This is a genomic window from Microcoleus sp. MOSTC5 (genome assembly GCF_036701825.1).
Taxonomy (GTDB): domain Bacteria; phylum Cyanobacteriota; class Cyanobacteriia; order Cyanobacteriales; family Microcoleaceae; genus Microcoleus; species Microcoleus asticus.
In genome coordinates, this window is the sequence record NZ_JAUBRK010000039.1 from 1 (window position 1) to 57,671 (window position 57,671).

Below are 57,671 nucleotides of genomic sequence, written 5' to 3' on the forward strand. Positions count from 1 at the left end.
CGGAAATCTCCCCCACCCCCTCTCCTCCAGCCCCCAACCCGCAAAGGCCGACAATCCGCGTAGACTTAGAACGCTTAAATGAATTGGTGAATCTAGTCGGAGAATTAGTCATCAACCGTACAAATTTAGAACTTCAAGAATCCGAACTGCGCGGCGAAGTCAAGCGCATCCGCCGCAGTATCCTAGATTTGAACCAATTCGGCGGTCAGTTGCGAGAAGAATACGACAGACTGAGTTTTGCAGACTGGAGAGGGGGAAACGGTTCGTCTGGATTGGGAAAACTTGCAGCAGCAGAAACAGAATTCCCAATGATTGCTAACGGCAAATCCTCTGTGCCCCATGCTCACTTCGATATCTTAGAGATGGATCGTTATACAGAGTTCCACTCGACAGCCGCAGAAGTCATCGAAACTGCCCAAGCAATTTCTCAATCCGCCACCAAATTAGACACCTTAGCCATGAAATTCGAGCGCAGTACGGACCAACTGCGCCGCATTACCGACCAACTGCGCAGCCGCGTCATGCAGTTGCGAGTCGTGAATTTCAGCCGCGCCGTCGATCACTTGCCCAGGGCGCTCCGGGATATGTGCCTCACATACGATAAAGATGTCAACCTGCTGCTAGTGGGAAGAGATACCAAAATTGACGAAAGTTTGCTCGACGCTTTGCGCGACCCCTTAATACACTTAGTGAGAAACGCTTTCGACCACGGCATCGAAATGCCCGAAGTTCGGCAAGCAACCGGCAAGCCCGCCAGCGGTCAAATAGAAATAGAAGCCCGCCACCAAGGCGGCCAAACTATTATTACTGTCGCCGATGACGGCAGAGGCATTGACCCGGAAATCATTCGCCGTAAAATTGTCACAAAGGGTTTGGCGACCGAGGAACAAGCTCAAGAATTTTCCATTGCCGAACTCTACGATTTTCTGTTTTGGCCGGGTTTCAGCACTGCAGAAGGGGTCAGCGACCTTTCGGGGCGGGGAGTCGGCCTCGACGTGGTGCGAACAAATTTGCGGACTGTGCGGGGGACTGTGAAGGTAGACTCTCGACTGGGAAAAGGTACGAGTTTTATCATCAAACTGCCGCTGCTGCTGTCGATTACTGATGCTTTGATGGTGAAGACCGATCACAATAAAATAGCGGTGCCGCTGGATGCAGTCGAGGAAATTCTGCACATTAAAGCCTCGGAAGTTCACCTTGCCGGCAATCAGCCGATGCTTTGGTGGCGGGAGGAATTTATTCGTTTGGTGAGGATGCAAGATTTGCTCGAATACAGCGTCGTCGCCCCGGATGCCCCCTCTCCTGACCCTTTGACCCTAGAGGAAATTCCCGTCCTGGTTTTGGCTTCTACCGAAGGAATGCTGGCGGTGGCCGTGGAACGGCTGATCGGCCAGCAGGAAATTGTGGTTAAACCTTTGCCGCCACCTCTATCCAAGCCTCGCGGGGTTTTGGGGACTACGATTTTGGGGGACGGGCGCGTGGTGAATATTCTGGATGTGGACGATTTGGTGAGTCAACCTTCGGCAAATAGTTCGATCGCCGCTGTGTCCGGTAAAGTGCAGGAGATTGCGCCGAGTTCGAGTCAGTCACCGCTGATTTTGGTAGTGGATGATTCCTATACAATTCGCCAGTTGCTGTCTCTGACGCTGACTCGTGCTCGCTACCGGGTGGTACAGGCTAAAGACGGAGTGGATGCCCTGGAACAGTTGCAAAATGGTCTTGATTGCAGTTTGGCGATCGTGGATATTGAAATGCCCCGGATGGATGGATTTGAATTGTTGCGATCGATCAGATCGACCCAGCAGTTTGCTAATATTCCCGTAGCCATGCTGACATCCCGCAGCGGCGAAAAACATCGGCAAATGGCAATGGAATTAGGCGCAAATCAATACTTCACCAAACCTTACAGCGAGGCCCAACTTTTACAAGCCATCCCCCAATTAATCAAACACTCAATAATTTAATCCAAAATCTCAAATCTCCACTCAAATAATCCCTAATCTCAAACAAAACTTAGGCAAAAAGTAATTGACTACGCGAATTATAGAGGGAAGATACCCAGCAGACGCACCTACTAAAATCAAATAATCTTCAATCTTCAATCTTCAATCAAATAATTCTTCAATCTAAAATCTAAAATCTAAAATCTAAAATCGAATGACTCACGCCAATTACAATCGTCGCTTCCGGAGCCAGAAACAAAGCACTGTTAGAATTACTCCTAAAAAATTTGTTTCCTTTGAACTAGGAAATGTTTACTATGCTGTTCCAATTGAACGAGTGGAGCGGATTGTTAAAAACTTTAATCCCTACGGTCTTTTACCGGGCGGTAATAGTTTAGTGCGGCATCAAGAAGAACTGATTACGCTGATTAATTTATCTAAAATATTTCCCAGTGACGGCTCTAGACAGGACTCGAACTACCTAATTGTTTGCATTTTAAATAAGAACGATCTGTTGGGGATTCCCATTCCTGATATGCCAAAAATTTTGGAAATTTCGGAAGAAAGCTTCTGCGAGATTCCTGAATTGTACCGTCAACAGCAACTGCCTCCGGTAATAGAAAAGTTAATTCGCGCACCTGACGGTTCCGAAGTTTTTTATCTGAATGTGGATCTATTTAGCGAAATGTAGGGTGTTCGCTTTTCCAGGTACTATACAATATAAAACGTATTTTCGCCAAAAGTTATTTATTTATGAAAAAACTCACAATAATGTCGATCGCCCTAGTAATTTTTGCAGCAACTGTAGAATTGCCGAAGGTGGGGCTACAACTAAGTGCGATCGGGCAAATAGAAACACCCCAACAAATCCAAACACCCCAACCCATCCCAACACCCCAACCCATACAAACACCCCAACCCATCCCAACACCCCAACCACAAACACCCCAACCCATCCAAACACCCCAACAAATCCAAACACCCCCAATCCAAACACCCCAACCAAAAGCAGACGACCCCAAAAAGCTCGGCTACGTCTCCCCAGAATTTGCCGAAAATTTCTCCCAGCAACAAATCGACCTAATCAACGCCAACGTCGAAACCCTGCTGCTAACTCAAAGCTGCTCCCGCTGCGACCTCCGAGCCGTAAAATTAGTTAACATTAACTTAAAAAATCCCATCCTTACAGGATCAGATTTATCAGATGCCAACCTCAGCGGTAGTCGCTTCGAGATATCAGATTTTGTCAACACCAATCTAGCTCGAACAAACTTAAGCGGAGCCGAATTAGTAGGAGCGAGAATCAGCAACGCTAACCTCAGAAAAGCTAACTTGACAAAGACAAATCTAGACGGTGCAGACCTGCGATTTTCCGACTTGAGGGATGCCAATCTTTCCGATGCCAACCTCCGCAATGCTAATATAGATGGCGCTAGTATCGATCGAGCAAGTATGGCCGGCACCACAATGCCCGACGGCCGGAAAAATCAATAATACAGCCTCGTTTCCTGGGCGATTGAAATCGCTTCTTATCAAACAAAGTGCGGATGGCGCGCAGACTGAATCCCTTGTTCCCAGGCTCTGCCTGGGAATCAATATCTAGAGGCTCTGCCTCGTTGCCTCGTTTCCAGCTTCCCTCTTTCCTCTTCCTTCTTCCTTCTTCCTTCTTCCCTCTTCCTTCTGAATCAAACAGCCAAAAACCTCTGAATCACCTCATCGCTTAATTCGCTAGTGCTTCCAGAAGCCACAATTCCGCCTTTTTGCATAGCATAATACCAGTCAGCTTGCCGCACAAAATGCAAATGTTGCTCCACCAACAAAACAGAAATTCCTCTAGTCGCAACTACGCGGCGTACCGCAGCTTCTATATCTAAAATAATAGACGGTTGAATCCCCTCCGTCGGTTCATCCAAAACCAGTAATTTCGGCTCACCCATCAAAGCCCTAGCAATAGCTAACTGCTGCTGCTGTCCCCCGCTCAAATCACCTCCCAGGCGATCGAGCATAGTTTTCAAAACAGGAAATAAATCAAAAATTTCATCAGGAACTTCAGGATTTTTGCTTTTGGTTGGTTTCGCTTCCAAACCTAACAAGAGATTTTCTTTTACCGTCAAACGGGGAATAATTTCGCGTCCTTGAGGCACGTAACCAATGCCCATTTTCGCCCGCTGGTGAGTCAACTTAGAAGCAATAGATTCGCCGCCAAAAGCAATAGTGCCGCCGCGCGGTTGCAGCAACCCCATAATCGTTTTTAGCATAGTAGTTTTGCCCACACCATTGCGGCCGATCAAGCAAACCATTTGCCCCGCCATGACGCTTAAATCGACATCGCGCAAAATGTGACTTTCGCCGTAATAAACATTCAAATTAGAGACTTGCAGCATAGTTTTTAATTGGTAATGGGGCATGAGAATTGGTAGCAACTACCAAATAACTTCTTCCTTCTTCCTTCTTCCTGATATCCGTTACATCCGTTACATCCGTTACACAAGCCGTTGCCGAACTTCCTTCTTCCTGATATCCGTTACATCCGTTACATCCGTTACACAATCCGTTGCCGAACTTCCTTCTTCCTGACATCCGTGACATTCGTTACATCCGTTACACAATCCGTTGCCGAACTTCCTTCCTCTTACTCTTCCGGTTTTCCCAAATATACCTCAATTACCCGATCGTCATTTTGCACCTCATCCATAGTCCCCTCGCACAAAACCGCACCCTGATGCAACACCGTCACCTGCTGCGCAATTTGCCGAACAAACTCCATATCATGTTCAATTACCAACACCGAATGACTTTCGGCCAGCGAAATCAGCAAATCTCCAGTTAACACCGTTTCCTCATCCGTCAAACCCGCCACAGGTTCATCTACCAACAACAAATCAGGAGATTGAGCCACCAACATTCCAATTTCCAACCATTGCTTTTCCCCGTGAGAAAGCAAACCAGCCGAAACATCAGCTTTACCAACTAAACCAATTGTTTCTAACAAACCGGCAACCGTGCGTTTTTCAGCAGTAGAAGCAGGCTTGAACAAAGTCGAAAAAACATTTTTAGGGCTGCTGCAAGACAATTCCAAATTTTCGCGCGGCGTTAAATTTAAGTAAACTCGCGGCGTCTGAAACTTGCGGCCAATTCCCAAGCGCGAAATCCTATCTTCCGACAACTTGCGCAAATTTTGTCCCTTAAATAACACCCTGCCCTCTGTTGGCTGCACCTTCCCGGTAATCGAATCGAGAAAAGTTGTTTTCCCCGCACCGTTGGGGCCAATGATAACTCGCAGTTCACCCGCATCCATGCTGAAATTTAAACCGTTGATAGCTTTAAAACCATCAAAACTAACAGTCAAGTTTTCTATTTCTAATACTTTTCCATTCATAATTAGTAATTAACTCAGTAATGGACAACAACCGATACCCTTTGTAGGTGCGTAACGCAAATCTTCTCCTTATTAAGCAGATTTTTTACCCTGCCGTGACACCATATTTTATACTTTTTTCTGGCAGTTTACTCTAAACTAAAACTGCTAGAACTGCTCGAAATTGGAGGTGGAGTGGCAGCTAAAATGCGTTCAGCTAACTTCGAGAGTGGCAAACTTTGCACGTATACTTTTCCAGGCCCAGTCATCTTTGCCAAAAACAAGCCTTCACCTCCAAATAAAGCATTTTTAAACCCGCCAACAAATTGAATGTCGTAGTCTACTGTGGGAGCAAAAGCTACTAAACAGCCGGTGTCTACTCGCAACACTTCGCCAGCTCCCAAATTTTTCTCAACTATTGTTCCTCCCGCATGAACAAAAGCTAGCCCGTCACCCTGCAATTTTTGCAGAATAAAACCTTCTCCGCCAAAGAAACCGGCACCGAGCCGTTTGGTGAAAGCAACCTCAATTTCAATGCCGTTGGCCGCACAGAGAAATGAGTCTTTTTGACACAAAAATTTACCGCCAAGTTGACCTAAATCGAGGGGAATTACTTTACCTGGATAGGGGGCGGCAAAAGCGACGCGGGCTTTGCGATTTCCGGCGTTGACAAAGGTGGTAATGAAAAAACCCGCTCCTGTCAGCATCCGTTTGAAACCTTGAAATAAGCCGCCGCCTGTAGATGTTTGCATTTGGATGTCGCCTTCCATGTATGTCATGGTTCCAGCTTCAGCCCTGACGCCTTCTTTGGGGTCGAGTTCAATTTCGATGAGTTGCAAATCGTCGCCGTAAATTTTGTAGTCAATAATATCTGCCATATGTTTACTCTCAAGTTAAAGAACGAAGCTGTTTGCTAAGGATATATAAGTAGGTGGACATATATATTGCGTATCCTCAGAGAGAAACCCAGCTTTTCCCAGTTTATTGCGATTGCTTCGTTCCTCGCTGCCGGGTGACATTTATTTATGTCCGTCTACTTATATATACACGATCTTTTTGCACTCAATGTTCAAGTTCTTCTTTTTCGCGCTGCACTTGGGGGTCTTGTTCCAGGCTAGGGTAAGTAGATGCGTACTTCGGTCTTCTGAACAGGGTGCGGATTTGGTCAAAACCTTGATGTTGCAGCCATCCGACTAAGCCGTCGGGCAAAACTGTAACTACTATTAGGAATAGCGCGCCTTGGAAAAATAGCCACACTTCGGGGAATTGTTCGCTCAAGAAACTCTTGCCAAAGTTGACTAGCAGCGCTCCCAATATTGCTCCCGATAATGTGGCGCGACCTCCCACCGCGACCCAGATTACCATTTCAATTGAAAAGGCAATATCCATTGCTTTTGGCGAAATAATTCCGGTTTGTACGGTAAATAATGCGCCTGCAATCCCGGCTAAACCGGCGGAAATTGCAAAGACTAAAACTTTGTATCCTGTGGGATTGTAACCTGAGAAACGCAGGCGTATTTCGTCGTCGCGAATTGCTACTAGCAGGCGGCCGAAACGCCCGCTGGTCAGCCAGCGGCAGAGGGCGTAAGTTGCTGCTAGAAATAGTATGGTGAGAATGTAGAAAATATATTGAGTATCCCGATCATTTACTGTGGCTCCGAACAGGGTTTTAAAGTCGGTGAGTCCGTTGGTTCCGTTAATGAGTTTTTGTTGACCGTTAAAGAAGTTGAAAAATACAATAGTTGCTGCTTGGGTGAGAATTGAAAAGTAAACGCCTCGAATTCGATTGCGGAATACTAAATAACCCAAAAGTGCGCCCAATATAGCGGGGATGAGAACTACTGCTAATGCTGAGAAAGGAAATGAATAAAATGGTTGCCAAAACCAGGGCAGTTCGGTAACGCCGTAGAGGTTCATAAATTCTGGCAATTGACTGCTGGCGGTTGGGGGAATTTGCAATTTTAGGTGCATGGCGAAGGCGTAGCCGCCGATCGCAAAAAATACGCCGTGTCCGAGACTCAGCAATCCCGTGTATCCCCAAATCAAGTCAATGCCGAGGGCGGCAATTGCTAGTGCTAAAAATCGCCCCAATTGATTGAGCCGAACGTCGGGGAGTATTCCTGGGATCAGGAATATGAATGTGAGGGCGATCGCGCTGACAATTGCCGCTTCTTTTAGCCAGGCTTTTTGATATTTTTTCTGCATTTTTCGCTACCCTCGCAGTTGTAATTTTTAATTTTCTACCGTCCGCCCTTTTTGCGGGAAAATCCCTCCCGGCTTCACTTGCAGAAAAGCCATAATTAAGGCGAATACCATTACTTTTGCCATGCTGGTTGTGGCGAAAAATGTGAAGAAGTCGGCTAAAGGCTTGACAGGAGCTAACATTATTGCTAAGGTTCCCGAACCGATCAGGTAATTTGCAGTACCGATCGCGATCGCAGCAACTACACTCCCCACAATCTTGCCGACACCGCCCACAACCACCACCATAAAGGTATCGACTATATAATTTTGTCCGGTATTTGACCCTACGGAACCGATCAAACTAATCGCGCAGCCAGCGACACCTGCCAGCCCCGAACCCAAAGCAAAAGTCAGCGCGTCTACTTGTTCGGTAGGAATGCCCAAACACGCGCTCATGCTGCGATTTTGCGTCACAGCGCGAATGCGAAGTCCCCACACAGAACGCTGCAAAAATAAGTAAATTCCCGCCAAACAAATTCCTGTCAGCGCAATAATAAAAAGTCGGGCGTAGGGCAACTGAAAATTGCCCAGCGGGATGCCGCCGCGCAGCCATGCAGGCGCAGTCACATCCACATTTTGAGCGCCAAACCAAGGTTTAGTTACTGCCAGTTTGTAAGTTTCCCCTAAAAAGGCGCTCACCGCCCAGGAAATACCCAAAGATAAAGGCAAAATTATGGCGATAATTTTGCTGCGAATGCGATCGAAATCCGATCGCTGCTTCAATACCCGCAAACCTCCAAAAAACAGCAAACAAAACACCGCAATCCCAATTACCAGCACCCAACTGACGCTGCGGACAAACTGCTGCAAAATTAAACTTACGCCCCAAGTTGCCAGCAGAGTTTCTAGGGGCCGCCCGTAAAGATAGCGAATCACTCCGCGTTCAAGAATTAATCCTACCAATGCACATACTAAAAAAGCTAGGGGAATCGCAAATAAAATATACGTTTCAAAAGCAAATCCTCCGATACCTTTGAAGACATTTTGCACCACGAAAGTTGTATAAGCCCCCAGCATCATCAACTCGCCGTGAGCCATATTAATCACGCCCATCAGCCCGAAAATAATCGCTAACCCCAGGGCTGCAATTAGTAAAACAGCGCCGATGCTAATGCCGTTAAATAAACCGTCCAATAAGCCGATCGCCACTTTTTCTCCTCCTATTTTTATATAATATTTGGTGCAATTATGTAACAAGTAATGTGCGCAATGCACAGCCTAAAGATGCGAGTTTTTGTATGAAGGGAAGGTGCGACATAAGCGCACCGAGCGATGTTTTAGGTAAACTAATTAATCCGGAAAATATACGCCTTCCGCACCCTAAAGACGCAATTTTTTGTATAAGGGGAAGGTGCGCCCTAAGCACCCGAAGCGACTTTTTTTCGGCACAGTTATGTAAGGGAAAAGGTGCGCAGTGCGCACCCGGAAAGAGTTTTAAATTAACTTAATTATGAACTCTTGAATTTTCCGCCTTTTGCGGGGTCTGACCAATCGCAAGAAAAGCCTTTTGTTTTAGCGTCAAACTGATTCCAAGGAATCGGCTGCACTGCTTCTGGCGTAGCAAAAATAATGTTAAACAAACCGTCGTCTCTCACTTCGCCCAACCTCACAAACTTAGAGATGTGGTGGTTGTTTTCCATCGTAACTTTGCCCTCCGGCGCGTCAAAGGTTTGACCCAAAGCTGCTGCCCGCACTTTTTCTAAATCGTCGGCTGTCCCTGCTTTTTCGACCGCTTGCTTCCACAGGTAAACCATGATGTAAGCTGCTTCCATCGGGTCGTTAGTCACTCTATCTTTGCCGTATTTTGCTTTGAAAGCTTCCACAAATTTTGTATTTCCCGGAGATTCCACAGTCATGAAGTAATTCCAGGCGGCGTAATGGCCTTTAAGATATTCTACGCCGATCGCCTTTACTTCTTCTTCCGCAATACTGACAGACATTGACGGATATTTGTCCGGCCCCAAACCTGCACCCTGCAACTGTTTGAAAAATGCTACGTTGCTGTCGCCGTTGAGGGAATTGAAAATCACACCCCCGTCTGGCAAAGCTGCCTTAATTTTAGTAATAATTGGCGTGACTTCTGTCCCGCCCAAAGGAATGTAATCTTCGCCAACTAACTCGCCACCTTTGGCTGCTAGCTGTGCCTTGATAATGGTATTTGCCGTGCGGGGGAAAACGTAGTCAGACCCGACTAAGAAGAATTTTTTCCCTTTATTTTCTAGAAGCCAGTCAACTGCTGGCTCGATTTGCTGGTTCGGCACTGCCCCAGTATAAAAGATGTTCTTGGAACACTCTTGACCCTCGTATTGTACGGGATACCAGAGCATATGATTTTTTTCTTCAAATACTGGCAATACTGCTTGGCGGCTGGCGGATGTCCAGCATCCGAAGACGGTGACAACTTTATCTTGGTCGATCAATTTTTTGGCTTTTTCGGCAAAAGTCGGCCAATCTGAGTTGCCATCTTCTATTACTGTTTCGATTTGTTTTCCGAGGACACCGCCAGCTTTATTAATTTCTTCGATCGCTAATTGTTCGGCATCTACAACGCTTTTTTCACTAATTGACATCGTGCCGCTCAAGGAATGCAAAATTCCTACTTTGATCGTGTTTCCACTGCCTGCTGCTGGTGTAGTTCCTGTTGATGTGGGCGAAGTGGCTGGAGTTGCGGTTGGAGTGGGAGTTCTACAAGCTTTGAGAAATAAACTTGATGTTAGGGTAGCAGAACCGTATAAAAGAAATTTCCGCCGATCGAATCGCTTTGCCATTTTTTCTGGTTACTCTTGAATAGATGAGTCAGATGATTGAGAATAATAACACATAGCGACTTGATATTAAGACTAGGCTCATAAGACTGTTGTATGTTTAGCTACAAAACTTAGTGTTTTTCACAAAATGAATGCTTTGTGGGGATTGATGGCAACTGCGGCAGAAACCCGGCTGATACCATGTTAGATGTAAGATTTTAGATTTGAGCTTCACGATGAAATAAGGGTTTGGTGCACGGGCCTACCGTTCCATTCTGTTCTGAAACCGGGTTTAGACACCAAAATACGTCTTTTCAGCAATTAGTGTGACATTAGAAAGCGGGTTTCTTTACATAAATTATCTTATTGATACTACGAGTTAGTCAGAAACCGGGTCGATCGCACAATATAGAAACCCGGTTGCTCGCTCTCAACAGGTTATTGATGCTAGAACTTAGGCACCAACCGGGTCGATGATCGCCCAACATAGGTTTGTGTCAAAGCAGGTGACGATCGCACTTCGCTTTGAGCTCAAAGCAAAGTACGATCGTCACTTGTAGAAATGCCCCTGATTTATGGAGAATAGCGGACTCGAACCGCTGGCCTCTGCGGTGCGATCGCAGCGCTCTACCAACTGAGCTAATTCCCCTGATTGAGTTTTAATTTAGCATTTTAGATGCGGGATTGCCGAATTTAAAAGGCTTACAGGTCTTGCTCGCTCTCACGTTCGCAGACCGTCACCTACGTTAGCACGTAACGGCTAAAAACGTCAAGTGTTTTGCGCAGCCGGCTCAGTGGGGGCGATCGAGCAAAGTTCCGCCACTCTGTCCAACTCTAAATCAGCAAAATAGTCCACCGTCCAATTAGCTTGGCGCTGGATCATGTGAAACGGGTAAGTGTGAGTCACACCCGCAACCTGAATCCCCGCTTTTTTCGCCGCTTCAATCCCCGCAAAAGTATCTTCTATCGCCAAACACTCGATCGGTTGCAGGTTAAATTCGGGATATTTCTGGTTGAGAAGTTCGACAGCCAATAGATAGCCGTCGGGTGCTGGTTTGCTCGCCCTCAAGTCGTCGCCTGCGACAATTAACTCAAAGTTTGCTGCCAAACCGGCCCGATCTAACACCAATTCTATCTCCGATCGGATTGCCCCACTAACTACGGCCATTTTCAGTCCGGCGGCCCGAATTTTGGCAATAAATTCTGCCAAACCCGGATAAATCGGCAGTTTCTGCAAAGTATCTATTTGAGCTTTGTAAGCTTCTGCCTTGCGCTGCAGCAGTCGATCGAGGTATGTTTCTGTCAGAAATCGTCCCCGGCGCTCGAGCAGTGCGGTAATGCAAGCGCGATCGCTCCTTCCCAAACAAACTTCTCGAAACTCCCCACGTTTGAGCTGGAGATTTTCATCGAGCATCAATCGATCGATTATTTTCTCGTGAATAGGCTCGTCATTAACAATTACACCATTAAAATCAAATAAAACTGCTTTTAGAGTCATTAGTCATGAGTCATTAATCATTAGTTATTAGCCTCTTAACAGTCAACAATCAACAGTTAATACATCAAGCGGGAGCTGGTATGCCAGGTAAATCGCCACCAAAATCAGGAGCCCGATCGATAGGATTCCACCCCCTGGCCACCCGCACCTGTTCCAAATCTTCCCCAGGCAAAGGTTTCACACCCTGCGTTACCTGATTTACCCACCAGTGTTCGTGAGTTTGCACCGCCGCGAATCCAGCCGCCCCCACCCAAGCATCGAGGCTGCCAGCCGCGTAAGACTTAATATAAGGCTCTTCAAAGATATCAGCCAGCCACTCTGTCTGGCGCAAAGTTTTTTGGTTTCCGTCCAAAATTGCCACTTGTCCCCCAACTTTCAGCAGTCGGAAGCTTTCTCGCAAAATTGCCCGCGATACAGCAGGTGGCGTTTCGTGAAACAGCAAGGAAGCTGCGACTAAATCGAAGCTGGCATCGGGAAAAGCAACGCTTTCGGCATTTCCGTGCAACCACTCGATATTTAAGCCGGCTTTTTGCGCTTTAATTTCGGCAACTACCAGCATATAAGGCGACAAGTCCAGACCGACAACTTCCGCTTCGGGAAAAGCCTGCTTGAGCATGAGCGTTGTCGAACCGGTGCCGCATCCCAAATCGATGATTCGGCGCGGTTTCACCCGCACAGCGTCTATTAAGCCTTGCCTGACGACTGTTTCGTGGGGGGGCAAAACATATTGCGTGATAGGATCGTAGGAAACGGCGGCACTGGGGTTGAGGTAGCCGCCTTTAATGCCGTGAAAGTTTTGGCTGCTGTAATATTCGGGATAAACTAGGTCGGGTTGTCGGTAGCGATCGCCCGCTGTTTCCCAGTCGATACCTTCGTAGAGTCGTTTCAGTGCTTCTTCGTCGATCGCCAGTCGAATCAGGGGCGACAAAAAGCGCTCGAAAAATGTATCCTTGCCAACAGCCATAAAACTCCTTTAACAAAAACTATTCTAATTTTAGCCAAAGGCAGTCAACTTAGCATTCATTAAAACTGTTGAGTCGCTCTTCCCTCTTCCCTCGAACCTCTATCCCTTACCTCGGTTACAAACTCCGTGGGCTTCCCTTCCCACTTCCTCCTGATACCACTTTCCAAAAATAATGGAACTGTAGATAATATCCAAAACCTTGTATTATAGGCATTCCCAAATTTAAAATCTAAAATCTAAAATCTAAAATCTAAAATAGTCTTACTTGCCGTTACTAATAGGAATTTTTACCAAAAACTCCGTGCCACCGCCCGGAGGTTTAGAAATTTCGATGCTGCCGCCGTGTCCGTCCACTACAATTTTGTAGCTAATTGCTAACCCCAAACCAGTGCCTTTGCCCACGGGTTTGGTAGTAAAAAAAGGGTTATAAATTTGGTCTTTAACGCTGTCGGGAATGCCCGGGCCGTTGTCTGCGATCGCCACTTTCAGAAATTTACCGCCATTTTCGCGAACTACTCCCGTGGAAATTGTAATGATTTTATCCAGGCGATCTATCTCGTTCAAGGCATCGATCGCATTGCTCAGCAAGTTCATAAACACCTGATTGAGCTGAGACGGATAGCACTCGACTAAAGGTACTTTTCCGTATTTCTTGACTATATAAACTCTATTTTTGAGGCGATTGGAGAGCAGCAGCAAGGTATTTTCCATACCTTCGTTAATGTCCGCCAGCTTTTTGTCAGATTCATCGAGGCGAGAAAAGTTGCGCAAAGAAAGAACTATGCTGCGAATGCGTTCAGTTCCTATTTTCATAGAATCCAATATATGCGGCAAATCTTCCTCGATAAATTCTAACTCAATTTCTTCTACAAAATCTGCGATTTCCTGGGGAACCTCTGGGAAGGTTTGTTTGTATAAACTCACCAAGTCTAACAAATCTTTAGTATATTTGCTGGTGTGAGGCAAATTAGCGGAAATGAAGTTAACAGGGTTGTTGATTTCGTGGGCGATCCCGGCCACCATTTGACCTAATGATGACATTTTTTCGCTCTGCACTAAATGAGTTTGAGTTGTTTTCAGTTCATTTAAGGCACTATTGAGCCGTTTTATTTGGTCTTGGGTTTGACTGTAAAGGTGAGCTTGAGTAATTGCGATCGCCAATTGGTCTGCCACAGCTTTTAACAGTTGGATTTCCTCCTCGCTCCACAGCCAATGAGTAGCGTGGCTGCAAATTAAATAACCCTGCGGCTGGTTCTGAGTCTGAACAGGTACGGCTAAATAGCTATTAGCTTTAAGTTCGATATGTTGAGCTGCACACTCCGCCAAAGTGTCGCTCGAAAGAATAATTGGTTCGCTTTGACCGCTCCGTACTAACACATTTTCGATAAAGTAAGGATCAAACTTTATGGCTGGTGTCGGAGAATCCGATTGGCAAGATTCCGACATAATTTTTAACATTTTGTTTTGCGGTTCGTACCAACCAAAAGCCGCCCGTTCTAGATGCAGCAAACTTACTATTTCTTCGACTGTACTTTGCACGATTTTGTCTAATTCTAGGGAAGCCCGAATGCGTCCGGCAATCCGGTTGAGCATCGCTTCTCGCTCCGCTTGAGCGCGATTGTTTTCGGAAGAGTAAATTAGCCAAATTGCTGCTAGCATTGCCGGGCCGAGCAGTCCGGCGACTACAGATGTCAGCAAATTTAATGCTTGCAGTTGGGATTCAATATTTTCGCGGGGAATTACTAAAGCCATCGACCAGTTAACTTCCTTGAGGGGAGCATAGGCCACATACACCCATTTGTTATCTATTTTTACCAGTTCGATGTTCGTCTGGCGATCGATCATCTGCCGCGCAATTGTGGAGAGTGCGGGGTCTTGTGAGTGTAAAAAGCTTGGGGCCGGCCGATCGATATTTCCGATTAAGTTACTGTTGGGATGAACAATTGGCACTCCTTGTGAATTGATCGCAAAAGCATAACTGTCGGAACCGTACTGCAAGCTGTTAGCCACAGATGCTACTCTGTCTAATTTTATAGCGCCTGCGAGCACTCCAATTACTTTATTGGAACCGGGAGGCAAGGGCCAAATAGGAGCTGAAATGATGATCGTCGAAACTTTTGTACTGCGGCCGATCAGCGGGTCGGAAACGTTGACATACCCTGCCATTGTTGTGCGAAAGTGTTGGCGGTCTTTGGTGTTTCCGCGGTTGCCTAAAGTGTTGATAAATGAGCCGTCGGATTGAGTTAATGACAGGATGAAATACTCTTTTAATCTGTATATTTCTCCTTGCAACCGGGGCTCGACTAATTGCCAATTGAGAGTCCGAACCGTAGGATCGTAAGCAATGGTTTCTATTTCTGCTTTGCGGCTGCTGAGCCAGCGGTCGATTTCGTCGGTGCCTTTTTCTAGTTTTAATAGTGCTATTTGCTTTAAATTGTCGAGGATTAGTCCGCGCACAAAAAAATAGCTGATGCAAGCAGTTGTGCTAATGGTTAAAGCCGTGGTGGCCAGAATTAGCAGGGTCAGCAAATGGCGGCGCTGCCGTCTGTGCTGCCAAAGACTGTGCGCTTGTTGCCACCCTGATTGAGCAGAACTGCTGATGTTGTCCCAAAAGCGGCGCAGCTTTTTTGTTGGGTGCGGCGGCGCAGACATAGATCTGGCTTGATTTGCTGGGTTTTGCATCATCAAATGTTCCCTCAGAGTCAAATTCATCAAACGGCATTCTTCCTTGGTCCTTCGGCAGAATTAATATCAGGCAAGTAGTGACACCAGTTTAAGAAAAGAATGCAACTGTAGCCGAGATAAAAACGCTAGTAGTGATTAGTTATTCCCAATTCTTCAATCCTTTAATCTCAAGTCTAAATGGTATGATTTGCATTCCTGACTGCAAACAGTTTTTATTCTGGTAGGACACTCGCATTCTATTCTGGCATCAATTTTATATTTCGACCTTCGGTTTACCTACTTGAGGTGAGTGCTTTACGATATCTTTAATATCTATCTTGTTTGTATAACAAAATAATTGTAAATAACACAGAGAAAATACGGAGCTTTTTAAATTAGCAAAGTATTATAATGTATGGGGAAAACCCTCTTGACAATTTTACCAGTCTGTGCTGTAGTTTTAAGGGGAAATTTTTTCCTCTAAAGCTTTTTTGGCGAAGCGGGTTGCATAAACGGTGAGGGCGATCGTTGCTAGCAAACCAATGCCGTAGAGAGTCCACTCAGCAGAAGTGCGCGATCGCCCTGGCGATCCGAGTGCAGCCAAACTCCCGGCCAGGGAACCGATATAAACATACATGACAGTTCCGGGAATCATGCCGATCCAAGATGCGAAAAAATAGTCTTTTAGAGATACCTGCGTGACTCCAAAAGCATAGTTAAGCAAATTAAACGGAAAAATGGGAGAAAGCCGCGTCAGCAGCACAATTTTCCATCCTTCAGAGGCAACTGCGGAGTCGATCGCCTTAAATTTTTGATTGCCCTCTATCTGTTTGGAAACCCAGTCGCGAGTTAAATACCTTCCTGTTAAAAAAGCGCAAGTTGCGCCTAAAACTGAGCCGATGGAAACGCAAACCGAACCGCCAACGACTCCGAACAAAACGCCAGAACCTAGAGTCAGCAAAGAACCGGGGATAAATAGAACCGTTGCTACAATGTAAATTAGAATAAAAGCAGCAGGGCCCCAAGGGCCGAGACTCGCGATCGACTCCAGTGCATTTTTCAAAATTCCTTGGAAATTAAAAAACTTAGTCGCTGCAATTAAAGCCACAGCTAAACCAATCCCTAAAATCAGCTTCCAACTGTTGGATGGCGGCGGATTTTCACCGGGCGATCGCGAATCATTCATTGCTTACAATCTCCACTCTCAATAATATGGACATGGGGCATTGGGCCCAAAAGCATGGGGAATCGGGAATCGGGAATCGGGCCCAAGAGCATAGTTTCTTCCTTCTTCCTTCTTCCTTCTTCCTTCTTCCTTCTTCCTTCTTCCTTCTCAAATCAAAGTACCGCCGCAGCTAGAACCGCAACCCGCCGTACAGCCGTAACAATAAGCAGCAGTTTGCACCTCTTGAATCAAATCTAAACTGCCAGATTCGAGCAATTTAGCAACAGTTATCTTTTCCCCGCTGCCAGTTTTCGCCGGCAGATTTTCCATTTGGTTAAAATCGCAGTCGTAGACATTGCCTAAATAGTCGATCGACAATTCGTTACGGCACATTAAATGTTCCAGAGTACCGGGATTAAAATTCTCCTCCAAAAACCCGAGATAAGGCTTGTGGAGTTTCTTATGTTCCAAATGAAACTTAGTCCGTCCCACCGGCAAATTAGTAATCGCGAACAATTGATTAAAACAAATCCCAAAATGTTCTGCTAAATAAACCTTGTAATCTTGCTCTAACTTGCCCTGTTCCGGTGTTAGCGAAAACTTATCTGTTGCCGGCACTTGTGGATTGTACACCAAATCCAGAGTTAAATTTGGGTTTTTCCCGTATCCCAACTGATTTAGCTTTTGCAGTGCCCGAATCGAACTGTCAAAAACACCGCTACCGCGCATTTTATCCACATTGTCAGCTTGGTAGCAGGGAAGCGACGCCACAATTCTGAGTTGATGCTGCGCGCAATATTCGGGAATATCTTCAAAACCTTTTTCAAAGTAAATCGTCAAATTAGAACGAACAATTACCTCTTTACCTGCGGCCCTGGCAGCTTCCGCCAGCGGTTTAAAACCGTAAAGCATTTCGGGAGCACCGCCAGTGAGGTCAACAGTTTGAATTTGAGGAAAACGGCGAATGATTTGAATTAATTGGTCGCAAATTTCCGGGGAAAGTTCTTCTGTTCGTTTCGGGCTAGCTTCTACGTGGCAGTGAGTGCAAGCGAGGTTGCAGCGTTTGCCGAGATTAATTTGTAAAACTGTAATCTGCTTTTTAGTTAAAGCTGAGTGAAGTTTGTTTTTGAAAGGCGTGACTGCTGTCTGAATCATGTGCTAACCTTTTAGTCTCTGAACGCAACGAATGTAGAGGCGTTCGGCCGGAACGCCTCTCATAATTTAGCACTAATTATTTGGATGCGACAGCGACAAATTTTAACCGATCGCTACAAAGTTAATTGAACCTCACATCTTGCAACATTATTAAAAACAGGCTTTCCGGCCTGTTCCACAGGAGAGGAATTTTGTGGTGGAACAGGCCGGAAAGCCTGTTCATAAAAGGCTTATTGACAATACTGCAAGAGCTGAGTTAAAATCGACAAGGCAAGAATTATAATTTTGACACTAATCTTACTTTAGAGAGTCCACTAATTTCTCAACTCGTGCTTTAATTTCATCTCGAACGCGGTGAAAAGTTTCGATGGGTTGTCCGTCGGGGTCGTCGAGTTGCCAATCTTCAAACACTTCTCGCAATACCCACGCTTCGGGTAAATTCACACCGCAGCCGCAGAGAGAAATTACTGCATCGTAGTCTTCAGCATTGAATTCGCTTAATGGGTTTGATGTTTGATCGGTGATATCAATGCCGATTTCTGACATGACTTGAATTGCTGTGGGGTGAACTTTGCTTGATTCTAAACCGGAACTGGTGACTCCAATTTTACCATCTCCGATTGTTTTAGCGAATCCTTCTGCCATTTGCGATCGGCAGGAGTTTCTTTTGCAAACAAACATTACTTTTTTCATAGTTTTTGCTGGTTGTTGGTTGTTAGTTGTTAGTTGTTAATTAGATGTTTCAAGGGCGCGATTTGCTACGTCGATCGTTTCTTTAGCGGCTTGTTCCTTGCGTTCGCTGTAGCGATCGGTCAAATAGTCGGTTTGCTCCCGCAACAGCAAGGTAAACTTGTACAGTTCCTCCATCACGTCGATCGCGCGATCGCGATAAGGCGAATCCTTCATCGTCCCATCGTCGTTAAACTCTTGATAAGCCTTAGCAACCGAAGACTGATTCGGAATCGTAAACATCCGCATCCAGCGACCCAAAATTCTCAAAGTATTCACAGCATTAAAAGACTGCGAACCGCCGCTGACTTGCATCACCGCCAAAGTTCGGCCTTGAGTCGGTCTGACAGCCCCAATACTTAAAGGAATCCAGTCAATTTGGTTTTTCAGAATACCCGTAATATTGCCGTGCATTTCTGGACTCGACCACACTTGACCCTCCGACCACAGGCTCAATTCCCGCAACTCTTGAACCTTCGGATGAGTATCAGGAACGCTGCCGTAAATCGGCAGTTCTAGAGGATTGAAAAATCGAACTTCGGCACCGAAACCCTCAATAATTCTCGCCGATTCTTCCGCCAACAAGCGGCTGTAAGAACGCTCTCTTAAAGAACCGTATAGAAACAAAATTCTCGGTTTGTGCGTAAAACTTGTCATGATACTTTTAATTAAAATCCCGAAATCCGTTAGATATTTCTCGATAAACTGCGACTGCTAATTGTGCTCCCCAAATCGGAGCAACCCAGTAAACCCAATGGTGTTCCCAAATGCCGCCAATTAAAGCCGGGCCGAGCGATCGTGCCGGATTCATGCTCGCTCCGGTAATCGGCCCCATAAATGCAGATTCTAAGCCGACAGTTAAGCCAATTGCTATCCCGGCAAAACCGATGTGAGCGCGTCTATCTAATCCAGAACCGAGGATGACCAACATTAAGATAAAGGTCAAAACTGTTTCTAAAATTAGAGACTGCAACCAGTTACCTTTGAGAGGAATAGTTGCACCGAGATTGGCTACTTTACCTAGGGTAATTAGCAGCAATTGAGAAGCTGCGATCGCACCAGCACACTGCCCTAAAACGTAAGGCAAAACTTTGTATTTTGGGAAAAAACCGCTCGCCCAAAACCCTAAAGTTACGGCCGGATTAAAGTGTGCACCGCTGATGTGTCCTAGGGCGTAAATCATCGCCGTTACTACTGCACCAAATACAAAACTGATGCCTAAATGAGTTACGGAACCAGCGCTAGTTTTGTTAACCATCACCGCGCCGGTGCCTGCAAAAACCAAAATAAATGTACCTAGAAATTCCGCGATCGCCTCTCGCCTGCAATCGCGGCGAGCACAAGCTAACCTATGAGCTGTTGCATCCATCGCTCTGAACTAATTGTTGCCATCCCATCATATCAATAAAAATTGATATGTCAATTATCAAAAAAGCCATATCAGTATTTGAGTGATTAAGAAATATTGATGGGTTAACCCGAGTCGGAACAGGGGCGCGCCGGCAGGATCGGGCTGAAGCGCCGGTATTGGGCGAGATACTGTTCGAGGGCGACAAACTGGGTCAAATTGAGTCTGTAGTAAATCCAGCGGCTTTCTTGGCGGCTGCGGACTAAAGCTGCATCCTTCAAGGCTTTGAGGTGAAAAGAGAGTTTCGACTGAGGGACTTCAAGTCGATCGCACAAATCGCACACGCACAACTCCTGTTCCCGCAGCAACTCCAAAATCTGAAGCCGCAGGGGGTCAGAAAGAGCGTGAAAGCCAGCAGCGATCGATTTATCTGCAACAGGTGGCGCGATCGGAGAATTTTCAACCATAAATTACCCTTAAAATTTTATTCAAAAACTCCCGGCGCGATTTCTTTTTTTACCGTTAGATTTGATCGGGTTATCCTTTGATGACAATCCCAAATCAACTGCGAACTCTTTCTCTTCTAGGACTAACGATTAATTCTCTTACCGATGCAACACCCAGTAAGCACAGCCGCTGATTAACGCAGCAATTGGCAAGGTCAAAATCCATGATAGTAGAATATGATAGAAAACGCGCACATTAGCTTTTTTTGAAATCAATCCGACACCAAAAATTGAACCTACCGAAACATGAGTAGTAGAAACTGGAAGTCCATATCGACTAGCAGCAATAACTAAAAATCCAGTCACTAAGTTTGCCACCAGCCCTTGACCGGTATTCATTGCTGTCAGCTTTTTGCTCATTGTTTCGGCAACTTTTTTAGCATTCAATAAACCGCCGATCGCCATTCCCAAAGCTACTGCTAAACTTCCCCACTGAACTGATATTGATTGACCGACTAACATCAGCGAAACAATTTTCGGAGTATCGTTCAATCCTCGGGCAAAACTGACGATTCCCGCACTCATAAAATGGCAAACATCCACTAACTTTTGACTGGGAATTTGTAAGAAATTTCCCAGGTACCTTTGCGTGCATTTATCTATAGAATCGACCGCGACATCAGCGGTTGTGATGCACTTAAGTATGTTAGTTGCATCTGGCTGGGGAATGGGAATAATTTGTTGAGTTTGACCAGCGCAAATACACCATTCTTTCTGGATTCCTAAATAAACTCGCAGGTAGCGAGACAGCCCATAAATTAAAGCTGCTAATGGAATCGCAATCATGGGACTCAGCAACAAAGGCATTAGAAAAGTGTTCTGCAATGCTGTAAAATTAACTTCAGTAGCAATTGCTACTAAGCCTGCACCGACAAGAGCACCTGTAAGACCGTGAGTTGTGGAAATAGGGAATCCAGTTAAGGTAGCAAGAATAACGGTTAAACCCGCAGCGATCGCGACTGCCAAATGAAAATCTGGGGCATTGGCGATCTCGTCTGGAACTAGCCCTTTTCCCGAAAAGCTTTTTACCAGCGTTTCTGCTAAAAAAATAGAAAATACTGAACCTGCAAAAGTTGTGATCGTTGCCCAAGTAATTGCTGTTTTATAGCTCGTCGTCTGACTGCCAAACAGTGTTGCCACGCCTTTAAAATTATCATTAGCACCATTGCAGTATGCTAAAAAAAACGTGGCGATAAATAGCGCAATAAGTAACATTTTATTACTCAGAATAAGTGTGGTTTTTTTTGAAACAGTTTTTTGCCCAAGCCCCTACAGCCGCAAATTTGATTGTATAGACAGAGTTGCATCAAATAAAATAATTAAAATATTAAGATTTCTTTTGGGATTAGGCGAGCGATCGCGTCTTAATTTCGCGCCAGCAACATGAGCGCGATATTGAACGATACTATAATTAAGGCTCGGCGATCGCTTCCGGTACATTCACCCTACCCATTCACTTAGGATTTTGTACCCTTGCTGGCACATCTGTCAATCCCGCCTTCTGCATCAGCGAAATCACCCCTATAGATAGAATTCCCCCAATAATTGCCCCGACAACTACCAGGATAATAAAGACTTTTTGCAGAGTTTTTTTAGTTGCCGGGTGGTACTGTCTCGGCAATGCTTCACCTTGCTCGTCAACTTCTTGCTCCAAGGGGTCTAGCGGATTGGAGGGATTTGAGTTAAAAGGATTGGGCGCTTGATTCATGGTTAGTTTGGGTTAAAGGAGATCGACAACTATTTTAACTTGCGATTTACCCTCGCAGCTTAAATAATACATTCTGGTTTTACTTAATACTCTATAAATTTTATTAAGCTTGCTAAAATAAGGATTAACCCGGTTTATTGAATAAACCGGGTTTCTCAAGATACTAAAAGTTTTATGTCACGCTTCTGCTTTTGACAAACGATCGAGAGAAATAGTTGCCGCCTCAGATACTTGAGAATTGCTATCTTTTTCTAAGTATTTTAAAGCCGAAACGCTTTTAACACTCGGCAGATTGCCCAAAGCTTCAGCCAGCCGCTGACGGATCAGCCAATCTTCCGACTGAGCAAAATCGAGGATGCGATCGATCGCCCCAAGATCTTTAATTTCCCCCAAAGCCGAAATTGCCGCCTGCTGGATCACCACTTGCTCGCTGTCGAGAGCTTTTAGCAGCACGTCGCGAGCCCGGGGATCTTTGAGATTCCCCAGAGAAACAGCAGCGCTGAAGCGCACCAGCCATTGAGTATCTTCGTAAAAAGCCCGCACCAAAGCATCAAAAGCTCTGATATCTTCTAGATAGCCCAAAGCACCCGCAGCGTCAGCGCGAATGCCGTAATCTGGGTCAGTTTCTAGCAATTTGACTAGAATGGGATAGCACTCTGCTGTCGGTTTGACCCCGAGAGCAAACACAGCCATCGATCGCACTTGCAAACTTTCGTCGTTCAATACCTTTTTAATCAAAGGCACCGCCTCTGCAGCAGGCACGTTCCGCAAGTTGGCCAAAGCCACCATTCGATCCGCTGAATTTTGGCTTTCTAACTTGGCTGCAATTTGCTCTAAGCTTAAAGTTGTCATTATGAGTAAATCTTGTAGTAAAACTTTACATTCGGGTTATTTTGATTATAGGGGAGTCTCAGGGGAAAAGCAGGCAGTAAAAACCGCCCAAGGATTTGAGATCGGTAAGATTGCGGATTAGTGAGACGATTAATCTAAAGCTCAGATTGCGTAAAAATAATTAATTAGAAAGTTTATTATTTAAATCCCAAGCACAGGCGAGGTGTTTCTGCCGTTCCCCAAGGCTTTGCCCGATAGTTAGCCGCCCTCTGACAACCTGCAATCAACTATGTCGTTTTACCACCCGCCCTTTTACTCCTCAGCCTTAGAACAAGCGATCGATCGCTACCCTCTCACTGCCGGGCCAGAAACTTCCTTAGCAGTGGCGATCGCCTTGATGAGTCAGTTGCAAAACAGTTGTCCCCTAGTCAAAACACCTTTACCCTCAGACCGGGGATCTGTGACCGAAACGTCCGCGCCGGACAAGGTGCGGGCCCGCTGCGTGTTCGTCGTGGAGAATCAGCAGACTTTGACCACAGGCAATTTATCCGAGAACCCCAGCCGCGGACTGTTAATCGGCATATTAACTCCCGCCGACCTTGTGAGGCTGATAGCTTCTGGCAAAATAGACAGTCAGCATAAAGTAGCCCTGCACAAAATACCAATTTCCGAAGTGATGTCTCCGGTGTCTGTCTCCCTCACAGAATCCGATGACCAAGACGTGTTTACTGCTTTATCCTTATTTCGCCAGCACAAGATTCGCTATTTGCCGATCGTCAATCAATCGGGCCACTTGGTAGGAGTGCTGACGCGGGAAAGAATTCGCCAAGTATTGCAGCCTTCAAATATTCTCAAATTACGGCGAGTAGCAGAATTGATGACTACGCCAATTACAGCGCCCCACACCGCCTCGCTGAAGAGCATAACCGAACTGATGTCAGAGCATCAAGTCAGTTGTGTAGTCATTACAAAAAACAAAGAATTAACAATGGAGAAGCCCAAAGATGAGTATACCTCCATTTTTCACTATTCGTTTCACCAACCCCGGGGAATTCTTACCGAATATGACATCGTGCAGGCACAGTTTCTAGAACTAAATTTCGAGCAAACCCCAGCTCAAAAAGTCATGAGAACTCCTCTGCAATTTCTTCAACCTTCCGATTCCCTGTGGACGGCGCACAAAGAAATGCAGCAGCAACAAGTGCAGCGGTTGGTCGTGTGCGGGGGGCGCGGAGAACTGTTGGGAATTATTACTCAGACCAGCTTGCTCAGAGTCCTCGACCCCACCGAAATGTATCGAGTTGTCAAACAGTTGCAGCAGTCGGTTTATCAACTGCAAGCCGAAAAAGTGGAACTGCTGCAAAGCCGCAACGCCAAACTAGAACAGCAGGTGCGGGAACGGACTGCAAAACTCCACGAACAATTGCAGCGCGATCGGCTGTTAACTCACATTTCCTTGCGGATTCACCAATCCTTAAACCTCGAAGAAATTCTCCACGCCAGCGTCGATGAAGTCCGCCAAGTTTTGCAAGCCGATCGAGTAGCAATCCTGCATTTAGAGTCCAGCAATTACGGCATTGTAGTGGCAGAATCCGTTGCCGAAAATTGGCCTTCAATCTTGGGAGAAATCCTGCCCGATAATATTTGGCAAGAATCTGCTTCGGTGATAGAACAGGAAATTTATGCCGTCCCCGACATCGACCAAGCCCGTTTGAGCGCCGAAAAATATGCGCGGTTCCAGCAAGCGCAAATCAAAGCTTATTTGATTGTACCAATTTTGGAAGACGGCAATTTATGGGGAATGATGTGCGTCCATCAGTGCTCCGAATCCCGGCAGTGGCAGCCTTCGGAAGTGGATTTGCTGCAGCAACTGGCAACTCAAATCGCGATCGCGATTCAGCAAGCCCAACTCTATCAGCAAGTGCAAAATCTGAACACCGACCTCGAACGTCAAGTCCAAGAACGCACCGCCGAATTGCAGCAAAAAGTTCACGAACTCCAGCATTTAAACGTCCTCAAAGATGAATTTCTCAGCACAGTTTCTCACGAACTGCGGACGCCTTTAGCTAATATAAAAATGGCTATTCATATGCTGAGAATTTCTCCCACACCAGACAGGCGCCAGATTTATTTAGAAATTTTAGAAACAGAATGTACTAGAGAAACAGATTTGATTAATGATTTGCTAGATTTGCAGCGGCTCGAAGCCGCAACTTGTCCGATCGACCTCGAACCAGTAAACTTAGAAGCCTGGCTGCCTACTATTATCGACCCGTTTTACACCCGGGCCCATGACCGCCACCAGGATTTGCGAGTAGAGTGCGATCGCCACCTTCCCACGATCAGTTCCAACCGAGCTAGTTTGGGACGAATTTTAGCAGAGCTCCTCAACAATGCCTGCAAATATACTGCCAATGACGGCGAAATTTCTCTGAAAGTTGAGTGCAAAAACGAATACTGCGAACAACGAGGACAAAGAAAGAATTCGCGACAAGCAATTGCTCTAGCTTCAGAAATCCAATTTAAACTCAGCAATCAATCGTCCATTTCCATAGAGGAATTGCCTCGAATTTTTGAGAAATTTTATCGAGTTCCCAACGCCGATCCTTGGAAACAAGGAGGTACAGGTTTGGGTTTAGCTTTGGTTCAAAAACTTGTCGAACAGTTGCAGGGAAAAATTGAGGTTGAAAGCAGCAATGGCTGGACTAATTTTACAGTCACATTTCCCACCAATCCTGATGAAAATTAGTCCGCCATCAATCAATTTTAGATTTTAGATTTTAGATTTTAGATTTTAGACTTCGGCCTGAGAGGTTCGCCGAGCGCTTAGTCAAGTCGCGCTCAGTCGAACGATTTTAGATTTTGGATTTACTCCACAGACGAATCTGGGAGCTTGAACAAGAGTCTAAAATTTTGGGAGTTCCATGACTCCTGTCGGGGGCTTGTATCCTTTTTTTGGGTGCCAGCTTTTTTGGGTGTCACTCTTTTTTGGAAGCTAGTTTGCGGATGCCAGACGGTGCTGGTGAAAAATTCAAATATTCATTTTTCTCTTCAACAACTGATGATTTAGATGGTTGATACTTCTTGCCTTTGGTGGCATGATTCGCAACTGTACCCAAGCAGGGTATGCCAAAATTTTCTAATTGACTGAAAACTTTTTGGACTACAGAAAATTTGACTTGGCGAATTGCTATAACCATCAGTATTCCATCGGTGCGCGCCGCTAAAAAATTCGCATCTTTACTGTCAACGAGCGGCGGCGTATCGTAGATCACTAAGTCAAATGTTGCCTGAAGTTCTTCCATTAAATACTGCATCTGAGATGAGGCAAGGCGTCTGGCAGTACCGGGAATAGGGAGACCGGCAGTTAATACAAAAAGATTATCTGCTAGATGCGATCGCTGGATAATTTCATTTGGTTCATTTTTATTGTCGAGCAAGTTGCTCAATCCCTTAACATTCGGCAGTTCCAACAACAAGTGCAGGCTGGGCGAATGCAAGTTCGCGTCTACTAACAGCACGCGCTGACCCGCCAGCGCTGCCACGTGAGCTAAGTTTAAAGCAACGGTAGATTTGCCTTCGCCAACTGTAGCTGAACCAACTGCCAAAGAGCTAATCGTTCGATTTGAAGAAAGAAAGCGGATATTAGTATAAAGAGAGTCAAAAGCTTCTATAAATTCCGAAGCATTTTTCTTATTACCCTCTTTTCCTTCAAGATAAGCATAGGCATTAGCAATAGAAGGCGGAAATTTTTTAGCATTTTTGTCAAGAGGAATTGCTCCCAATAAAGGTGCTTCCACCCCATCTTTAACGTCATCAACACTGTAGAAAATATTGCGGATTTTTTCAATGAGGATAGCAGATCCCAGACCCAACACTAGCCCCCCAATCACTGCCATCATAAATTTGTTTTTATTTTTTGATGCAACTGGAATCAGCTTGCCCTTAATATCTCGCGGTATCCGGGGTTCAGAAATTATTTCCCAAGGTACTTGGCTTTGAGCTGCTTGGATGCGCAGACTTTCCCGCTGACTTAAAAGTTGATCGCGGGTGCGGGCGGCGATGTCTAATTGCTGTTGCAGTTCGTTGTAGCGGCGGGCTATACTGGGAAATTCTCTGGCTTGTCGGCCCAAATCGTTTTTAGTTTGGGCGATCGCCTGACTGCGAGCTTCTAAGACTTGAACTTGGTTGGCAGTATCAACCAATTGTTTAATCAAGCCTATGCGAATCGAATTTTGAAAATTCTGAACTTTAGAATTGGCTTGGCTTCCTACTAAATTTTGCCCCAAAATTCGGTCAGTTTGCTGGTTGAGCAAAGCTACTAAATTTGTCCGCTTGCGCTCTAAAGCTTCCACTATAGGGTTAGCCGATTTAAAACGAGCTGTTTCTACAGCAATCTGACCTTCTACTTCCTTAACCTTGGTCAGCAACTCTTTATATTGAGGCTCTTCGCTTAAAGCTGAAGCAGCAATAGCTTCATTTGGTGTAAAATCTAATTGTTTTTGCAAGTTCGCGTACAGCGTTTTCTGTTCCTGCAGCAGCCTTTGAGTTTCTAACTCTAAAGTTTCTACGGTGCGAATTTGCTGGATCAATTGCGCCCCTTGTTCTTTAGGATCGGTAATCTTTTGTTGCTGCTGTATCACCTGTAACTCCGACTTCAGGTCATTTACGCGCTTATTGAGTCCCGGAAGCTGGTCTTCAATAAAATTAACACCTTCACCAATGCGAGTCTTGCGTTCGTCAAGACTATATTTTAAATATTTCTTTTTAATTTCTTGTAAAACGAACTCAACTAATTGAGAGTCAGTCCCCATGAAGCGAACTTCCAAAATTTTAGTGAGAGTCATCTCATTTTCTCCCATCCGCAAAACGACTAAATTTTTTTGAAGAATTGCCTCGGTAAATTGTGGATATCGTTTTTGGACTTGTTTAACAATAGCCGACAGCATCTGAGGACTCTGGAGAATTTGAAGTTGAGTTGCGTAGTCCAAACTAAAAAATTCTCGACTAGGCACTGCCCCGCCCTCGCCGCGATTGGCTAGGGCAGCGGGGTCAACAATTCTTGCCTCCGTTGTCACGGGTTCCACTAGCATCCGAAAATCGCCTTGATATGTTTGCTTACTTCCCTTGATCTGATAAGTAACTCCACCGCCTATTAGACCTATAATCCCAATAATGATTAGGGCTTTGCGCTGAAAAGTCCTCAACAACGGCTTTAGATTCAATCCTTTCTGAGGCTGCGCGCTTAATTCTTCTCCCTCCTCAACGGAAAATTGCTGCACCTGTCGGCTCTGGTTGCTAATGGGTACGATATGAGCGTCCTGTTCTCTTTCCATGTAGACCTCTTTAAAATTTTGTTGGTAAAATCAGCTTTGTTCTGCAAGCCTTTTGGTTGATACTTTGAGCATTGGCTTAAGGATATCACAGGAGATTCTTGCTTGGTCGAGCCCACTTCCTTCTAATAGTTCTCACTACTTTCACATAATATACAAAAATAACTAAATTCCTATGCTTTGCCGGCTGCAAAAATTTTTTTACAACTGCTTGAGAGTTGTATCCGACTGCATTTAGGTCGGCTGCATTGTGCATATATTTAGGGTTTCCGGGGGGGCGAAGCAAACTTTTTCTGGTGTCGCTCAGCTTCGCCGCAGGGGCGCAATAACTTTACCAAACTTTTACAATTGACCGTAACACCTCAGCCAGAGGTTGCGCCGGTTGCCTAGTCATCTATGCCATTTTTGTGTTCGCCTACAGCGACAGCAGCACCTGTTAACTTATTCGCTAACTCACTGGCTAAAAAATTTTCCATTTTTCATGTAGATATAATTAAGAGCATTCAGCAGATTTTTGGAACGGCAACTAATCGAATCAATTTCCGATAAAAATCTGTCTCTTCTTTTAATTATAAACTTTTTGAGGAGCTGGAGGACTGCTTAAGTCTATATAATTCCTCACGTCCTCCATAATATCACAAATTTCTCTCAAAAGTCCGCGACCGACATAAAATTTAATAATGTGCGATCTCAAACTCGATCGACATCTCGAATAACTCAAGCGTTCTGGGTCTTTCTACTGCGGCTGATGGTGTTCCGCAATCTTATGTTTTTGCGGAGAAAAACGAGGTTTCTGGGTTCCTGGGCTATTACTAAAACTATCGCTTTGATTCGCCATACGAGTAAGCTATAGCAATTCTTTCGCTAAACGCGCCACGGTTTTTTATTAAAGGAATCGATGAAAGAGGCTGATGACAAATCCGTAAAATAATAGAATAGAGGAGAAGAGAAAGAGTTCGCCAGTGATGGGAGGATTGCTATAGATGTCCGGATTAGCTGTTTGTAGTTGTTAGTTTGGGAGTTGACTAATTACCCATTACTGATTAAAGCTTACTGATTGTGTGCTTTTTTTTCTCGGAGTTTCAACAAGATTTCTGCATGAACTTCGCGAGTAATCGGATAAAAATGTGTGAGAATCATGCCAGCAATTAAAGCAATTGTGGGCAGCGGCCCGATCGCAACTCGAATAGCAAACAGTGCAGACTCCGGCTGTACGGGTGCAGCCTGTCCCTGAATTGTGGCGAGAAATCCAGCTCCTTCTAATGCTTGTCCCACAAACCACAAACCGAGCGCCAAACCAATTTTTTGCAACAATACCATAAACGAATAGAACACGCCTTCGCGTCTTTCTCCTGTTTGGAGCTCGTCGAGTTCAATTACATCCGGTATCATCGACCAAGGTATGAGATAAGCAGTGGAAACTCCGACACCTGCCATGACGGCTAGCAAATACATCTGGAATACTTGACCTGGTTGCAAGAAAAACAGTCCGGCTTGGGCGATAATCCACAAACTCATGCCCATAAAATATACGGCTTTTTTGCCGTATCTCTCGCTGACTTTACTCCAAACAAATAACATGGCGAGTGCAGTTCCTTGAACTGCGATCGCAGTTTGGGTAAAAGTTGCAGCCGGCAGTTTCATCCAGTCGATTACAAAGTAGGGCAAAATAGAAGCAGTTAATTGCACTCCCAGCCAAGAACAGAGGTAAATTCCAATTACGTACAAAAAAGGGCGATTGTTAAATGCAATCCGCAACTGTTCTTTCAGCGGCAAGGAAGTTGAACTGTCCTCTACTGGATTTTCTTGCAATTGAGAGAGTACGTGTTTGCGGGTTCCTAAAAAGCACCAGTACAAAGGCAACACTGAAATCACTGCACAGATTGCGCCTAATACTAAGTATTTTTGGGTGTCATCTTTAACTATTGCAAAGATAATTTGCGCTAAAATTAACGACAAAATGCTGCCGCCGATCGAGAAAGAAAACCGAAAACTGTTAAGGCTAGTGCGTTCGTTGTAGTCTTGGGTTAATTCTGGAGTGAGGGCGGTGTAAGGCAGGTTGACGGCGGTGTAGGCCGTGTTAAACAAAATGGCGATCGCCACATAGTACCAAAATAGTATCGTTGGATCTTTGCTGGGAACAATCCACTGCAAAAAGAAGAAGATGCCGAAAGGAATTGCCCCGTAAACGATCCAAGGATATCGGCGCCCCCAGCGGTGAGATGTGCGATCGCTCAAAACCCCCACAATCGGGTCATTTACGGCATCCCAAACCTTGCCTATCAGCAAAATGTTGCTAGCAGTACCCGCAGCCAAACCGGCGACGTTGGTAAAGAAATACAGCAGAAAAAATACCAAAACATTCGCAGTAATTGCGGGGCCGAGGTCGCCGGCACCGTAAGCTAATTTTGTTGAGAAACTGAGTTTTTTTGTTTGGGGGTTGTCGGCGGCTGGGTGAGGCGGGGAAGTGTTGCTCATAAACTTTGATTTCGGGATTTTTTGGCAGTCACAGTCTTTCCAGTAGGAGTATAACTCGCGCTACGCCCTGATACTAAGTTTTTTGTAGCGATCGGGATTATTCTCAAGAATGGGTAATTGGTAATTGATAATTGGACTTATGCACCCAGACCTCAGAAACCCGGTTTCTTCGTAGATTTCTCGTTGCTGTTCAGAAATTATTCGTAGAAACCGGGTTTCTAGCCCCCATGCGTTCAAGACTGTACGTTAAGGAAACAATCGCCCTACCTGAACTTCTATTTCTGGAAATGCCAGCATTGATAAAATTCCATCTTCATTAAATACTGTTTCTTGCCTGTAATTTCCCCCCACCAGTTCGTGAAAAACATAAACTTGCCGCCTGTTAACATCAAGTATCCAATAATCAGGAATTCCCGCCTTAGCATAAGCCGGTGCTTTTCGCTTGCGGTCTGTTTCTAAAGTGGTATCAGCTATTTATGCTAATCAGAAAATGTTGGCGGTGCGGGATGAAAATCTTGGTACAGCCGGGTCGATTTGCACTACAGCAATATCCGGTTCTGGTTATGAATTATCACTTAGAGCGATCGGGTCTTGGATGCGAATTAAAGCAAGTCCTGCCAGCAGATTTCTCAGATAGTCCGCTGCACAGAGATTAGTTGCTGCGTGGAGAGGATTTTTTGCACTTATTGAGATAATTTGCCCGTCAATTAATTGGATTCGTTCATCGGGATTGAAAAAGCCAGTTTCGGTCATGCGGCGATATTCGTCTACAGTCCACAAGCGTAAATCTGTTACAGTCATGGCACAACTTCCTTTGGCGATATTATCTATTATCCATTCACATTTTAGTTCTGTATTAAATTGCTATGTCAGCAATCTAGATTTTGCTGTAATTGCTCCCACACACCACAAAATAGCATTGACCATCTCCGAACGCTGGATGTCCTCTTCAGCTAAAAAACTCGCAAACTCTTCATCAATATTTAGGTGGTCTGCAAAAGCATAAAGCACGGGCTTGTACTCTGTGGGCATCGGTGTTAATGTGGCTTGAACTAAATTTAACAGCGCGTTCAAACAGTTAAGAATAGTCCCTGATTCGTCCATATCTTCTGCATCGAGCAAGTACAGTGTTTCTGCAATGTCACAAATAGCATCTATTTGTGTGGGTGGCTTTCCCAGTTGGCTGACATCGATATTGCACAATTGGAGAGCGTTAATCGCTAGTTCTGGACGTGTAAAAAATACAAGTTGACCGCCGGCTACTAAAGGCTGCTCTTGTTCTCCGTAGACAATTAGAGTATATAGATTTGGTACTTCGGTGTCGGGGTCAATGCGGAAACCGAACAGCCACAGCAATTTTTCTGTATTTTGGTTCGCTGTTTGCAGTGTTGTTGCAGCATTTTTTGGTTCTGACATGAATTTTTAATCCCTATAAAATTTATGCAGAAAAACCCGGTTTTTACGCAAAATATGGGTTTGAGTGAGAAATCTATAAATAAACCGGGTTTAGAAAGGCAAGAATGCGTAGTTTTTGTTTATAAATTTTGCTGGATAATGTCGCAGCATTCGGCGACGGTTGCTCTTTCTTCCATTGCTGCGACTAGGGCTTCGTAAGCTGATTTGTGGCTTTCGATCAGGTTTTTTGCTCGCAGCGAACCCCAGTTTTGTTTGAGTTGAATTTCCGAACTGGGACGGCGCAGTTGTGTTAAAATTGCGCTAATTTTTGTACGGTCTTCTGCTCCTCCTTGTTCGCTGCCGTAAACAAATTTTTCGGCGACTATTCCGGCCATCCACACGGTGCAGTATTGGTCTAAAAGTTGGGAGGAAAGAGTGCCATTTTGCAGTTGAGATGCTAATTGTTCGTCTTCAAATCGGACGCCGCCTTGGGCTGTTTGGCCTTGTTTAAATGCTTCCCAAGCGCTGAGGGCGTAGCTGGTTACAGGAATTCCTAACAGGTGGGCGACTAGGAAGTGTCCGGCTTCGTGGTGAAGGATACGATCGCGCTTTTGTTTGGAAGTTCCTCCCAGCCAATCTAATAAAATGGTACCGCCTTGACCTTGCCACTGGAAACTATCGAGAGTAGCTAGCCCCAACAGGCAAAAAGTGGCGATCGCAGGTACAGCTTCTGGCAAGTTGAATAGGGGCCCCAACAATATTGAAACGGTGATGGCAAAGATAGAAATAGCGATAATATTCAAAGAAGTGTCTTTCATAATGGGGAATTAGTAATGGGGAATTAGTAATGGGGAATTGGTAATGGGGAATTACTAATGAGGTAAACTCAGGTACGATCGCGCGATCGGTTTGGCAGCATCGGTTCGATCGCAGCGCCCGGGACTTCCGACAAAAACTCCACCTTCCAGTTTGACTGAAAATTGTCGCTCCGAAGCCACCGATATTAAAAAGATATTAAAATAAATCAAAGTCCAGTAAAAGTGTTAGTGGAATCCTTCATGTCAGTTTTGGCAGCGATCGCAGTTTTAGGTATCTTGATTGTCGTTCACGAACTCGGCCACTTCCTGGCGGCGAGACTTCAACACATCCACGTCAACCGCTTCTCTATCGGTTTCGGGCCCATCCTCTGGAAGTACCAAGGCCCGGAAACTGAATATGCCCTCCGCGCCTTTCCCCTGGGAGGTTTCGTGGGTTTCCCAGACGACGATCCAGACAGTACAATTCCCCCAAATGACCCGAATTTGCTCAAAAATCGCCCAGTGCTCGATCGGGCTATCGTCATTAGTGCAGGGGTAATTGCCAACTTGATTTTTGCTTACTTCCTGTTGGTGGTGCAATTGGGCACTGTCGGCGCTGCAGAAATGAACTACCTACCGGGAGTTAAAGTCCCGGAAGTCGCCGCGGAAGTCAGTTCTGCCGCGAAACAAGCCGGAATTCGATCGGGCGACGTTGTTCTGTCTGTTGACGGCAAGGAATTGGGCGCTTCCCGCGAAGCAATCAAATTATTGGTCGCAGCAATCCAAGATCATCCCAACCAACCCCTAGCGTTGGAAATTCAGCGCCAAGAACAAAAATTTGTGGTGACAGTAACTCCCGAAGAGTCGCCCGACGGCAAAGGTCGCATTGGCGTGCAGCTAACTTCTAACGGCACTGTCGTGCGGCAGAGGGCAGGAATTGTAGAGGCGTTTAGTAAGGCCGCCAAAGAATTTGAGCGGATTGTGGTGCTGACGGTTCAAGGTTTCGGGCAGTTACTTAGCAATTTCAGCCAGACTGCCGACAAGTTGTCCGGGCCTGTAGCGATTGTGGCTATTGGTGCAGGGATTGCCAAATCGGATGCTGCGAGTTTGTTTCAGTATGCTGTGCTAATTAGCATCAATTTGGCTGTGATTAATATCTTGCCTTTACCTGCTTTAGACGGCGGTCAGCTAGCTTTTCTGTTGATAGAAGGACTGCGCGGCAAGCCTCTGCCGAACCGCATTCAGGAAAATGTTATGCAGACTGGTTTGATGCTGTTGCTGGGTTTGGGAATTTTCTTGATTATTCGGGATACAGCTAATTTGGCTGGGTTCGATTTGATGGGCAATCTTCGGCAACAATAGTCAGTAGTCAGTAGTCAGTAGTCAGTAGTCAGTAGTTGGTTGTTATTGATTATTGATTATTGATTATTGGTTATTAGTTATTTGTTATTTGTTGGTTGCCACTAATAACCTATAAGATTAGTCAACAGTTAAAAATTAACAGTCATTAGTCATTACAGTAATTTTGACTAATGACTAATATTCGATCATTAAATTTGGGGAAAAAAGCAATGATTACACAACTGCAATCTCCCGAGAAATCAAAAATTGTCTACCCAGATGACAACGGAGAACCCATGTCAGATAATACCGAACAGTTTCGATTGATCGTCTGGATTAAAGAAAATTTAGAACTTTTATTTGCGAGCGTTGCTGATGTTTTTGTGGCGGGTAACTTACTGTGGTATCCAGTAGAAGGAAATAATAAACTTGCTCAAGCACCAGATGTGCTGGTAGCCTTTGGCAGACCGAAAAGATATCGAGGTTCCTACCAACAGTGGAACGAAGATAACATTCCGCCGCAAGTCGTGTTTGAAATTTTGTCGCCGGGAAACCGTCTAACTCCGATGATTCAAAAATTCAAATTTTACGAACGCTACGGCGTGGAAGAATATTACTTGTACAACCCTGAACAAGTGGATTTAACTATATGGCAGCGTCGAGACCAAGAATTAGAAGCTGTAGAATCGGCGGACGGTTGGGTAAGTCCCAGACTAGGAGTGCGGTTTCAACTATCAGAAACCGCACTACAAATATTCGGACCTAACGGAGCGCCATTTGTAAGTTTTGTGGAACTCGCTCAACTGCGAGAGCAAGCAGAATCAAGAGCTGAACAAGAACAGCAAAGGGCAGAACAAGAACGGCAAAGGGCCGAGCAAGCAGAAGCTTTGCTAGAACAAGAACGATCGCGATCGGAAGCTTTAGAAGCTCGACTCCGCGAAATGGGAATCGAGCCCAATATTTTGTAAATCACTAATGACTAATGACTAATGACTAATGACTAATGACTAAAAAGTTAAGTTTAAAACAACGATCGCTCGAAATTCTGATTCGCCTCAAACGCCTCTATCCAGAAGCTCCTTGTACTCTCAACTACGAAACTCCCGTGCAGTTGCTGGTGGCGACGATTCTCTCGGCTCAGTGTACGGACGATCGAGTAAATTTGGTAACGCCGGCTTTGTTTGAGCGTTTTCCCGATGCGGTGGCTTTGGCAAATGCTGATTTAGAAGAACTCGAAAGTCTCGTGCGATCGACTGGTTTCTACCGCAATAAGTCTAAAAATATTAAAGGTGCTTGTCAGGCGATCGTCAATAAATTTAACAATCAAGTACCGCAGCGGATGGAACTGCTGCTAGAATTGCCCGGAGTTGCCCGCAAAACGGCTAATGTCGTTCTCGCCCACGCTTTTGGTATTAATATGGGCGTGACTGTAGACACTCACGTCAAACGTTTGACTCAGCGGTTGGGATTGACCGAACATACCGATCCTATAAGGATCGAGCGGGATTTGATGGTATTGTTGCCGCAGCCCGATTGGGAAAATTGGTCGATTCGGTTGGTTTATCACGGCAGGGCAGTTTGTAATGCGAGAAATCCGGCTTGCAATATTTGCGAACTTGCAGATTTGTGCCCTTCTGCTAATATTTCGTAGGGTGCGTCAGTGCCGAGGCTAGCAACTAGCATTAAAATATAGAATCTGACGCACCTTACAATTGCTGAAATGAAGAGTTTATAAATGAACTCGATCGGTCGCTCGTTTTTTGAGTTTGCTATAATTCTTGTCAACAGCTTAATACTAAGGAAGTAAGTATATGAGTATTGCGATTTCCCTCAGTCCAGAAATAGAGGCACTACTTCGTGAAAAAGCCGATCGGGAAGGACAAGATATTAGCCTTGTTGCTGCCCAATTGCTAACTCGGATATTAGAATGGGAAGCCCGAGACTCTGAAGAAGCTATTGAGGGTATTCAGGAGGGGTTAAATGATTTTGAGTTAGGACGGTTCCGTTCTTTTGATGAATTTGCTAAATCACAGCGCACCAAGTACAATTTTCCAACAAACTGATGACATATCTCATTGAAATTTCTAGCGTTGCAGAAGCACAAGCAGATAGTGCATTCCTGCTATTATCTCAGATGACATCACCAGAGAAAGCAAGGGAGTAGTATGAGGGATTGTTGAAGGCGATCGAGTCTTTATCGGCGATGCCAAAACGCTGTCCTATCGCCAGGGAAAATCAATACTTCAGTAAAGAAATTAGGCAGTTAATTTACGGTAAAGGGCGCAACTCATACCGCATTCTTTTCACTATTGCCGAAAGTGAAGATGTGTCCGCAGTTCGCATCCTCCACATTCGACACGCTGCACAACAAACTCTTGGCGAGAACCAGGAGTAGTTCCTAGGGTGCGTCAGCTCGAATTAGAGCAACTGTCGATCGCACAATATTACCTGATGCACCCTACAAATGAGATAAGTTGTTGTGTGTAAATAAAAATATTTAAAACTAAAGTTATCCAAAATGACTAAAATATAGTAAAATAGTAGATTGTGATTTATCTAAGGATATCAACAGATTATGGCTAAAAAGAGCATGGTCGAGCGCGAGAAAAAGCGCCAGAGACTCGTAGACAAGTACGCCGACAAGCGGGAAGACCTGAAAGACCAGTTTGACCAAGCTAACAATCAGATGGACAAAATGGCGATTCACCGCCAACTGCAACAGCTACCCCGCAGCAGTTCGCGGACTCGCTTGCGGAACCGCTGCTGGGCAACTGGACGGCCCAGAGGTTACTATCGTGACTTCGGACTGTCTCGCAACATGATGCGAGAAATGGCTCACGAAGGTCTTTTGCCCGGTGTTGTGAAGTCTAGCTGGTAGCACGAAGGAAGAAGGAAGAAGGGAGAAGGAAGAAGGAAGAAGGAAGAAGGAAGAAAAAACTCACAATTAATCGGCAGGATTATGTTTGGGGTTGATTTTTGTTTCAGACTTATGAGTTAAATTTTCCTCCTTCTTGCTTCACTGACCGCAGCATTTATCGATGCCGAGACTTTCGAGTAACAAGTCGCTGACGGCATTGGCGATCGCAAATTCGCCGTAGAAGCTTTTAGAAAAATCATAAGCCTGCATTTCGGTGACGATCGCAATTACGAGGCTGCCCAAGTCATTTTCGCCTTCCATGCGCTGGCGGACATAGATTTGGGCAGCTCTTTTAGCTATTTGCTGGTTGGCTGCTTCTGGGATAAACTCGGAGTCTAGCCAGGCCAGCAGCGTTTGTTGGAGCCATTGGCCTTCTTGTTCGGGGTTTTTGGCGGGCGGTAAGGTAATAGGTTCAATGGTTTCAGACATGATTATTCCTAATTGCTAATGTTGACTTTGAAAAGTTAACTGAGAAATGACAACTGATAAATATATGCAATATGATATACCGACAATTATACAAGGATATGCCCAAGGCTACTTCTTGATGGCAAATGACGGCGAGGAAAGTTTGGGGTGGTATTCCAGCCGACAGCGGGCGCTGATTCCCCTGGATGAAAGATTTACCTATCCGAAATCCCTGCGCCGCCAAATCAATCAAAATCGGTTTTCGGTGGCTGTGAACCGCGATTTTGGGGCGGTGGTTGAGGGTTGTGCCGATCGCGAAACGACTTGGATTTCTAGGGAACTCAAACAGATTTACTGGGGTTTGTATGAGGCCGGTTGGGCTTACAGCTTCGAGACTTGGTGCGGCGACGAATTGGCGGGCGGTATTCTCGGATTGTCGATCGGCGGTGCGTTTATTGGGGAGTCGATGTTTTACCGAATTCCCGAGGGTTCTAAGGTGGCGATGGTGAAGTTGGTGGAAAGATTGCGCGATCGATCTTATCTACTTTTCGACGCTCAAATGAACAATCCGCACTTGGAAAGATTCGGCGCTTATACTGTTAAGGAAAAACTGTACAACACTCTTTTGCAAGCAGCTTTGAAGCGCCGCTGCTCGCTATTTTGAATATTTTGTCAGTAGGGAAACGGCACTGCCGTGTCCTCTGCCTTATCCTCACCCCTAGCTAAACTTTTCAGCCCCGGTATAATGTTCCTAAAGTATACAAATCGAGCAAAAAGCAATGATAGATCCAGTCAGCGCGGGTTTGGGTTGGTTATTGGTGCAACCTATTTTGACGGAATTGGCAAAAGCGGCTTTAGACGACTACGTTAAAGATTTTTTCAAAGGTTGTATTAAAGATATTGAAGGAATTGCTAAACAGCCCTTTGCTAAAAATGCTGTTCGCGATGCCATTAAAGGCTTTACTATATTGTTGGAGCAGGAATTAGAGCGATCTGGTTTAGATAAAAAACAAATTAAACAATACCTGGAACCTTTAAAACAATTTATCAAACAATCTCCTGTGCGCCAAGTTTTAGGAAGTGCGTTTCAAGGGAATTGTCGGGTTTTAAATACTGCTATCTTAGCTGAGTCTTGGCAAACTTTGACCTTACAACATCCGGTGCGACAGCATTTGCCCACGTTTACTCGGATCGTACCTTCTCATCTTCTTAAGGGGCAACAAACTGCCTCGCTTCCCGATGCGTTTAGTTGGGAACGAGTGGCAGAAAAATATCTGGCAAGTGTTAAATTAATTATACAGCAAAATGTGGAATTACGAGAAATTCTGAATTCTCAAAATTTGGACGGTATCTTGGGACGTTTGACAGATAGTGGCCCAATTCCGGCTGATTTTAACTTAGAAAGTTATCAAGAAGGACTGCGAGAACAATATGAATATTTGGATTTAGGTAATTTAGATACTAGGTCTGGAGAGTACGAACGACAACTGACAGTTAAAGAAATATTTATTCCGCAAAATGCGCGATCGTGTCAGGAATATTTGCCGAAAGATTATGAATTACCCAAGGAGATTCAAAAGCGATTGCGGGAACGGGGAGACATTGCTGCCGAAGTCCGTCCAGAAGATTTGGAACGCTACCAGCAAGCTTACACTCAACAGCAAATTCGCTCAGTGCTGGAAGTAATTGATGATGTCAATTACCGTTATCTAGTCATTCTCGGCGATCCGGGTTCAGGCAAATCAACGCTCTTAAAATACCAGGCGCTTCAGTGGGCAAAACTGTCTCCAAATCAGTTGTCATCTCAACCTATTCACTTACTGATTGAATTGCGGAAATACAATCGCAGTAAAGATGAAAAAGAGTGCAATAATTTCCTAGAGTTTATGGAATGTGGCTCTAGTTGGATCGGGCATTTAAACAAATCTATTTTGCACGAATGGCTGCAAGCTGGCCGGGCTGTTGTCATGTTTGACGGGTTAGATGAAGTGTTCGATGTCCCAAAACGCAATCGGATTGTTGACCAAATTCATAACTTTACTCAAACCTATCCACAGGTGAAAACCCTTGTCACTTCTCGCGTAATTGGCTACCAGCAGCAGCGGCTAAAAAATGCCGAATTTCATCACTTCATGCTGCAAGATTTTGAACCAGAGCAAATTCAAATATTCATTCAGAAGTGGCACGATTTGACATTAATAGATCGCTTAAAAAAAGCTGCCATTTTAGAACGCTTGCAGCAAGCGATTGCGGAATCCAGGGCAATTCGAGAATTAGCCGGAAATCCGCTGTTGCTGACAATGATGGCAATTCTGAATCGCAATCAGGAGTTACCGCGCTTTCGGGCGAAACTCTATGAAGAAGCTTCAAAAGTGCTGCTACATAAATGGGATTTTGATGTGAAGGAAAAGTTAGGTCATGACAGAATTGACCCTTATTTAATTGATGAAGAAGTCAAACAAAGTATCTGTCGGCGCATTGCCTACAAAATGCAGTCTAGCGGCAAAGGATTAGCTGGAAATATTATCAGTCGCGAGGAGTTGTGGCAAACTATTACTGACTCATTGACCGGGTTGATGGGAACTGGGGCAACTGCTTGTGCTAAGTTGATGGTAGAGCAACTGCGCGATCGCAATTTTATTTTGTGCTTCTTGGGTGGATACAATGAAGATTATTTTGCTTTTGTCCACCGCACGTTTTTGGAATATTTTTGTGCTGGGGAGTTTGTCCGGCAATTTGAGAAACAAAAAACGCTTGATTTAGATGGTTTGATTGAAGTTTTTCGAGTGCATTGGCGAGATGAGTCTTGGCATGAAGTGTTACGTTTAATGGCGGGAATGCTGGAGGCTAAGTTTACAGGTGCAATCCTAGAATACCTGATTAGTGAAAATGGAGAAGCTGAAAAGTTTAGCAATCTATTTTTGGCTGCGCAGTGTGTTTCTGAAGTCAAGAATAGAAATGAGATTGCTGATATTGCTGGTAGGTTGTTCGAGCGAGTTAAAAAGTTAACTCAATACGTAGTTGATGAAATTCACATACAAGCAGTAGCAGCAGTAGCAGCAAATTGGAAAGATGACCCAGAAACCTTACCTCTCCTTAAACAATGGGTTCAATCTAACAATAATTCGGCTGTGCGACGTGCAGCAGTCCAAGAAATAGTAATGGGGTGGAAAGATGATCCAGAAACTTTACATCTACTCAAACAACGCGCTCAATTCGATTTTAGTTCGGATATGCGACAATTAGCAGTCCAAGAAATAGCATTTAGATGGAAAGATGACTCGGAAACCTTACCTATCCTCAAACAACGCGCTCAATCAGATGATGATTCGGCTGTGCGGTCTTTAGCAGTCCAAGAAATAGCATGGGGGTGGAAAGATGACCCGGAAACCTTACCTATCCTCAAACAACGCGCTCAATCAGACAATAATTCGACTGTGCGACAAGTAGCAGTCCAAGAAATAGCAAGAGGCTGGAAAGATGACCCGAAAACCTTACCTATCGTCAAACAACGCGCTCAATCAGACAATAATCCGACTGTGCGACAAGTAGCTGTCCAAGAAATAGCAAGAGGCTGGAAAGATGACCCAAAAACCTTACCTCTTCTCAAACAATGCGCTCAATCAGACAATAATCCGACTGTGCGACAAGTAGCTGTCCAAGAAATAGCAAGAGGCTGGAAAGATGACCCGAAAACCTTACCTATTCTCAAACAACGCGCTCAATCTGACGATGATTCGTATGTGCGAAAAGCAGCAGTCGAAGAAATAGCAAGAGGCTGGAAAGATGACCCAGAAACCTTACCCTGGCTCAAACAACGCGCTCAATCTGACTTGGATGTGCGACGTGCAGCAGTCCCAGAAATAGCACGGGGGTGGAAAGATGACCCGGAAACCTTACCTTGGCTCAAACAATGCGCTCAATCAGACAATAATCCGACTGTGCGAGAAGCAGCAGTCGAAGAATTAGTACGGGGGTGGAAAGATGACCCGGAAACCTTACCTTGGCTCAAACAATACGCTCAATCAGACAATAATCCGACTGTGCGAGAAGCAGCAGTCGAAGAATTAGTACGGAGGTGGAAAGATGACCCGGAAACCTTACCTTGGCTCAAACAACGCGCTCAATCTGACGATGATTGGGCTGTGCGACGTGCAGCAGTCCAAGAATTAGCACGGGGGTGGAAAGATCACCCAGAAACCTTATCTATTCTCAAACAACGCGCTCAATCTGACGATGATTCGGCTGTGCGACGTGCAGCAGTCCAAGAATTAGCAGGGGGGTGGAAAGATCACCCGGAAACCTTATCTATTCTCAAACAACGCGCTCAATCTGACGATGATTCGGCTGTGCGCTCTTTAGCAGTCCAAGAATTAGCACGGGGGTGGAAAGATCACCCGGAAACCTTATCTATTCTCAAACAACGCGCTCAATCTGACGATGATTCGGCTGTGCGACTTGCAGCAGTCCAAGAATTAGCAGGGGGGTGGAAAGATGACCCAGAAACCTTACCCATTCTCAAAAAACTGGCTCAATCAGACGATGATGGGGATGTGCGACGTGCAGCAGTACAAGAATTAGCATGGGGGTGGAAAGATGAGCCTGGAATATTTGAATTATTGTGCGATGTGGCTATCAATGACCCCTTCGAGCGCGAGGAGGATTGGCAAGATAACCCGCGACAAACAGCTCTTGCAGCTATGATTGAGTTATATCCCGATCGCCCTCAAACTTTAGAACTTGTGCGCGATCGCGCTCAGAACGATTCTGACGCAATTTTCCGCGAATTTGCCCAGAAAAAATTGGCAGAATTAGAACGCGAATGAGCGATATATTCGATCGCCGATCGCCATTTTTTCTAATTTTAGGAGTCGTTGGGTGGGGGCTGGTTTATGAAATTATTGGTTTTAAACATAGATTGTTGGTAAAACCCGCAATACAAAATCATCAATTACCCATGATAAATTGCGGGTTAAAAAACATTTATTTAGGGGCGGGTTTCACCAACAATAATTGCCTAAAACCCATAATCTTGTAAACCCGCCCCCACCCCATGACAAATTAAAAGGTACATTGCTGTGCGAGCCAGATAGCATTTAAGCCGGAATAAATGCTAAGAAACCCGGTTTCTCTGAGAAATCTGGTTTCTGGGAATTGGGGTTATTTATTCTTTTAGGACTTACGCATCAAGACCAAAGAAACCGGGTTTTTTGCAGTTTAGCCGACTGTAACGAAGTATGCTGGTAAAAACCCGGTTTCTGACCACCCGTGCGTAAGTCTTATTCTTTTCAGGGCGAAGGGGGATATTTGGTCGATCGCCCCCCAACTAAAATCACCTATACTACAATATATAATACATAGATGGGAGCCAAAATCCTTGGAGCTCAGAAAAATCCTAATCGAGGCCCCTTGAATGTGCCAAAATGTTCAAGCAAACATTAGTAAATCCTACACGGAGCAATTGTTGTGGATTCCAGATATAACCCCCAATCCATAGAAGAAAAATGGCAGCAGACATGGGCTGAGCAAAACTTAGACCAGATGCCAGAAGATACCCAAAAGCCTAAATTTTATGCCTTATCCATGTTCCCCTATCCGTCGGGAAACTTGCACATGGGTCACGTCCGCAACTACACAATCATCGATGTAATTGCCAGACTCAAGCGAATGCAAGGCTATCGGGTATTGAATCCGATGGGATGGGATGCTTTTGGTTTGCCCGCAGAAAATGCCGCCATCGAGCGAGGAATTCCCCCCGCACAATGGACTTATCAAAACATTGCCCAAATGAAAGGCTTATTTCAACGTTTGGGTATTTCTTTCGACTGGACAAAAGAAGTTACAACTTGTTCTCCAGATTATTATCGCTGGACTCAATGGATTTTCTTGCAATTTTTAGAAGCAGGATTAGCTTATCAAAAAGAAGCGGCAGTTAATTGGGACCCCATAGATCAAACCGTTTTAGCAAACGAACAAGTAGATAACGAAGGTCGTTCTTGGCGTTCCGGTGCCAAAGTCGAGCGCAAATTATTGCGGCAGTGGTTCCTCAAAATTACCGATTATGCCGAACAGTTATTAAACGACTTAGACAAATTGCCCGATTGGCCTGAAAGAGTCAAATTAATGCAAGCCAACTGGATCGGCAAATCAGTCGGCGCTTACTTAGAATTTCCCATTGTCGGCATGGATGAAAAAATCGCCGTTTTTACCACACGTCCCGATACAGTTTACGGCGTCAGTTACCTTGTTTTGGCGCCGGAACATCCACTAACTCAGCGCGTGACAACGGAAGACAGAAAAGCCGCCGTAGAAACCTTCATCAAAGAAGTCGCCGCCCAAAGCGAGATCGATCGCACAGCCGAAGACAAACCAAAGCGCGGCATCCCCACAGGCGGCAAAGCAATCAATCCTTTCAACGGCGAAGAAATTCCCATTTGGATTGCCGATTATGTGCTGTACGAATACGGCACCGGCGCAGTCATGGGAGTACCCGCCCACGACACGCGAGATTTCAAATTTGCCAATCAATATCAACTGCCAATTAAAGTAGTAATTGTGGATGATGATGAAATGCCACTGACGGAAGCTTACACCGAACCTGGAATTATGATTAATTCCCAAAGCTTCAACGGCATGGATTCAATTAAAGGCAAAGCAGCAATTATTAGAGCTGCCGAAGATGCAGGTTGTGGCAAAGCGCGAATCCAATACCGCTTGAGAGATTGGCTAATTTCTAGACAGCGTTATTGGGGCGCTCCGATTCCCGTAATTCACTGTCCCACCTGCGGAACAGTACCTGTACCCCAATCGGATTTGCCCGTATTGTTGCCGGAAAATGTAGAATTTACGGGCAAAGGTTCGCCCTTGGCAAAGATGGAAGAATGGGTAAACGTTCCTTGTCCGAGTTGTGGCACGCCGGCGAAGCGGGAAACAGATACGATGGATACTTTTATCGATTCATCGTGGTATTTCTTGCGCTACCCCGATGCTCAAAATCAAGAGCAAGTCTTCGATAGGGCGAAGACAAATGATTGGATGCCCGTAGACCAATATGTGGGCGGCATCGAACACGCCATCTTGCACTTACTGTATTCCCGGTTCTTTACCAAGGTTTTGCGCGATCGGGGTTTGATCAATTGTGACGAACCATTTAAACGCCTGTTAACTCAAGGTATGGTGCAAGCAATGGCCTACAAAAACCCTGTTACTGGCAAATACGTTCCCCCAGCAGATATAGACCCCACAAATCCCAAAGATCCTCAAACTGGCGAAGCTTTGGAAGTCTTCTACGAGAAGATGTCCAAATCAAAATACAATGGTGTTGACCCCTTGGAAGTTATGGGCAAATATGGGGTAGATACGGCACGGATGTTTATTTTATTCAAAGCACCGCCAGAGAAGGATTTGGAGTGGGACGACGCCGATGTGGAAGGGCAATTTCGCTTTTTAAATCGCGTTTGGCGCGTGGTTACAGAGTTTGCTGGACGAGTCCCTGCCACCCCCGATCAAGCAGGAGAGAATGCGGAATTAAGTAAACCTGAGAAGGATTTGCGGCGGGCAATTCACACTGCAATTAAGGAAGTTAGCGACGATTTGGAGGGTGATTATCAGTTCAATACTGCTGTTTCGGAAATGATGAAACTCAGCAATGCTTTGAATGATGCTAAATTTAAAGATTCGCCAGTTTATGCAGAAGGAATTAACACTTTGATTCGCTTGTTAGCGCCTTTTGCACCGCATATTGCTGATGAATTGTGGCACAATACTGGTAACAGCGAATCGGTGCATACGCAAACTTGGCCTAGTGTCGATCCATCTGCATTAATTACCGATGAAATGACGCTGGTTATTCAAGTTATGGGCAAGACTCGCGGCACAATTCAAGTGCCTTCTGGTGCTGATAAAGCTGCGTTGGAAAATTTTGCTCGCGAGTCGGAATTGGCCAAGCGTCACCTGGAAGGTAAGGAGATTAAAAAGGTAATTGTCGTGCCTGGAAAGTTGGTAAATTTCGTGGTAGCGGGATAAAAATTAAAAACCCGGTTTCTTGAAGAAACCGGGTTTTTAATACTTGCATTTAAGAATTAGCCATGCCAAAAATGAGCAAGCTAAACAAGACAAAAAAAAGTTTTTTGAGAGGGCTATTGTGTTTAGGAAAACTTTGGGCGATCGCCTACATTGCATCCTGTATACTCTTGTTTTTTCTGCAAACTCGTTTGCTCTTTCAGCCAACACCTACAATCGCCAAAACACCGGATGCTTTTAACATCCCTTACCAAGAAGTTTGGTTGCCAGTTAAGGCTCGATCGCACAAAATTGAAAAACTGCACGGTTGGTGGCTGCCAACCGCAAATCGACAATCATTAGGAACTCTATTGTACCTGCACGGCAGGGGTTTTAACATCGGTGCGAATATCAATCAATCTTACCGCTTTCGGCAATTGGGTTTTTCGGTATTGCTGATTGATTACCGGGGTTACGGCCGCAGTCAAGGCAGCTTTCCCAGCGAAGCTCGGGTATATGAAGATGCGGAAACAGCTTATAATTATTTAGTGAAACAGCGGCAATTGTCGCCCAGCGAAATCTTTTTGTACGGTCATTCAATGGGAGGTGCTGTTGCTGTGGAATTAGCGATCGCACATCCAGAAGCTGCGGGATTAATTGTTCAAAGTTCGTTCACTTCAATGCTTCATATGGTAGAACACTACAGTTTGATGCGGCTTTTTCCGGTGCGGCTGCTGCTGAGGCAAAATTTTGATTCTTTTGCTAAGGTTAAATTGTTGCGAATTCCGGTTTTGTTCGCCCACGGAACTGCTGATCCTTTGATTCCCGCTGCGATGAGTAAACAGTTGTATGCTGCTTCTCCTGAACCTAAGAAAATTTTACTTGTTGCTAATGCTAAGCACAATAATGGAGATGCTTTTTTTAACAGTAGCGAATACCGCCAAACTATTGTTGATTTTGCAGATACATTTAGAATGAGATGAATGCCGATTACGCTCTCTATCTGTAAATTATTTGTACTTTATCTCCAAATTCTAGCTGCAATACTGATTGAGCGCTGCCGCCATTAACGGCAATTTCTACCCAACCGTCAGAACCAGTTATGGCAATTAAATCGCCCGGTTCGCTGTCGCTGTAGGTTTTACCGCTGGGGATGCGAATTGCATCAGAACTATTGCTAATTGTCAATGACCAATTGTTACCTATAATGCAATTATTGGGGATATTAGTAATTAGGTTGCCAAAGCGATCGACATATTGGATGCTGCCTTCTAAACCTGTGGCTGTAACGGCACAATTTGGTATCTCTAACTCGACTAAACTTGCAGGGTCGATCGCCTCGCCCAACTCTTCCAAAGCCACGCCGTTCGACAAGTGAGCGCCCGCTGCAGCGAAAATATCGCGACCGTGAAAAGTGCTGCTGGGTTGAGGTGTACGCCAGTATTGGGAATTCGTGAGTTCGACAGAGGCGATCGCACTTTCCCGACTCAACACCCCGCTAAACAACCCGTTATCCGGCCCAACAAGGAAGCAATTAGCACATTTAATCGCAACCCCGCGTCTCTTGCTTCCCACACCCGGATCGACGACAGCAACGTGTACGGTTTCCGGCGGAAAATAAGCAAAAGCAGTCATCAAACAAAACCTCGCAGCCGCAATATTTTGAGATGGTATTTGGTGCGTAATGTCAATGACTTTTAACTGCGGGTTAATTTGGGCGATCGCACCTTTCATCACTCCCACATAAACATCGCTTAATCCAAAATCCGTAAGCAGAGTTATAATTCTATTTTTACACATATATCGAAAGGTAAAATATGGTATCACAATGGGAAAACTTTCTGCAAAACTTGGGAGAATGGCACGGTTCATTCACTAAGCTATCGCCGCGAGGAGAGGTACTTCAAGATACTCCTAGCATTATTTCTCTCGAAGGTTTAAATAACAACAAAACAGTGCGATTGAAACTCCGTCGCTTTTCCCCAAATCCTAGCGGTGTCGGCGAACCGGAAGTGAGCGAACTTGTGCGAGAATATCAAAGTTTAGGACGAGATATTCTGTTTTTTGAGAATGGAGCTTTTTGTCAGGGAACTATTCAACTAGCGCCTTATTGTGAGTGCGGTGCCGAGTTTGGTTTTATCTACAATTATCGCCGGTTGCGCTTCGTTCAGCTATACAATACCGACGGCAATTTATCAAACCTTACCTTAATTCGGGAAAAGCAGCTTGATAAAAATGTCCCCGAACGTCCGCCTTTAACTGTTGACGATTTGCTGGGAGAATGGCAGGGCGAGGCGGTGACAATTTATCCAGATTATCGTCATCCTGATTCCTATTCTACCAATTTACAATTGCATTTGGAAAGTGGCGATCGCCTAGTGAACAAAATCACTTTTGGCAGTAATGCTACTGTTATCACTTCTAGCGCCAGCATTGACGGTTCAGTTCTGCACTTTAACGAAGGTGCTTCCCCCGTGCAAGTTGTGCTCCTTCCTGACGGCGGTTCTTGCACTTTACCTGTCAAGATTGAATTGAGAAAACCTATATTTTTCGAGGCCGGTTGGTTGGTAGAACCTGACTTGCGGTTTCGGATGATTCGCAGTTACAATGAGCGTGGTGAATGGGTAAGTTTGACTTTAGTTACTGAACGCAAAGTTAGTGATTAGTCATTATCAGTTGTTGATGATTAAGATTTAGTCTTTTGGGCTGGCTAGAAGCCCACCCCACAATAAACTTGATGTATTGTGGAACGGGCATCTTGCCCGTTCTGAAAATAGTACAAGATATCAGCACTACAAACCTTTTTCAGATTTAGGAACCGGATTTTGTTTCCTGAGTTTGCGATTGAATCACGGCACTCCAGTCATCATTGTTAACAGCAGCTTCCAAATCCTTAGCGCGTTCGCCGTCACTTTTTGCCGCTGTTTCTAACTCTTTGGTAAGAGTAGAATCTGCCATTGCTTTGCGCAATTTCAGCTTCTTTTCCTCATAAGCTTTTTGTTCTTCCGCAGACATTGCCGATCGCGCTGCTTGGCCTACCGTAGCCGCCCACATTTCGCTTTCAGCACCGTTTCCAGGCGGAATGCTGCCAATTTCTGCTATCCAAGCATCCCGCAAACTTTCCATTTCTTCCCGCTTCGGGAATTTGAAAGTTTGCACGCGCAGGAAAGCGCAATTTTCGACGCCATTTTGGGCGATGTGACCGTTGATTGAAAGCAGGATGTTTCGCGAATAACCGATAAACTGAGTGTGGCGGGAAGTGTCCATTACAGCGTAAACCCCGGCGACTTTCGCGTTAGTTGCCAAATCGCGCCATGTATCGATCGACATTACTTGCGTGCCGTCATTTTCTAATTCAGAAATAGTCGCTGCTGCGCTGTGTTCTGAGTCGGAACTGTATAAAAAGTTGTGCAGTCCTTCATGGGCGACAGGTACGTTTTGATGTTCAATTGCTACGTCTCGATCGGCATTCACTTGATTAGCTTCCATTAAATTCAATTCCTCAAAAAATGTCAACTTTACTCATTAAATCCCACTTTCAAGGGCGGGTTTTCCAACCCACCCCCACAATAAAGTTCTCGTGGAACAGGCATCTTGCCTGTTCTATTGTTTTTTTTGCCCTTATATACTTAACTTACGGCAATTTGTTGCAAATCCTCGTCAGTCAATTTAACTTCGAGCGCCTGCACAGAGTCCTCAACACTCGATACTTTTGTCGCACCGGGAATCGGAACGATGCAGGGCGATTGGGCTATCAACCAAGCTAATACTATACAGTAAACTGAAACGTTTTTTTCTTCTGCTAATTTGGCGATCGCGGGCATATCTTGCAAGCTGGTGACGCGGCGGCTTCCTCCCAAAGGGCTCCAGGGAAAAAATGTCAGTTTTTCGGTTTCGCAATATTCCAGCACGCCGTCTGATTCTGGCTGTCTGTGCCAAGGATTGTACTGATTCTGAACCGAGACAATTTCTACTGTATCGCGGGCGCGTTTGATTTGCTCTACAGAAAAGTTGGAAACTCCAATAAATCGAATCATTCCTGCTTCTACGGCTTCTTTTGCAGGTGCTAGGGCTGCTTCGATGGTATAAGCGGGATCTGGCGAGTGATATTGCCAAAGGTCGATCGGTTCCTTGCCCCCCAACGCTTCAAAACTTTCGCGAATTGTCTTGCGTAAATGATGGGGGTTGCCGTTGCGCGTCCAAGCACCTTGAGGCCGCATTAAGCCGCCTTTAGTGGCGACAGTAACGGCCCTAACATCTCCGCTGTACTCTTGCAAAGCTTTGGCAATCAAGTGCTCGTTGTGGTGTTTGTCGGATTCATCTTGGCAGTAGGAATCTGCGGTGTCAATTAGGGTGACACCCAAATCGAGGGCGCGGTGAATTACCGCAATTGATTGCGATTCTGGCGGCCGGCTGCTTAAGGACATTGGCATACCTCCAAGACCGATCGCGCTGATAGTAAAATTACTGTTTCCCAGTTGTTTCCTTTTCATTTATTTGCCCTCGTTTGCGTGGTTTATTTCCAGTTGATATTTCAAGGATAGGTTAAAATTTTACATTTATTTAACTATCTAAGTAAATAGAATAAAATATTTTTTAGATAATCTCTTTTGCCTTTAAAATGTATATTTCAATTTCCTATTCCCCACGTGTCAAATCCTCTCCCTCTCAAACATAATAGACAATCTAGATGTGCAGCAGCTTACCTCCCTACTTAACTAGCTGGAAGCGCTGGTGTAAAAGCGGAGTGCAAATTGCCAGAAGTATCGGGAAGCGCACAAAAGCCCGATCGCTAATATTCCAGCCCCTGCTATCCAAACTATATCACCTCTGCCCAGCATTGCTTCTGCAGGTACTGTGGTGAAGAAGGCAACGGGGACTACGAATGTGAAAAAAAATCGGTAAGCTACGGGATAAGCTGTCATTGGAAATCTACCGGCTTCTAACAATCCTCTGAGAACTTCCGTAACATTGTAAATTTTGACAAACCAAATACTCATAGCACCTAACATAAACCAGATGCTGTAAAGACTTACCATGCCAAATAACAGCGGTATTGCAGTTAGGAAATAGTTGCCGATTTCTACTCCCAACTTGTTAGCAGCATACAGCAACAATACGGCGCCAAAGATGATATCGGGTATTCCCCAAGGGGAAACCGTGTTTGCAGACAGCCAGAATTGAGAACTAATTGGTTTCAGGAGGACGAAATCGAGGGTTCCTTGCTGCACTCGATCGACAATACGGCTGAGGTTGGGCGCGAGAAAGGTTGACGAAAACCCCTGCAAAACCGTAAAAATGCCGAGTACAACTAAAGCCTCTTCCCATTTCCAGCCCGAAAAAGTGTAGCCAGTACGATAGAACAAAAACAGCCCAAACAAGCTGCCAGTAAGATTTCCGAGGCTGCTGAGGGCCGCGAGGACAAAGTTAATTCGGTATTCTAGTTCCGCTGCGATCGCCGCACCCCAGAACAATTTCAGTACGTGCAAATATCGTCTCATGTTTATCGCCATTTTTTGCCGTGTAAATACTTAAATTTCCATATTGTAAAGGTTGTGTGAAATTAATTGCTGTACGCCTGCTCATTTCACTATAACAATAAATTATTTAGACCGCTTACTTAAGTAGTTTTACTGACATCCTGTATGAAGTTATTTAACAAAATTTAAACAAAAACTACAATAATTATTAATTTAAGTCAATCTTAAGCCAAGATATTTTGGCAATTATTAATATTGATTTATGTTTTCACAAAAGCATGGTTGATTCATTAGGAATACTAATGTGTTACAAATTTTAATATTATAAATATTTGAGAAACATCTAGGCATACCCAAACGGAACACTTAGGATGGTGCATACGTACTCAAAAGGAATACGTCACGATAAGTACGTAATTCTACGTACAAAAGAGGGTTCAAGAAATTTGCTTAACTAACAACACGTAAGGAAAAAAAGACATGGATGCTTTAACATTATCGAGACTGGGCGTCAAGCACACCAAGAGTGCAGTAGCCGAATCGCTGCGGATCAATACAGGATACGACGTGACAAGCCCAGTCACTTTTTACGGGATTGTCAACGAGCGCTGCAATGTTAAATGCCGCCAGTGCGAGTATTGGCGGCTCAAAGAATATAAAGACGAAATGACGATCGAAGAATGGCAAAATGCCCTCTTGAGCGTCAAAGAATTTGTGGGCGAATTTTCAATCAACTTTAGCGGCGGCGAACCTTATATTAAAAAAGGTTTTCTAGACTTGCTGGCCTTTGCGAATAAAAACGGCATCCACGCCGGCGTCACCACAAACGGCTATTGCATGACCAGGGAAAACGCAGCCAAAACTGTAGCTGCTCGTCCTTTTAATGTGAATATTTCAGTTGACGGGCCGAATGCAGAACTGCACGATTATTTGCGGGGTCAACCGGGATTGTTCGATCGGCTTTCTAAAGGAATCGGTTATCTGCGCGAAGAACAAGAAAAACAGAACGTCCTGTTTCCGATCAACGTCAAACCGACAATGAACCGACTCAATTTCCGCCACCTCCCGGAAATAGTCACCTGGGCTCAGGGAATTGGGGCGACGACGGTGAACTTCCAACCTGTCAACCGCTGGACGCCAGAAACATACGAGGAATTGTGGATTGAAAAAGAAGACATGGAGGAATTTGCACAAGTAATCGAGCGCTTAATTGAAATGAAGAACAACGGCGCTCCGATTATGAACAGCGATGAAGTGTTGCGATTGATGATTCCTCACTTCGCGGAAGAAAAAGCTCCTGATTCAACTCGTCCTTGTCGCGTTGGGCTGCGCAATTACTGGATTGATACGCGCGGCGATGTGAAATTGTGCGATGAGTTTCCGGTGATTGGCAATGTGAAAAACGCCACCGCCCGCGAGATTTGGTACGGCGAAAAAGCTCAGGAAGTCCGCCGGGATACTTTGAATTGCGGCAAGCTTTGTCTGATTACTTGTGTCTCGCAAAAGACGATTTTGGACAAGGTAAAAATGGGCATGAAACTGTTGAAAAATTGAGGTTTGAGTAGTGTTAATATTGCTTGTGTTCATGTTAACCGGGTTTTTTTAAAGAAACCCGGTTTTTTTGTTTAATGAATTGTATTCCGGTTCAGTTTGGCTAAAGGACACGGCAATGCCGTTTCCCTACCAACACAATGTTTTGTATCAGTCTTAGGGTGCGTGAGGGTGAAAAATCATTGCACCGCAGCCCTTTACTATTGACTGTCACGCACCGCTTTACCTGGGCAATATTTTTCTTACCTGCTGCAGGGTTCTGGGGGAGATTTTTCTCGCCAGCGGCAGGATACCCAGTATCAGCAGGCCGAATATTTAAGCGAAAAGCAAACTCCAGATCGTCATCGCGGTGAAGGGATGAAGCGGAAGGAAAAAAATCGGGTTGCCATTTAATGGGTTTAGCTTTGATTAGGAGATAGGTGGCCCAAAAGATTTGTCCGCCGCCGATCGCAGTTCCGACAAAAAAGATGATATTCTCAAGTTGGCCGCGCTTTTTCTCTTTCTCTTCGTTCTTCGAGTCGATTTCCATTTGTTCCCGATCGCCCTGACGTTCCCTCTCTTCCTGTTCCCGGTTCAATTCCACCTGTTAGATTTCCACCATCTCGCAAATTGTGGATATTGTTGGCTGCAACAAATCTTGATTAGCAATCAGGTAGTTTAAGTATTTTTCAATTTGACTTTGATATTTGCGATCGCACAAACTCTAGAATTTCGGCAAAAACACCAGATTGTCGCTTTTAATTGACAAACATTTAATTTTAGCATAACTATAGACGAATTTTAGGCATTAATATCAACAGTATTGCGATCTGCCTCCCCACAGCAAACAAGCTTCCTATCCTTTAAGGAGATGGTGGAGGAAGCGAATCAATATTGGCTAGGGCAAAATTGAGAAAGTATTCTGTCCGCGATATCAGTTGTTCGGCATCGGTTTCTGTTATATTTGGATCGACATTATAATCCGCTCTGAGACGAGTTCTTTCAGCATCAATTAGGTAGCGGTGCAGTTCTACCGGAACTCGATTAGTGCGAGCGAAGCGTTCCCCAAAAGCAGCGATAACGGCTGAGTGTCGCGAATAGGATAGTCCTTCAGCTTCTAAAAATGCTGTGGCGATATAAAACATTGAATAATAAGCACGGGAAGTGGCAAATTCAGGAAAACCTGTGTTGTTCAATTCTCTCGCTGCTTGCAAACTTCTACTCGCTTTATCCAGTAGTCTTTGTTGTTCTGGAGTCATATCGCTAACCCTTCTTGACGAATGTTGCGGAAGAAACCATTATTGTGCTGATAAAATTGCTCATCAGTGGCAAATGCACAGCTAATCAGCACATTATATTCTAAACATAAGTCGGCAATTAAAATACTAATTCGATCGCTTTCTTGAGAGTAGTTAAAGGATTTTTTGAGAACTATTAAGATATCTATATCGGAGTCTGCTCTAGCATCACCTCTAGCTTGGGAGCCAAAAAGAACAATTTTGTCTAATTGTTCGCCGTAAAGTTTTTTGAGACCTTGCTGAGTTTTGGTGACAATTGTTTGGATTTGTTTATTCATATTTCCCGAGCGGTTGTATTTAGATAATTCGTGTTATTGAACAATTCTATTATAACAAAAAGATCGATCGCCTCCGCGTTGAGAAAAAGACATAAAGTGCGATCGATCTTTTCATCCAAAAATGCGATCGCCCTTCTCATTCCACTCATGTCGATCGCCCCATCACCTATAATTTTAATTAGCATCCTTTCCCCCCCTGAAGCAGGGCTGGGGGGGTGAGAGAGGCAAGGGGTAGCGAGGCTTAAAGCGATCGATAAACGCGATAATTAATCTCGGGGAAGATGTTATCTATCTCTTCTACCTTCTCCAACCAACCGGAATCGACTTTGCCTTCTTTGACTTCATCGTACAGTTTGTGAAAGCGCATTAAGTGCGATCGAGTCCGCCGCACCGCATAGGGCACCATCGTCCCTGTACGCATGATAAATGCCCAGTCAGAAGATTGAGCTAGCAGCACTTCCCGCGCCGCTTGGTTCAAAGCGCGCCACTGCAATTCATCCGCAGGTTCCATGCTTCCCAACTCAATCATCCGTTCCGCAGCTTTGTGCAAGTGCGGGTAAATCCAAGCATTGGTATCGTTGAGCCAATACTCGTGGAAACCCCGGAAACCCCAGCTAGACTGAGACGGGCGGCACACTTGCTGAGTCGGATTTGCCCGCAAATAATCGGCTAAGTGCGTCATCTCGTAGGTATTTTGGTCGTACCAACTCTTGCGGAAGAGGTAATCTAAGAACCAAGGCCCTTCGTACCACCAGTGACCGAAAAGTTCGGCGTCGTAAGGTGAAACAATAATCGGCGGACGCTGCATAATGCCGTTGAGGTGCTCGACTTGCCGTTCTCGGTTGAAGGCAAAGTTGCTGGCGTGTTCGGCTGCTTTTTCCCTTGCCCAGTAAGGATCGTACAACTGTTTATCGCCTAAACCCAATCCGCGACCGGTGATTTTGTGATATTTAATCCCGGTATTTTTCCGCTGGCCGTTGGGCATGATGTAGGGCTTAATGTAATCGTAGTCAGCTTCCCAGCCCAAATCTTTGTAGAATTCCCGGTATTCGGCGGCGCCGGGATAGCCGACTTCGGAAGACCAAACCTGCTGCGATGATTCGTGATCCCGGCCGAAGGCTGCTACTCCGCATTCGGTGAAAATTGGGGCGTAGCTGCCGTAGCGGGGACGCGGGCGGGCGTAGAGGATGCCGTGGCCGTCTGTGAGAAAGTAGCGGAGGCCTGCGTCGGCTAACATCCGCTCTAAGCCTTCGTAGTAGGCGCATTCGGGCAGCCAAATGCCTTTTGGTCGGCGACCGAAGTTTTCTTCGTAGTTGTCGCAGGCTACTTGAATTTGCGCCCAAACTGCCTCGGGGTACATTTTCATCAGCGGTAAATAGCCGTGGGTGGCGCCGCAGGTGATGATTTCGAGGTTGTTTGTGTCTTGAAATTGTTTGAAGGCTTTTACTAAATCTCGATCGTACCTTTCCCAAAAGTTGCGAACTTGAGAGAAGTGGGCGGCGTAATGTTCTGCTAAATAGCGGAGGTGACCGTTTCCGCTGTTGTGTTCGATTTCTAGATCTGCTAATTCTTCGAGTTTAGCCAAGTGGTCGTCGAAGCGGTCTTGCAGCAAGGGGTCGCGCAGCATTGCCACCAAGGGCGGTGTCATGCTCATGGTAATTTTAAAGTCGATGCCGTCGCGCTTGAGCCCTTCAAAGACTTGCAGCAGGGGAATGTAAGTTTCCGCGATCGCCTCAAACAGCCATTCTTCTTCTAAAACGTAGTCGCTTTCGGGGTGGCGGACAAAAGGCAAGTGGGCGTGGAGAACGAGGGCGAGGTAGCCAATAGTCATAGTGATTTGGATGCCGTAGTTATTAACTGACGCCAGTTAGGGACAGCTTTAAAATATTTTAAGATTTTATGCTGAAATGGGACACACAAAGTGCCGTGTTTTTTTAATTGCCTTTCTCTAACAAACTAAATGTCAGCAAATTCTGATTTTCTGCTTGCTGTCGGATTAGGGCTGCTGCTGTTTGAGAGTCTACTGGCTTTGAGAAAAAGTATCCCTGGGCGTACTCGCATTTTAATCCTTTGAGTATAGATAGTTGGGAGGCTTCTTCGACTCCTTCGGCTACTACATCCATGCCTAAATTGTGCGACAAAGTAACGATCGATCGCACAATTTCTGTGGGGTCAATGGCTCCTTTTCCGAGGTCGAAATCACCTCCCATCCTGCTAACAAAAGAGCGGTCTATTTTTAAGGTATTTGTGGGGAAGCGGTGCAGGTAGGAGAGGGATGAATAACCTGTGCCGAAGTCGTCAATGCACAAGTGTATATTTCGGGATCTGAGCTGCACCAGCATTGCTGTTACTGATTCGGAATTTTCTATGAGTACGCTTTCGGTAATTTCTAGTTTTAAACTGCTGCCGTCGAGGTGACTTTCTGCGAGAACTTGGTCGATGTATTCGATTAAATCTGGCTGAGAAAACTGTTTGACTGAAAGGTTGACGCTGACGCTCAAGGGCGGGTTGCTCGGAAATAGCTGCTGCCACTGGCGGATTTGCTGGCAAGCCGTGCGCAGTACCCAGCGACCGAGGGGTACGATCAAGCCGGTTTCCTCGGCGATTGTGATGAATTCGCCGGGGGAAACTAAGCCGCGTTCTGGATGCTGCCAGCGCACGAGGGCCTCAAAACTGGTAATTGTGCTGTTGGCGATCGACACGATTGGCTGGTAGTGAATGATAAACTGGGGCGCTGCGGATAAGGGAGGTAAGGCTGATTCGGGGGATGAGGGAAAGTCTTCTTCTCTGGCGGGGTCTCTAATTGATTCGATCGCCCGTCGCAGGTCGTTTTCTAGCTGCAACAGCCGCAAAGCGTGGGCGTGCATGGAACTGTTGAAAACTTCGTGTCGGGCTCGGCCGAGTTCTTTGGCGCGGTACATTGCTGTGTCGGCGTCGCGCAGCAGGGTTGTCGGTTCCAGGTATTCGCCAGAACTCAAAGCTATGCCGATGCTGGCGGTGATAAATACTTCGTGTCCGTCTAGAACGATGGGCGAGGTGATTTTCTTTTGCAGGCGGTTGACAATGGTGGTAGCTTCATTTAGGCCGTCGATGTCTTCGAGCAACAGCACGAACTCGTCTCCTCCGAGGCGGGCCACTGTATCTCCAGCCCTGAGACAAGCTTCCAGACGCCGCGCGATCGCGACTAGCAGTTGATCGCCGATGGCGTGGCCGAGGGAATCGTTGACTACTTTAAATCTATCTAAATCAAGAAACAGCACGGCAAACAAGTAGTCTTTGCGCCGTTTTGCCAACCTCAGAGCGTGTTCCAGCCGATCGGTAAATAGCGATCGGTTGGGCAATCCGGTGAGCGCGTCGTGAAAAGCATCGTGCAGCAGTTGTTCCTCGGCGAGTTTGCGCTGAGTGATGTCGTGACAGTTAATCACGATTCCCTTGACTGCGGGATCGTACAGCAAGTTGGTGGCTACAGCTTCTACATAACACCAAGAACCGTTGCGGTGGCGGACTCGGTACTCAACTGGGCACTGGCTTCTTTTGGGGTTTCTAATGGCTTTG

General features: G+C 45.3%; 53 protein-coding genes and 1 tRNA gene (1 of these 54 running past the window's edge). 16 read left to right on the forward strand and 38 right to left on the reverse strand.

Annotated elements, in window-relative coordinates:
• The 3 genes from QUA54_RS21045 to QUA54_RS21055 form a co-directional block, all read left to right on the forward strand.
• Window positions 1–1,964, forward strand: a 1,964-nt coding sequence (locus QUA54_RS21045; protein ID WP_333416152.1) for a hybrid sensor histidine kinase/response regulator, incomplete at its 5' end; no start/stop codon positions are given.
• Between the two features lie 193 nt (window positions 1,965–2,157).
• On the forward strand, window positions 2,158–2,634 hold the full coding sequence (locus QUA54_RS21050; protein ID WP_333416153.1) for a chemotaxis protein CheW: 477 nt from the start codon (window positions 2,158–2,160) through the stop codon (window positions 2,632–2,634).
• Window positions 2,635–2,696: 62 nt separating this feature from the next.
• On the forward strand, window positions 2,697–3,437 hold the full coding sequence (locus tag QUA54_RS21055; RefSeq protein ID WP_333416154.1) for a pentapeptide repeat-containing protein: 741 nt from the start codon (window positions 2,697–2,699) through the stop codon (window positions 3,435–3,437).
• A 191-nt stretch (window positions 3,438–3,628) separates the two neighbouring features.
• Here the strand turns inward: QUA54_RS21055 and urtE are convergent, their stop codons facing one another.
• From urtE to QUA54_RS21155, 20 genes are all read right to left on the reverse strand, one after another.
• The gene (urtE, locus tag QUA54_RS21060; protein ID WP_333200331.1) at window positions 3,629–4,327 is read right to left on the reverse strand and encodes an urea ABC transporter ATP-binding subunit UrtE; all 699 of its coding nucleotides are present in this window, start codon (window positions 4,325–4,327) and stop codon (window positions 3,629–3,631) included.
• Complete coding sequence (locus QUA54_RS21065; RefSeq protein WP_333416155.1) at window positions 4,311–4,532, reverse strand: hypothetical protein; 222 nt, start codon at window positions 4,530–4,532, stop codon at window positions 4,311–4,313. The genes urtE and QUA54_RS21065 overlap by 17 nt, the downstream gene beginning before the upstream one ends.
• A 43-nt stretch (window positions 4,533–4,575) precedes the next feature.
• Window positions 4,576–5,322 carry an urea ABC transporter ATP-binding protein UrtD gene (urtD, locus tag QUA54_RS21070; protein WP_333416156.1) on the reverse strand — a complete coding sequence of 249 codons (747 nt, stop codon included), beginning with the start codon at window positions 5,320–5,322 and terminating at the stop codon, window positions 4,576–4,578.
• Window positions 5,323–5,450: 128 nt separating this feature from the next.
• Window positions 5,451–6,179 (reverse strand): TIGR00266 family protein, encoded by a 729-nt coding sequence (locus QUA54_RS21075; protein ID WP_172188197.1) that lies wholly within the window; start codon window positions 6,177–6,179, stop codon window positions 5,451–5,453.
• A gap of 184 nt (window positions 6,180–6,363) precedes the next feature.
• Window positions 6,364–7,506, reverse strand: a complete 1,143-nt coding sequence (gene urtC, locus QUA54_RS21080) for an urea ABC transporter permease subunit UrtC (protein ID WP_172188195.1) — start codon at window positions 7,504–7,506, stop codon at window positions 6,364–6,366.
• Window positions 7,507–7,533: 27 nt separating this feature from the next.
• Window positions 7,534–8,688, reverse strand: a complete 1,155-nt coding sequence (locus tag QUA54_RS21085) for an ABC transporter permease subunit (RefSeq protein ID WP_333416197.1) — start codon at window positions 8,686–8,688, stop codon at window positions 7,534–7,536.
• Window positions 8,689–8,993: 305 nt separating this feature from the next.
• A complete protein-coding gene (gene urtA, locus QUA54_RS21090; protein WP_333416157.1) occupies window positions 8,994–10,313 on the reverse strand; it encodes an urea ABC transporter substrate-binding protein in 1,320 nt (439 codons plus the stop codon).
• Window positions 10,314–10,868: 555 nt separating this feature from the next.
• Window positions 10,869–10,941 (reverse strand) — tRNA-Ala (locus tag QUA54_RS21095).
• Window positions 10,942–11,061: 120 nt separating this feature from the next.
• Complete coding sequence (locus QUA54_RS21100) at window positions 11,062–11,790, reverse strand: HAD family phosphatase (protein ID WP_333416158.1); 729 nt, start codon at window positions 11,788–11,790, stop codon at window positions 11,062–11,064.
• 64 nt (window positions 11,791–11,854) lie between these two features.
• Complete coding sequence (locus QUA54_RS21105) at window positions 11,855–12,754, reverse strand: class I SAM-dependent methyltransferase (RefSeq protein ID WP_333416159.1); 900 nt, start codon at window positions 12,752–12,754, stop codon at window positions 11,855–11,857.
• Window positions 12,755–13,015: 261 nt separating this feature from the next.
• Window positions 13,016–15,439, reverse strand: a complete 2,424-nt coding sequence (locus tag QUA54_RS21110) for an ATP-binding protein (RefSeq protein ID WP_333416160.1) — start codon at window positions 15,437–15,439, stop codon at window positions 13,016–13,018.
• Window positions 15,440–15,878: 439 nt separating this feature from the next.
• The gene (locus tag QUA54_RS21115; protein WP_333416161.1) at window positions 15,879–16,604 is read right to left on the reverse strand and encodes a TVP38/TMEM64 family protein; all 726 of its coding nucleotides are present in this window, start codon (window positions 16,602–16,604) and stop codon (window positions 15,879–15,881) included.
• Window positions 16,605–16,751: 147 nt separating this feature from the next.
• Window positions 16,752–17,738, reverse strand: a complete 987-nt coding sequence (gene arsS / locus QUA54_RS21120) for an arsenosugar biosynthesis radical SAM (seleno)protein ArsS (RefSeq protein ID WP_333416162.1) — start codon at window positions 17,736–17,738, stop codon at window positions 16,752–16,754.
• Window positions 17,739–18,035: 297 nt separating this feature from the next.
• Window positions 18,036–18,431: an arsenate reductase, glutathione/glutaredoxin type gene (arsC, locus tag QUA54_RS21125; protein ID WP_333359924.1), complete on the reverse strand. Its 396-nt coding sequence runs from the start codon at window positions 18,429–18,431 to the stop codon at window positions 18,036–18,038.
• A 36-nt stretch (window positions 18,432–18,467) separates the two neighbouring features.
• A complete protein-coding gene (gene arsH, locus QUA54_RS21130) occupies window positions 18,468–19,124 on the reverse strand; it encodes an arsenical resistance protein ArsH (protein ID WP_333416163.1) in 657 nt (218 codons plus the stop codon).
• 7 nt (window positions 19,125–19,131) lie between these two features.
• Window positions 19,132–19,836 carry an MIP/aquaporin family protein gene (locus QUA54_RS21135; protein WP_333416164.1) on the reverse strand — a complete coding sequence of 235 codons (705 nt, stop codon included), beginning with the start codon at window positions 19,834–19,836 and terminating at the stop codon, window positions 19,132–19,134.
• Window positions 19,837–19,940: 104 nt separating this feature from the next.
• Window positions 19,941–20,282, reverse strand: a complete 342-nt coding sequence (locus tag QUA54_RS21140; protein WP_333416165.1) for a metalloregulator ArsR/SmtB family transcription factor — start codon at window positions 20,280–20,282, stop codon at window positions 19,941–19,943.
• Window positions 20,283–20,420: 138 nt separating this feature from the next.
• Complete coding sequence (locus tag QUA54_RS21145) at window positions 20,421–21,536, reverse strand: inorganic phosphate transporter (protein ID WP_333416166.1); 1,116 nt, start codon at window positions 21,534–21,536, stop codon at window positions 20,421–20,423.
• 238 nt (window positions 21,537–21,774) lie between these two features.
• Window positions 21,775–22,029, reverse strand: a complete 255-nt coding sequence (locus QUA54_RS21150; RefSeq protein ID WP_172188171.1) for a hypothetical protein — start codon at window positions 22,027–22,029, stop codon at window positions 21,775–21,777.
• A gap of 177 nt (window positions 22,030–22,206) precedes the next feature.
• Entirely contained in the window at window positions 22,207–22,881 is a 675-nt protein-coding gene (locus tag QUA54_RS21155; RefSeq protein WP_333191068.1) for a HEAT repeat domain-containing protein, read from the reverse strand.
• A gap of 268 nt (window positions 22,882–23,149) precedes the next feature.
• On the opposite strand from QUA54_RS21155, the gene QUA54_RS21160 reads away from it, so the two are divergent.
• The gene (locus tag QUA54_RS21160) at window positions 23,150–25,609 is read left to right on the forward strand and encodes a CBS domain-containing protein (protein WP_333416167.1); all 2,460 of its coding nucleotides are present in this window, start codon (window positions 23,150–23,152) and stop codon (window positions 25,607–25,609) included.
• 229 nt (window positions 25,610–25,838) lie between these two features.
• On the opposite strand, the gene QUA54_RS21165 is transcribed toward QUA54_RS21160, so the two are convergent.
• From QUA54_RS21165 to QUA54_RS21195, 7 genes are all read right to left on the reverse strand, one after another.
• The gene (locus QUA54_RS21165; RefSeq protein ID WP_333200298.1) at window positions 25,839–28,196 is read right to left on the reverse strand and encodes a polysaccharide biosynthesis tyrosine autokinase; all 2,358 of its coding nucleotides are present in this window, start codon (window positions 28,194–28,196) and stop codon (window positions 25,839–25,841) included.
• Window positions 28,197–29,243: 1,047 nt separating this feature from the next.
• On the reverse strand, window positions 29,244–30,671 hold the full coding sequence (locus QUA54_RS21170; RefSeq protein ID WP_333416168.1) for an MFS transporter: 1,428 nt from the start codon (window positions 30,669–30,671) through the stop codon (window positions 29,244–29,246).
• 246 nt (window positions 30,672–30,917) lie between these two features.
• On the reverse strand, window positions 30,918–31,145 hold the full coding sequence (locus QUA54_RS21175) for a Uma2 family endonuclease (RefSeq protein WP_333416198.1): 228 nt from the start codon (window positions 31,143–31,145) through the stop codon (window positions 30,918–30,920).
• 87 nt (window positions 31,146–31,232) lie between these two features.
• The gene (locus tag QUA54_RS21180; protein ID WP_333416169.1) at window positions 31,233–31,472 is read right to left on the reverse strand and encodes a hypothetical protein; all 240 of its coding nucleotides are present in this window, start codon (window positions 31,470–31,472) and stop codon (window positions 31,233–31,235) included.
• A 63-nt stretch (window positions 31,473–31,535) separates the two neighbouring features.
• Window positions 31,536–32,087, reverse strand: coding sequence for a hypothetical protein (locus QUA54_RS21185; RefSeq protein ID WP_333416170.1), 552 nt, complete (start codon window positions 32,085–32,087; stop codon window positions 31,536–31,538).
• 119 nt (window positions 32,088–32,206) lie between these two features.
• Complete coding sequence (locus QUA54_RS21190; protein WP_333416171.1) at window positions 32,207–32,884, reverse strand: ATP-dependent Zn protease; 678 nt, start codon at window positions 32,882–32,884, stop codon at window positions 32,207–32,209.
• 54 nt (window positions 32,885–32,938) lie between these two features.
• Window positions 32,939–33,064, reverse strand: a complete 126-nt coding sequence (locus tag QUA54_RS21195) for a hypothetical protein (RefSeq protein ID WP_333200290.1) — start codon at window positions 33,062–33,064, stop codon at window positions 32,939–32,941.
• A gap of 60 nt (window positions 33,065–33,124) precedes the next feature.
• On the opposite strand from QUA54_RS21195, the gene rseP reads away from it, so the two are divergent.
• From rseP to rpsN, 6 genes are all read left to right on the forward strand, one after another.
• Window positions 33,125–34,225, forward strand: a complete 1,101-nt coding sequence (gene rseP / locus QUA54_RS21200; protein WP_333191076.1) for an RIP metalloprotease RseP — start codon at window positions 33,125–33,127, stop codon at window positions 34,223–34,225.
• A 209-nt stretch (window positions 34,226–34,434) separates the two neighbouring features.
• Complete coding sequence (locus tag QUA54_RS21205; protein WP_333416199.1) at window positions 34,435–35,172, forward strand: Uma2 family endonuclease; 738 nt, start codon at window positions 34,435–34,437, stop codon at window positions 35,170–35,172.
• 35 nt (window positions 35,173–35,207) lie between these two features.
• Window positions 35,208–35,855, forward strand: coding sequence for an endonuclease III (gene nth, locus QUA54_RS21210; protein WP_333416172.1), 648 nt, complete (start codon window positions 35,208–35,210; stop codon window positions 35,853–35,855).
• 160 nt (window positions 35,856–36,015) lie between these two features.
• On the forward strand, window positions 36,016–36,267 hold the full coding sequence (locus QUA54_RS21215; RefSeq protein ID WP_333416173.1) for a hypothetical protein: 252 nt from the start codon (window positions 36,016–36,018) through the stop codon (window positions 36,265–36,267).
• Window positions 36,268–36,380: 113 nt separating this feature from the next.
• Window positions 36,381–36,599, forward strand: coding sequence for a hypothetical protein (locus QUA54_RS21220; RefSeq protein WP_333416200.1), 219 nt, complete (start codon window positions 36,381–36,383; stop codon window positions 36,597–36,599).
• Between the two features lie 180 nt (window positions 36,600–36,779).
• Window positions 36,780–37,082 (forward strand): 30S ribosomal protein S14, encoded by a 303-nt coding sequence (gene rpsN, locus QUA54_RS21225; RefSeq protein WP_006633844.1) that lies wholly within the window; start codon window positions 36,780–36,782, stop codon window positions 37,080–37,082.
• 138 nt (window positions 37,083–37,220) lie between these two features.
• Here rpsN and QUA54_RS21230 read toward each other — a convergent pair whose 3' ends face one another.
• Window positions 37,221–37,550, reverse strand: a complete 330-nt coding sequence (locus QUA54_RS21230; protein WP_006633845.1) for a hypothetical protein — start codon at window positions 37,548–37,550, stop codon at window positions 37,221–37,223.
• Between the two features lie 46 nt (window positions 37,551–37,596).
• On the opposite strand from QUA54_RS21230, the gene aat reads away from it, so the two are divergent.
• From aat to QUA54_RS21250, 4 genes are all read left to right on the forward strand, one after another.
• Window positions 37,597–38,193 carry a leucyl/phenylalanyl-tRNA--protein transferase gene (gene aat, locus QUA54_RS21235; protein ID WP_445301573.1) on the forward strand — a complete coding sequence of 199 codons (597 nt, stop codon included), beginning with the start codon at window positions 37,597–37,599 and terminating at the stop codon, window positions 38,191–38,193.
• 115 nt (window positions 38,194–38,308) lie between these two features.
• A complete protein-coding gene (locus tag QUA54_RS21240) occupies window positions 38,309–42,355 on the forward strand; it encodes a HEAT repeat domain-containing protein (RefSeq protein ID WP_333416174.1) in 4,047 nt (1,348 codons plus the stop codon).
• A gap of 640 nt (window positions 42,356–42,995) precedes the next feature.
• Window positions 42,996–45,554: a leucine--tRNA ligase gene (gene leuS, locus QUA54_RS21245; RefSeq protein WP_333416175.1), complete on the forward strand. Its 2,559-nt coding sequence runs from the start codon at window positions 42,996–42,998 to the stop codon at window positions 45,552–45,554.
• A gap of 71 nt (window positions 45,555–45,625) precedes the next feature.
• Entirely contained in the window at window positions 45,626–46,513 is an 888-nt protein-coding gene (locus tag QUA54_RS21250) for an alpha/beta hydrolase (RefSeq protein ID WP_333416176.1), read from the forward strand.
• A 16-nt stretch (window positions 46,514–46,529) separates the two neighbouring features.
• Here the strand turns inward: QUA54_RS21250 and QUA54_RS21255 are convergent, their stop codons facing one another.
• Window positions 46,530–47,330: an SAM-dependent chlorinase/fluorinase gene (locus tag QUA54_RS21255; protein WP_333416177.1), complete on the reverse strand. Its 801-nt coding sequence runs from the start codon at window positions 47,328–47,330 to the stop codon at window positions 46,530–46,532.
• Window positions 47,331–47,347: 17 nt separating this feature from the next.
• Here QUA54_RS21255 and QUA54_RS21260 point away from each other — a divergent pair, with 17 nt between their 5' ends.
• Entirely contained in the window at window positions 47,348–48,196 is an 849-nt protein-coding gene (locus QUA54_RS21260) for a DUF3598 family protein (protein ID WP_333416178.1), read from the forward strand.
• Window positions 48,197–48,341: 145 nt separating this feature from the next.
• Here QUA54_RS21260 and QUA54_RS21265 read toward each other — a convergent pair whose 3' ends face one another.
• The 3 genes from QUA54_RS21265 to QUA54_RS21275 form a co-directional block, all read right to left on the reverse strand.
• Window positions 48,342–49,019, reverse strand: a complete 678-nt coding sequence (locus QUA54_RS21265; protein WP_333416179.1) for a GIY-YIG nuclease family protein — start codon at window positions 49,017–49,019, stop codon at window positions 48,342–48,344.
• Window positions 49,020–49,159: 140 nt separating this feature from the next.
• Window positions 49,160–50,023, reverse strand: coding sequence for an aldo/keto reductase (locus QUA54_RS21270; protein WP_333416180.1), 864 nt, complete (start codon window positions 50,021–50,023; stop codon window positions 49,160–49,162).
• A gap of 225 nt (window positions 50,024–50,248) precedes the next feature.
• Window positions 50,249–51,031, reverse strand: coding sequence for an ABC transporter permease (locus QUA54_RS21275; RefSeq protein WP_333416181.1), 783 nt, complete (start codon window positions 51,029–51,031; stop codon window positions 50,249–50,251).
• A gap of 459 nt (window positions 51,032–51,490) precedes the next feature.
• Here QUA54_RS21275 and QUA54_RS21280 point away from each other — a divergent pair, with 459 nt between their 5' ends.
• The gene (locus QUA54_RS21280) at window positions 51,491–52,564 is read left to right on the forward strand and encodes a radical SAM protein (RefSeq protein ID WP_333416182.1); all 1,074 of its coding nucleotides are present in this window, start codon (window positions 51,491–51,493) and stop codon (window positions 52,562–52,564) included.
• A gap of 100 nt (window positions 52,565–52,664) precedes the next feature.
• On the opposite strand, the gene QUA54_RS21285 is transcribed toward QUA54_RS21280, so the two are convergent.
• The 6 genes from QUA54_RS21285 to QUA54_RS21310 form a co-directional block, all read right to left on the reverse strand.
• Window positions 52,665–53,144, reverse strand: a complete 480-nt coding sequence (locus QUA54_RS21285) for a hypothetical protein (RefSeq protein WP_333416183.1) — start codon at window positions 53,142–53,144, stop codon at window positions 52,665–52,667.
• Between the two features lie 259 nt (window positions 53,145–53,403).
• Window positions 53,404–53,799 (reverse strand): HEPN domain-containing protein, encoded by a 396-nt coding sequence (locus QUA54_RS21290; RefSeq protein WP_333416184.1) that lies wholly within the window; start codon window positions 53,797–53,799, stop codon window positions 53,404–53,406.
• Window positions 53,796–54,116, reverse strand: a complete 321-nt coding sequence (locus QUA54_RS21295) for a nucleotidyltransferase domain-containing protein (RefSeq protein ID WP_333307607.1) — start codon at window positions 54,114–54,116, stop codon at window positions 53,796–53,798. Before QUA54_RS21295 ends, QUA54_RS21290 begins: the two co-directional genes overlap by 4 nt.
• The gene (locus QUA54_RS21300; protein ID WP_333416185.1) at window positions 54,113–54,301 is read right to left on the reverse strand and encodes a hypothetical protein; all 189 of its coding nucleotides are present in this window, start codon (window positions 54,299–54,301) and stop codon (window positions 54,113–54,115) included. Before QUA54_RS21300 ends, QUA54_RS21295 begins: the two co-directional genes overlap by 4 nt.
• 56 nt (window positions 54,302–54,357) lie before the next feature.
• Window positions 54,358–55,947: a glycoside hydrolase family 57 protein gene (locus QUA54_RS21305; RefSeq protein WP_333203489.1), complete on the reverse strand. Its 1,590-nt coding sequence runs from the start codon at window positions 55,945–55,947 to the stop codon at window positions 54,358–54,360.
• Between the two features lie 103 nt (window positions 55,948–56,050).
• On the reverse strand, window positions 56,051–57,671 hold the end of the coding sequence (locus QUA54_RS21310; protein WP_333416186.1) for an EAL domain-containing protein. It continues 1,637 nt past the right edge of the window; the window shows 1,621 of its 3,258 coding nt (coding positions 1,638–3,258); its start codon lies off the right edge, out of view; the stop codon is at window positions 56,051–56,053.

Bases quoted from the DNA above. Each gene is read 5' to 3' on its own strand.
- QUA54_RS21150 (WP_172188171.1), bottom strand. From the start codon at position 22,029: ATGAATCAAGCGCCCAATCCTTTTAACTCAAATCCCTCCAATCCGCTA.
- urtC (WP_172188195.1), bottom strand. From the start codon at position 7,506: ATGCAGAAAAAATATCAAAAAGCCTGGCTAAAAGAAGCGGCAATTGTC.
- nth (WP_333416172.1), top strand. From the start codon at position 35,208: ATGACTAAAAAGTTAAGTTTAAAACAACGATCGCTCGAAATTCTGATT.
- QUA54_RS21180 (WP_333416169.1), bottom strand. From the start codon at position 31,472: ATGACTGTAACAGATTTACGCTTGTGGACTGTAGACGAATATCGCCGC.
- QUA54_RS21270 (WP_333416180.1), bottom strand. From the start codon at position 50,023: ATGAAAAGGAAACAACTGGGAAACAGTAATTTTACTATCAGCGCGATC.
- QUA54_RS21170 (WP_333416168.1), bottom strand. From the start codon at position 30,671: ATGAGCAACACTTCCCCGCCTCACCCAGCCGCCGACAACCCCCAAACA.
- QUA54_RS21215 (WP_333416173.1), top strand. From the start codon at position 36,016: ATGAGTATTGCGATTTCCCTCAGTCCAGAAATAGAGGCACTACTTCGT.
- QUA54_RS21155 (WP_333191068.1), bottom strand. From the start codon at position 22,881: ATGACAACTTTAAGCTTAGAGCAAATTGCAGCCAAGTTAGAAAGCCAA.
- QUA54_RS21290 (WP_333416184.1), bottom strand. From the start codon at position 53,799: ATGACTCCAGAACAACAAAGACTACTGGATAAAGCGAGTAGAAGTTTG.
- QUA54_RS21110 (WP_333416160.1), bottom strand. From the start codon at position 15,439: ATGATGCAAAACCCAGCAAATCAAGCCAGATCTATGTCTGCGCCGCCG.
- QUA54_RS21055 (WP_333416154.1), top strand. From the start codon at position 2,697: ATGAAAAAACTCACAATAATGTCGATCGCCCTAGTAATTTTTGCAGCA.
- QUA54_RS21275 (WP_333416181.1), bottom strand. From the start codon at position 51,031: ATGAGACGATATTTGCACGTACTGAAATTGTTCTGGGGTGCGGCGATC.
- QUA54_RS21205 (WP_333416199.1), top strand. From the start codon at position 34,435: ATGATTACACAACTGCAATCTCCCGAGAAATCAAAAATTGTCTACCCA.
- QUA54_RS21165 (WP_333200298.1), bottom strand. From the start codon at position 28,196: ATGGAAAGAGAACAGGACGCTCATATCGTACCCATTAGCAACCAGAGC.
- QUA54_RS21255 (WP_333416177.1), bottom strand. From the start codon at position 47,330: ATGTGTAAAAATAGAATTATAACTCTGCTTACGGATTTTGGATTAAGC.
- QUA54_RS21265 (WP_333416179.1), bottom strand. From the start codon at position 49,019: ATGGAAGCTAATCAAGTGAATGCCGATCGAGACGTAGCAATTGAACAT.
- QUA54_RS21260 (WP_333416178.1), top strand. From the start codon at position 47,348: ATGGTATCACAATGGGAAAACTTTCTGCAAAACTTGGGAGAATGGCAC.
- QUA54_RS21305 (WP_333203489.1), bottom strand. From the start codon at position 55,947: ATGACTATTGGCTACCTCGCCCTCGTTCTCCACGCCCACTTGCCTTTT.
- QUA54_RS21050 (WP_333416153.1), top strand. From the start codon at position 2,158: ATGACTCACGCCAATTACAATCGTCGCTTCCGGAGCCAGAAACAAAGC.
- QUA54_RS21105 (WP_333416159.1), bottom strand. From the start codon at position 12,754: ATGGCTGTTGGCAAGGATACATTTTTCGAGCGCTTTTTGTCGCCCCTG.
- QUA54_RS21075 (WP_172188197.1), bottom strand. From the start codon at position 6,179: ATGGCAGATATTATTGACTACAAAATTTACGGCGACGATTTGCAACTC.
- rpsN (WP_006633844.1), top strand. From the start codon at position 36,780: ATGGCTAAAAAGAGCATGGTCGAGCGCGAGAAAAAGCGCCAGAGACTC.
- QUA54_RS21145 (WP_333416166.1), bottom strand. From the start codon at position 21,536: ATGTTACTTATTGCGCTATTTATCGCCACGTTTTTTTTAGCATACTGC.
- QUA54_RS21160 (WP_333416167.1), top strand. From the start codon at position 23,150: ATGTCGTTTTACCACCCGCCCTTTTACTCCTCAGCCTTAGAACAAGCG.
- QUA54_RS21185 (WP_333416170.1), bottom strand. From the start codon at position 32,087: ATGTCAGAACCAAAAAATGCTGCAACAACACTGCAAACAGCGAACCAA.
- QUA54_RS21280 (WP_333416182.1), top strand. From the start codon at position 51,491: ATGGATGCTTTAACATTATCGAGACTGGGCGTCAAGCACACCAAGAGT.
- urtD (WP_333416156.1), bottom strand. From the start codon at position 5,322: ATGAATGGAAAAGTATTAGAAATAGAAAACTTGACTGTTAGTTTTGAT.
- urtE (WP_333200331.1), bottom strand. From the start codon at position 4,327: ATGCTGCAAGTCTCTAATTTGAATGTTTATTACGGCGAAAGTCACATT.
- urtA (WP_333416157.1), bottom strand. From the start codon at position 10,313: ATGGCAAAGCGATTCGATCGGCGGAAATTTCTTTTATACGGTTCTGCT.
- QUA54_RS21240 (WP_333416174.1), top strand. From the start codon at position 38,309: ATGATAGATCCAGTCAGCGCGGGTTTGGGTTGGTTATTGGTGCAACCT.
- QUA54_RS21190 (WP_333416171.1), bottom strand. From the start codon at position 32,884: ATGAAAGACACTTCTTTGAATATTATCGCTATTTCTATCTTTGCCATC.
- arsS (WP_333416162.1), bottom strand. From the start codon at position 17,738: ATGATTCAGACAGCAGTCACGCCTTTCAAAAACAAACTTCACTCAGCT.
- QUA54_RS21250 (WP_333416176.1), top strand. From the start codon at position 45,626: ATGAGCAAGCTAAACAAGACAAAAAAAAGTTTTTTGAGAGGGCTATTG.
- QUA54_RS21100 (WP_333416158.1), bottom strand. From the start codon at position 11,790: ATGACTCTAAAAGCAGTTTTATTTGATTTTAATGGTGTAATTGTTAAT.
- aat (WP_445301573.1), top strand. From the start codon at position 37,597: ATGACAACTGATAAATATATGCAATATGATATACCGACAATTATACAA.
- arsC (WP_333359924.1), bottom strand. From the start codon at position 18,431: ATGAAAAAAGTAATGTTTGTTTGCAAAAGAAACTCCTGCCGATCGCAA.
- arsH (WP_333416163.1), bottom strand. From the start codon at position 19,124: ATGACAAGTTTTACGCACAAACCGAGAATTTTGTTTCTATACGGTTCT.
- QUA54_RS21230 (WP_006633845.1), bottom strand. From the start codon at position 37,550: ATGTCTGAAACCATTGAACCTATTACCTTACCGCCCGCCAAAAACCCC.
- QUA54_RS21140 (WP_333416165.1), bottom strand. From the start codon at position 20,282: ATGGTTGAAAATTCTCCGATCGCGCCACCTGTTGCAGATAAATCGATC.
- rseP (WP_333191076.1), top strand. From the start codon at position 33,125: ATGTCAGTTTTGGCAGCGATCGCAGTTTTAGGTATCTTGATTGTCGTT.
- QUA54_RS21135 (WP_333416164.1), bottom strand. From the start codon at position 19,836: ATGGATGCAACAGCTCATAGGTTAGCTTGTGCTCGCCGCGATTGCAGG.
- QUA54_RS21115 (WP_333416161.1), bottom strand. From the start codon at position 16,604: ATGAATGATTCGCGATCGCCCGGTGAAAATCCGCCGCCATCCAACAGT.
- QUA54_RS21065 (WP_333416155.1), bottom strand. From the start codon at position 4,532: ATGTCACGGATGTCAGGAAGAAGGAAGTTCGGCAACGGATTGTGTAAC.
- QUA54_RS21295 (WP_333307607.1), bottom strand. From the start codon at position 54,116: ATGAATAAACAAATCCAAACAATTGTCACCAAAACTCAGCAAGGTCTC.
- QUA54_RS21300 (WP_333416185.1), bottom strand. From the start codon at position 54,301: ATGCTAATTAAAATTATAGGTGATGGGGCGATCGACATGAGTGGAATG.